Annotated in this window: 42 protein-coding genes and 1 pseudogene; 34 read left to right on the plus strand and 9 right to left on the minus strand. The window is 66.3% G+C overall.

Annotated elements, in window-relative coordinates; genetic code table 11:
* A partial coding sequence (locus ACQ4N9_RS19130) for an NUDIX hydrolase (RefSeq protein WP_430933493.1) occupies window positions 1–520 on the minus strand: 520 nt, incomplete at its 3' end.
* Between the two features lies 1 nt (window position 521).
* Window positions 522–1,589, minus strand: coding sequence for a DUF2333 family protein (locus ACQ4N9_RS19135; protein ID WP_390966016.1), 1,068 nt, complete (start codon window positions 1,587–1,589; stop codon window positions 522–524).
* A gap of 249 nt (window positions 1,590–1,838) precedes the next feature.
* Here ACQ4N9_RS19135 and ACQ4N9_RS19140 point away from each other — a divergent pair, with 249 nt between their 5' ends.
* The 6 genes and pseudogenes from ACQ4N9_RS19140 to accC all read left to right on the plus strand — a co-directional run bounded on the left by ACQ4N9_RS19140 (window position 1,839) and on the right by accC (window position 10,480).
* A complete protein-coding gene (locus ACQ4N9_RS19140; protein WP_258643341.1) occupies window positions 1,839–3,455 on the plus strand; it encodes a response regulator in 1,617 nt (538 codons plus the stop codon).
* Window positions 3,456–5,462: 2,007 nt separating this feature from the next.
* A pseudogene (locus tag ACQ4N9_RS19145) lies at window positions 5,463–5,978 on the plus strand (methyl-accepting chemotaxis protein); the annotation flags it as partial.
* Window positions 5,979–6,153: 175 nt separating this feature from the next.
* The gene (locus tag ACQ4N9_RS19150; RefSeq protein WP_390966014.1) at window positions 6,154–7,917 is read left to right on the plus strand and encodes a protein-disulfide reductase DsbD; all 1,764 of its coding nucleotides are present in this window, start codon (window positions 6,154–6,156) and stop codon (window positions 7,915–7,917) included.
* Between the two features lie 177 nt (window positions 7,918–8,094).
* The gene (gene aroQ, locus ACQ4N9_RS19155) at window positions 8,095–8,547 is read left to right on the plus strand and encodes a type II 3-dehydroquinate dehydratase (protein WP_011535870.1); all 453 of its coding nucleotides are present in this window, start codon (window positions 8,095–8,097) and stop codon (window positions 8,545–8,547) included.
* Between the two features lie 98 nt (window positions 8,548–8,645).
* Window positions 8,646–9,107, plus strand: a complete 462-nt coding sequence (accB, locus tag ACQ4N9_RS19160) for an acetyl-CoA carboxylase biotin carboxyl carrier protein (RefSeq protein WP_390966011.1) — start codon at window positions 8,646–8,648, stop codon at window positions 9,105–9,107.
* A gap of 17 nt (window positions 9,108–9,124) precedes the next feature.
* Window positions 9,125–10,480 (plus strand): acetyl-CoA carboxylase biotin carboxylase subunit, encoded by a 1,356-nt coding sequence (gene accC, locus ACQ4N9_RS19165; protein ID WP_125465695.1) that lies wholly within the window; start codon window positions 9,125–9,127, stop codon window positions 10,478–10,480.
* Window positions 10,481–10,574: 94 nt separating this feature from the next.
* Here the strand turns inward: accC and ACQ4N9_RS19170 are convergent, their stop codons facing one another.
* Window positions 10,575–12,428 carry a sigma-54-dependent Fis family transcriptional regulator gene (locus ACQ4N9_RS19170; protein ID WP_125465696.1) on the minus strand — a complete coding sequence of 618 codons (1,854 nt, stop codon included), beginning with the start codon at window positions 12,426–12,428 and terminating at the stop codon, window positions 10,575–10,577.
* A gap of 279 nt (window positions 12,429–12,707) precedes the next feature.
* Here ACQ4N9_RS19170 and ACQ4N9_RS19175 point away from each other — a divergent pair, with 279 nt between their 5' ends.
* The 5 genes from ACQ4N9_RS19175 to ACQ4N9_RS19195 are packed head-to-tail and all read left to right on the plus strand — an operon-like array spanning window position 12,708 to window position 18,039.
* Window positions 12,708–13,763, plus strand: a complete 1,056-nt coding sequence (locus ACQ4N9_RS19175; protein ID WP_390966009.1) for an ATP-NAD kinase family protein — start codon at window positions 12,708–12,710, stop codon at window positions 13,761–13,763.
* Between the two features lie 22 nt (window positions 13,764–13,785).
* Window positions 13,786–14,763, plus strand: a complete 978-nt coding sequence (locus tag ACQ4N9_RS19180; RefSeq protein ID WP_125860568.1) for a thiamine pyrophosphate-dependent dehydrogenase E1 component subunit alpha — start codon at window positions 13,786–13,788, stop codon at window positions 14,761–14,763.
* A gap of 33 nt (window positions 14,764–14,796) precedes the next feature.
* Entirely contained in the window at window positions 14,797–15,819 is a 1,023-nt protein-coding gene (locus ACQ4N9_RS19185; protein WP_390966006.1) for an alpha-ketoacid dehydrogenase subunit beta, read from the plus strand.
* Window positions 15,816–16,922: an acetoin dehydrogenase dihydrolipoyllysine-residue acetyltransferase subunit gene (locus ACQ4N9_RS19190; RefSeq protein WP_125860570.1), complete on the plus strand. Its 1,107-nt coding sequence runs from the start codon at window positions 15,816–15,818 to the stop codon at window positions 16,920–16,922. The genes ACQ4N9_RS19185 and ACQ4N9_RS19190 overlap by 4 nt, the downstream gene beginning before the upstream one ends.
* Before the next feature lie 52 nt (window positions 16,923–16,974).
* On the plus strand, window positions 16,975–18,039 hold the full coding sequence (locus ACQ4N9_RS19195; protein ID WP_390966093.1) for a 2,3-butanediol dehydrogenase: 1,065 nt from the start codon (window positions 16,975–16,977) through the stop codon (window positions 18,037–18,039).
* Window positions 18,040–18,217: 178 nt separating this feature from the next.
* Here ACQ4N9_RS19195 and ACQ4N9_RS19200 read toward each other — a convergent pair whose 3' ends face one another.
* Window positions 18,218–18,757: a hypothetical protein gene (locus tag ACQ4N9_RS19200; RefSeq protein WP_390966004.1), complete on the minus strand. Its 540-nt coding sequence runs from the start codon at window positions 18,755–18,757 to the stop codon at window positions 18,218–18,220.
* Window positions 18,758–18,934: 177 nt separating this feature from the next.
* Here ACQ4N9_RS19200 and prmA point away from each other — a divergent pair, with 177 nt between their 5' ends.
* From prmA to ACQ4N9_RS19240, 8 genes are all read left to right on the plus strand, one after another.
* The gene (prmA, locus tag ACQ4N9_RS19205; protein ID WP_390966002.1) at window positions 18,935–19,813 is read left to right on the plus strand and encodes a 50S ribosomal protein L11 methyltransferase; all 879 of its coding nucleotides are present in this window, start codon (window positions 18,935–18,937) and stop codon (window positions 19,811–19,813) included.
* Between the two features lie 43 nt (window positions 19,814–19,856).
* Window positions 19,857–21,191: a DUF3426 domain-containing protein gene (locus tag ACQ4N9_RS19210; RefSeq protein ID WP_390966000.1), complete on the plus strand. Its 1,335-nt coding sequence runs from the start codon at window positions 19,857–19,859 to the stop codon at window positions 21,189–21,191.
* 175 nt (window positions 21,192–21,366) lie between these two features.
* Window positions 21,367–22,380: a tRNA dihydrouridine synthase DusB gene (gene dusB / locus ACQ4N9_RS19215; protein ID WP_110992941.1), complete on the plus strand. Its 1,014-nt coding sequence runs from the start codon at window positions 21,367–21,369 to the stop codon at window positions 22,378–22,380.
* Window positions 22,377–22,697 carry a DNA-binding transcriptional regulator Fis gene (gene fis, locus ACQ4N9_RS19220; protein ID WP_008093076.1) on the plus strand — a complete coding sequence of 107 codons (321 nt, stop codon included), beginning with the start codon at window positions 22,377–22,379 and terminating at the stop codon, window positions 22,695–22,697. The genes dusB and fis overlap by 4 nt, the downstream gene beginning before the upstream one ends.
* 76 nt (window positions 22,698–22,773) lie before the next feature.
* Window positions 22,774–24,381, plus strand: coding sequence for a bifunctional phosphoribosylaminoimidazolecarboxamide formyltransferase/IMP cyclohydrolase (purH, locus tag ACQ4N9_RS19225; protein ID WP_110992942.1), 1,608 nt, complete (start codon window positions 22,774–22,776; stop codon window positions 24,379–24,381).
* Window positions 24,382–24,513: 132 nt separating this feature from the next.
* Window positions 24,514–25,809 carry a phosphoribosylamine--glycine ligase gene (gene purD / locus ACQ4N9_RS19230; RefSeq protein ID WP_125860581.1) on the plus strand — a complete coding sequence of 432 codons (1,296 nt, stop codon included), beginning with the start codon at window positions 24,514–24,516 and terminating at the stop codon, window positions 25,807–25,809.
* A 127-nt stretch (window positions 25,810–25,936) separates the two neighbouring features.
* A complete protein-coding gene (locus tag ACQ4N9_RS19235; protein ID WP_390965996.1) occupies window positions 25,937–28,702 on the plus strand; it encodes a hybrid sensor histidine kinase/response regulator in 2,766 nt (921 codons plus the stop codon).
* 363 nt (window positions 28,703–29,065) lie between these two features.
* Window positions 29,066–29,662 (plus strand): MarC family protein, encoded by a 597-nt coding sequence (locus ACQ4N9_RS19240; protein ID WP_110992945.1) that lies wholly within the window; start codon window positions 29,066–29,068, stop codon window positions 29,660–29,662.
* A gap of 97 nt (window positions 29,663–29,759) precedes the next feature.
* Here ACQ4N9_RS19240 and cobJ read toward each other — a convergent pair whose 3' ends face one another.
* Genes cobJ through cobG form a run of 4 tightly spaced genes read right to left on the minus strand, consistent with a single transcriptional unit; the run spans window position 29,760 to window position 34,120 of the window.
* Window positions 29,760–31,451 (minus strand): precorrin-3B C(17)-methyltransferase, encoded by a 1,692-nt coding sequence (gene cobJ, locus ACQ4N9_RS19245; RefSeq protein WP_390965994.1) that lies wholly within the window; start codon window positions 31,449–31,451, stop codon window positions 29,760–29,762.
* Window positions 31,448–32,182: a precorrin-2 C(20)-methyltransferase gene (locus ACQ4N9_RS19250; RefSeq protein ID WP_390965992.1), complete on the minus strand. Its 735-nt coding sequence runs from the start codon at window positions 32,180–32,182 to the stop codon at window positions 31,448–31,450. The genes cobJ and ACQ4N9_RS19250 overlap by 4 nt, the downstream gene beginning before the upstream one ends.
* Window positions 32,179–32,805 (minus strand): precorrin-8X methylmutase, encoded by a 627-nt coding sequence (locus tag ACQ4N9_RS19255; RefSeq protein ID WP_110992948.1) that lies wholly within the window; start codon window positions 32,803–32,805, stop codon window positions 32,179–32,181. Before ACQ4N9_RS19255 ends, ACQ4N9_RS19250 begins: the two co-directional genes overlap by 4 nt.
* Window positions 32,798–34,120 carry a precorrin-3B synthase gene (gene cobG, locus ACQ4N9_RS19260; protein WP_390965990.1) on the minus strand — a complete coding sequence of 441 codons (1,323 nt, stop codon included), beginning with the start codon at window positions 34,118–34,120 and terminating at the stop codon, window positions 32,798–32,800. Before cobG ends, ACQ4N9_RS19255 begins: the two co-directional genes overlap by 8 nt.
* Window positions 34,121–34,345: 225 nt before the next feature.
* Here cobG and cbiE point away from each other — a divergent pair, with 225 nt between their 5' ends.
* From cbiE to cycA, 11 genes are all read left to right on the plus strand, one after another.
* Complete coding sequence (gene cbiE / locus ACQ4N9_RS19265; protein WP_390965988.1) at window positions 34,346–35,557, plus strand: precorrin-6y C5,15-methyltransferase (decarboxylating) subunit CbiE; 1,212 nt, start codon at window positions 34,346–34,348, stop codon at window positions 35,555–35,557.
* Complete coding sequence (locus ACQ4N9_RS19270; protein WP_347150744.1) at window positions 35,550–36,644, plus strand: cobalt-precorrin-5B (C(1))-methyltransferase; 1,095 nt, start codon at window positions 35,550–35,552, stop codon at window positions 36,642–36,644. The genes cbiE and ACQ4N9_RS19270 overlap by 8 nt, the downstream gene beginning before the upstream one ends.
* Window positions 36,641–37,363, plus strand: a complete 723-nt coding sequence (locus tag ACQ4N9_RS19275; RefSeq protein WP_390965986.1) for a cobalt-precorrin-6A reductase — start codon at window positions 36,641–36,643, stop codon at window positions 37,361–37,363. Before ACQ4N9_RS19270 ends, ACQ4N9_RS19275 begins: the two co-directional genes overlap by 4 nt.
* A gap of 715 nt (window positions 37,364–38,078) precedes the next feature.
* Window positions 38,079–38,516 (plus strand): NfeD family protein, encoded by a 438-nt coding sequence (locus tag ACQ4N9_RS19280; RefSeq protein ID WP_125465715.1) that lies wholly within the window; start codon window positions 38,079–38,081, stop codon window positions 38,514–38,516.
* A gap of 27 nt (window positions 38,517–38,543) precedes the next feature.
* Complete coding sequence (locus ACQ4N9_RS19285) at window positions 38,544–39,398, plus strand: SPFH domain-containing protein (protein ID WP_390965983.1); 855 nt, start codon at window positions 38,544–38,546, stop codon at window positions 39,396–39,398.
* A 194-nt stretch (window positions 39,399–39,592) separates the two neighbouring features.
* Window positions 39,593–39,982 carry a DUF2946 domain-containing protein gene (locus ACQ4N9_RS19290; RefSeq protein WP_390965981.1) on the plus strand — a complete coding sequence of 130 codons (390 nt, stop codon included), beginning with the start codon at window positions 39,593–39,595 and terminating at the stop codon, window positions 39,980–39,982.
* 48 nt (window positions 39,983–40,030) lie between these two features.
* On the plus strand, window positions 40,031–40,516 hold the full coding sequence (locus ACQ4N9_RS19295) for a copper chaperone PCu(A)C (protein WP_390965979.1): 486 nt from the start codon (window positions 40,031–40,033) through the stop codon (window positions 40,514–40,516).
* 20 nt (window positions 40,517–40,536) lie between these two features.
* Window positions 40,537–40,968 carry a DUF2946 domain-containing protein gene (locus ACQ4N9_RS19300; RefSeq protein WP_125860604.1) on the plus strand — a complete coding sequence of 144 codons (432 nt, stop codon included), beginning with the start codon at window positions 40,537–40,539 and terminating at the stop codon, window positions 40,966–40,968.
* 68 nt (window positions 40,969–41,036) lie between these two features.
* Window positions 41,037–43,103, plus strand: a complete 2,067-nt coding sequence (locus tag ACQ4N9_RS19305) for a TonB-dependent copper receptor (protein WP_390965977.1) — start codon at window positions 41,037–41,039, stop codon at window positions 43,101–43,103.
* Window positions 43,104–43,161: 58 nt separating this feature from the next.
* Entirely contained in the window at window positions 43,162–44,526 is a 1,365-nt protein-coding gene (locus ACQ4N9_RS19310) for a PepSY-associated TM helix domain-containing protein (RefSeq protein WP_390965975.1), read from the plus strand.
* Between the two features lie 248 nt (window positions 44,527–44,774).
* Window positions 44,775–46,190 carry a D-serine/D-alanine/glycine transporter gene (gene cycA / locus ACQ4N9_RS19315; RefSeq protein ID WP_390965973.1) on the plus strand — a complete coding sequence of 472 codons (1,416 nt, stop codon included), beginning with the start codon at window positions 44,775–44,777 and terminating at the stop codon, window positions 46,188–46,190.
* Window positions 46,191–46,401: 211 nt separating this feature from the next.
* Here cycA and ACQ4N9_RS19320 read toward each other — a convergent pair whose 3' ends face one another.
* The gene (locus ACQ4N9_RS19320) at window positions 46,402–46,701 is read right to left on the minus strand and encodes a hypothetical protein (protein WP_390965971.1); all 300 of its coding nucleotides are present in this window, start codon (window positions 46,699–46,701) and stop codon (window positions 46,402–46,404) included.
* A gap of 529 nt (window positions 46,702–47,230) precedes the next feature.
* Here ACQ4N9_RS19320 and urtA point away from each other — a divergent pair.
* From urtA to urtD, 4 genes are all read left to right on the plus strand, one after another.
* Complete coding sequence (gene urtA / locus ACQ4N9_RS19325; RefSeq protein WP_390965969.1) at window positions 47,231–48,496, plus strand: urea ABC transporter substrate-binding protein; 1,266 nt, start codon at window positions 47,231–47,233, stop codon at window positions 48,494–48,496.
* 140 nt (window positions 48,497–48,636) lie between these two features.
* Window positions 48,637–50,124, plus strand: a complete 1,488-nt coding sequence (gene urtB, locus ACQ4N9_RS19330; protein WP_125860616.1) for an urea ABC transporter permease subunit UrtB — start codon at window positions 48,637–48,639, stop codon at window positions 50,122–50,124.
* Complete coding sequence (urtC, locus tag ACQ4N9_RS19335) at window positions 50,124–51,203, plus strand: urea ABC transporter permease subunit UrtC (RefSeq protein WP_390965966.1); 1,080 nt, start codon at window positions 50,124–50,126, stop codon at window positions 51,201–51,203. Before urtB ends, urtC begins: the two co-directional genes overlap by 1 nt.
* Complete coding sequence (gene urtD, locus ACQ4N9_RS19340) at window positions 51,200–52,057, plus strand: urea ABC transporter ATP-binding protein UrtD (RefSeq protein WP_347150733.1); 858 nt, start codon at window positions 51,200–51,202, stop codon at window positions 52,055–52,057. The genes urtC and urtD overlap by 4 nt, the downstream gene beginning before the upstream one ends.
* Window positions 52,058–52,072: the final 15 nt, after the last annotated feature.

Here is a 52,072-nt window from a genome sequence, read left to right on the forward strand (position 1 = left end):
TGTAGCGCTGCAACGCCGCCAGCGAATCCGGGCAATAGGGCAGTGACGCACTTTCCAGCTCGGCCTGTTCGACAGGGATGAACCGCGCCTCGCTCACCTCTTCGGGCTGCAAGCGCAACGCCCCGTCCCACACCGCCGAAAACACCGCGCACCACAGCCGATTGCCCGGCTGGTCGAAGTAGAACTTCTCGTGGAAGCGCAACGTAACGCCGCTCACCCCCAGTTCTTCTTCCAGCTCCCGGGCCGCCGAGTCGGCATAGCTTTCCTCATGCCCGACCATGCCGCCCGCCGCCACATCCCAATACCCGGGATACAGCGCCTTGCTCAGGGTACGCCGGTGCACGCACAAGTCGCCGGCACTGTTGAACAGCAGGATGAAGGTGCAGCGCCCGATCAGGCCGCGCTCACGCAGCTCGGCCCGCGGCAAGGCGCCGAGCGGCTGGTCGTGGTCATCCACCCAGGCCACCCGCTCGGCGTCGGAGGCCGCGCGGTGCGCGACCTCGGCAGGGCTGATGGCCATGTCAGCCCTGGGACAGCAGCTGGCGCAGGTCGATGACCGCGGCGTTGGCCCGGGAAATGTAGTTGGCCATTACCAGCGAGTGGTTGGCCCACATGCCGAAGCCGCTGCCGTTGAGCACCATCGGGCTCCACAGCGCTTCCTGGGACGCTTCCAGCTCACGGATGATCTGGCGCACGCTGACCGTGGCGTTCTTCTTCGCCAGCACGTCGGCAAAGTCGACCTCGATGGCACGCAGCAGGTGCGACAGCGCCCACGCCTGGCCACGGGCCTCGTAGAACACGTTGTCGATCTGCAGCCACGGGGTTTCGACCACTTCTTCATCGACCTGGGGCGCCTGGCCCGGGGCCACCGACTCGGTCTTCAGGGTGTTGTTGAGCTTGACCCGGCCAACGCTGGCCGACAGCCGTTGCGACAGCGAACCCAGGCGGGTCGCGACGTCACCCAGCCAGTTGTTGAGGTTGTCGGCGCGGGTATAGAAGATCGCGCCCTGGTCGCCCTTGGCCAGGCGGACCTGGTAGCGGCTGAGCGACTTGATGCCCTCTTCGAACTCCGACTCGCTCGACGGCAGGATCCAGCTCTTGTTGTCGAAGTTGAAGCGCGGCTCGGCCTTGGCCAGGTCGGCGTCTTCGGTTGACTGCGACTGCGAACGGGCGAAGTCCTTGCGCAAGGCGCGGGACAGGTCGCGGACCTGGACCAGCACGCCATATTCCCAGCTCGGCATGTTGTCCATCCACAGCCCGGGCGGGAAACGGTCGTTGGAGATGTAGCCACCCGGCTTGTCGAGCAGGGTGCCGGCAACGGTCTTGAGGGTTTCGACGGTGGTGTAGCCGATCACCATCTGCTGGCCGTTGCGCTCGGCGGCGGCCTGGGCGTTCTGCTGCACCGGGAACAGTGCCGGCTCCTCGCTCCAGTACCAACCCAGGCCCAGGCAGACCAGCAGGTACAGACCGATCAGGGTCCCCAAGGCGCGGCTCCAGAGGCCGCCAAGATAGCTACGGGTGGCCGAGCCACGGGCTTCAACCCGCTCGCGAGGCTCGGCTTTGGCCTCGCGGTTTTTCCAATCCAGCATGGCATTGTCCTTGATCAGTGGAGACGGTACAGGGCTTGGACCTCTGGTTGGCGCCAGGGTGCCACGGCAAGCCCGCGTGGCAGCACTATAAAGCAGACGCCGCCATTCGTATAAGCGACCAACGGGTCGACAACTGAATAATCGTCCCTGAACACTTTGTTGACCCTGGGCACTCGCTTGTCGGAAAAGCGGTGCTAGCATAGAGCCATCACTGAACCTGCACCTCCTCTACTAACAAGCAGTCAGGACATGACCCAGCCAGCCGACCCGAGCCACGAGCGCCTCAAGCAGCATTTTGCCCAGCGGGTCATCCACCAGGCCCGGCAGATCCTCGAAATCTGGCAGCGCCTGCAGCGTGGTGAATGGTCGAGCGCCGGCCTGGGCGAGCTGGGCGAAGCCAACCTGCGGCTGCAGCGTTACGCCGAGCGCTTCGAGCAACCCGAGCACGGCAGCCTGTCCACGGCCATCGGCCAGACGCTGCGCGCGATCGAAGCCAACAGCGCGCGGCTCAATTCCGAACTGATCGCCGAACTCAACCGCTTGATGCAACGCCTGTCGCGCACTGGCCTGCGCAAGGGCGACCAGCTCGACAATGTACCGCTGCCGCCCCTGCGCAAACCGGTGTACATCGTCCTGCAAGACCACGAGCGCGCCGAGCGCCTGGCCCAGCAGCTGGAGTTCTTCGGCCTGACCGTGCAGGCCCTGTGCAGCGCCAACGCCTTCCAGGCGTCGATGAGCGAGCGCCTGCCGGCGGCCATCATCATGGACGTGGACTTCACCGGCCCCGGCGTCGGCCTGCAACTGGCGGCCCAGGCCCAGCAAGGCTTGGAGCAGCACATCCCGCTGCTGTTCTTCAGCCTGCACGAAACCGATACCCCCACCCGCCTGGCCGCCGTGCGCGCCGGCGGCCAGGAATTCCTCACCGGCACCCTGGAAGCCTCCAGCCTGCTGGAAAAAGTCGAACTGCTGACCAGCGCCACCCAGTACGACCCGTTCCGCGTGCTGGTGATCGACGACTCACGCGCCCAGGCCCTGCACACCGAGCGCCTGCTCAACAGCGCCGGGATCATCACCCGCACCCTCACCGAGCCGATCCGCACCATGAGCGAGCTGGCCGACTTCCAGCCCGACCTGATCATCCTCGACCTGTACATGCCCGCCTGCACCGGCCCGGAGCTGGCCAAGGTGATCCGCCACAACGACCGCTATGTCAGCGTGCCGATCATCTACCTGTCGGCCGAGGACGACCTGGACAAGCAGCTCGACGCCATGAGCGAAGGCGGCGACGACTTCCTCACCAAGCCGATCCGCTCGCGCCAGCTGATCACCACCGTGCGCAACCGCGCCGCCCGCGCCCGCCACCTCAAGGCGCGCATGGTCCGCGACAGCCTCACCGGGCTGTACAACCACACCCACATCCTGCAATTGCTCGAAGACTGCAGCTTCCGCGCCCGGCGCGAGGAGCAGCCGCTGTGCTTCGCCATGCTCGACATCGACCATTTCAAGAAGATCAACGACCGCCATGGCCACCCCATGGGCGACCGGGTGATCAAGAGCCTGGCGCTGTTCCTCAAGCAACGCCTGCGCAAGACCGACTTCATCGGCCGTTATGGCGGCGAGGAGTTCGCCATCGTCATGCCCAACACCGGGCTGGCTGCCGCGCACAAGGTGCTCGACGACATCCGCCGGCGTTTTGCCGAAATCCATTACCCGGCGCAGCCGCACGACCTGCAGTGCACCTTCAGCGGCGGCGTGGTGCAGCTGGATGACAGCCTCGATGCACTGACCATGGCCAGCGCGGCGGACGAAGCGCTGTACCGGGCCAAGCATGCCGGGCGCAATTGTGTGGTGCGGGTCGATCCGTAACCATCTTCCGCGCGCACGTTGATACCGCGTCATGCCAACAAGGCGGACAGCGTTGAATTCACAGGGATTACTGGCCCGAAACAGATGTGGGAGCCGGCTTGCCGGCGATGCGCCGCGCGGGCGGCGCTCGATCTTGAAGCCGCTGCAAATCTGTCGACATGCACCTGCTGAACCGCATGCGATATCAAGACAAGCTCATGGGTGTCACACCGCTGGCCCGGAATAATCAGAATGGCAAGGTTGCCCGCAGGTGCATGTTGAGGTATCGGGTGGATGGCACTAGGTGCCCGCCGGTGTTTTTGCAGCGTTCTTGAGATCGAGCGCCGCCCGCGCGGCGCATCGCCGGCAAGCCGGCTCCCACATCTGTTTCGGGCCAATCATGCCTGTAAGCGTGGCGGCGCCGGCCTTGGTGCATGACGTAATACCGGCGTAGCGGCTGCACCACAGATACCGGCACTGTGCCACTTATTTTTGACGCCAACCCCGCGTCGTCATCACCTCGTCATAAAACCGCAATAACTTCAGGCACCTACCTCCACTCCCCGCAGGAAGTCCGCGGCTATGCGCCTGAAGTGGCTGACCAATTTCAACACCCTGTTGCTGGTAACCGTGTGCATCGCCCTGGGCGCGACCCTGTGGTGGTCGCAACGTGCGCTGGAGCGCCCCTATCAACTGATGGAGCGCTACCTGGGCCTGTCGCAGCAGTTCCAGAACGACGCCGCGCGCAACACCCAGGCCTACCTGGCCAGCGGTGACGCCCTGCGCCATGCCGCCGCCGTGGAAGCCAACAAGCAACTCCAGGCCGCCCTGGCTGACTGGCCCGAAGACTTGTCGGGCAAACTGCGCCCGAGCCTCGACAGCCTGCAGGCCTTCACCGCCAACGAACTGCTGGCCGCCGGCAAGCTGGCCGGCGACCCGCAGGCCTTGCTGTTGCAGGCCGAGCGCGAACTGGGGGCCAACCTTGAACAACTGGCAGGCTACGCCCGCGACAGCGGCAGCGCCGAGGCCAGCCGCTACCTTGCGCCGCTGATGGAGGCCACCCTGCACCTGGGCCGGCTGTCGCTGGCCCGCGACAAGCTGGTCAGCAGTGGCCGCGCCGAGCTTGCAGATGAAGTGCAACGCGAACTGCAACTGATCGCCGCCCAGGCCCAGACCCTCGACGGCCTGCCGCTGCTGGGGGTAACCCGCGCCGCCGAATCCAACGCCGACGACTTCGCCGCCATGATGGGCCTGGACGCGCAAACCAGCGCCCAGCAGGAAGACGTCGCGGTCGGCCTCAAGCGCGAGCTGCAAAGCCTGCTCAAGCGTTACCCCGCCGAGCTGCAACGCACCCGCGAGCAGATCGAGCGGCGCGCCGCCCTCGCCGCCAGCACTGGCGAGCGTCTGGACGCCGTGCAGCAGGCCATCGCCGGGCTGGAGCCACAGGTGCGCGCCCAGCACGGCAAGATCGCCGGCGAAGTGCGGATCCTCCAGGGCCTGATGATCGGCCTGATCCTGCTCATCGCCCTGCTGATCGATACCCTGCAACGGCGCCTGGCCGGCACCCTGAGCAGCCTCGCGCCGGCCCTGTCGCGCTGGGCCGAGGGCGACTTCGCCCAAACCATCGAGCTGGGCAAGACCAACCGCGAGCTGCACGACATCCAGGAGTCGCTGAACCGCCTGCGCCAGTACCTGGTGGAGCTGGTGGGCACCCTGCGCCACAACGCCGAGCAGGTGGCCGGCAGCAGCCACGCCCTGGCCGGCATGAGCAGCGCCCTGCATGACGGCGCCGAACGCCAGGCCGGCGACACCGCGCAGATCCGCGATGCCCTGGGCGAGCTGGAGGCGACCATCCAGCAGGTGGCCGGCGATGCCAGCGCCGCCGCCGAGGCCAGCCACCACGCCGGGCGCGCGGTGGAACAGGGCCAGACGGTGATCGGCCAGAGCCTGTCCGGGCTGCGTTCGCTGGTCGACGAGGTGCAGGGCAACGCCCGCATGATCGAACAACTGGCCGAAGAGTCGGCCACCATCGGCGGCGTGCTCACGGTGATCCGCGCGATTGCCGAACAGACCAACCTGCTGGCCCTCAACGCCGCCATCGAAGCCGCCCGGGCCGGTGAAATGGGCCGAGGGTTTGCCGTGGTCGCCGACGAAGTACGCTCGCTGGCCCAGCGCACCACCGGCGCCACCGGTGAGATCCAGGCGCTGATCGACCGCCTGCAGCAGGCCGCCCGCGACTCGGTGGACGGCATGCGCACCCAGCTGGAGCATGCCGAGGCCACCGCCAACCAGGCGCAATCGGCCGATGGCGCGCTGGACGAGATCGTCAGCGCCATCCGCACCATTGCCGACACCGCCGTGCGGATTGCCGATGTGACCGCGCAACAGACCGGCGCGGTGAGCGAGATTCGCGGGCACAGCGAGCGGATTCACGAGCTGGGTGAGGACAACCTGCAGCGTATTGGTGAAGGGCGCGAGCAGGGCGAGCAGTTGCTCAAGCTGGGCGGGGAATTGAATACGGCGGTGCGGGCGTTCCGGCTCTAAGATCGGCATGGCCTGGATGGCGAGGGCTCTGCCCTCGATCGCGACACAAGGCCGCTCCTACAGGAAACCGCGCTCCCCTGTAGGAGCGGCCTTGTGTCGCGATGGGCCGCGCAGCGGCCCCAATTCCCGCCAACTCCGCTATGATGCCCGCCAAGTTCCACCTCGCGAGTCCGCCATGCGCCGCCTGTTTTTCCTGCTGTTCCTGCTGCTGGCCAGCCCCGCCTTCGCCAGCGGCCTGCTCGACAACCGCCCCAGCGCCACCCTTGGCGCCGCCTCGCTGTCCAACAGCGCCGACTTCCTGCCGGTACACGAAGCCTTCAAGCTCAGCCTGGTGCAGGCCGACGCGCAAACCATCAAGCTGCGCTTCGTCGCCACCGACGGCTACTACCTGTACCGCCACCGCTTCCAGTTCCGCACCGAACCTGCCGACATCACCCTGGGCGCACCGAACATCCCCAAGGGCGAGGCCAAGCACGACGAGTTCTTCGGCGACGTCGAGGTGTACCACGGGGTACTGGACATCGAGCTGCCACGCACCGATCAACGCGCCTTCACCCTGCTGGTGGGCTACCAGGGCTGCGCCGACAAGGGCCTGTGCTACCCGCCGGAAACCGAACGGCTGAGCATCGAGGGTGAGGGCGGCGCGCTGCCGGCCACCGGCGAAACGGGCTGGGACTGGAAGTCCCTGGCGCTGTTCTTCCTGGCTGGCCTTGGCCTGACCTTCACGCCCTGTGTGCTGCCGATGCTGCCGATCCTGTCCGGGGTGGTGCTGCGCGGCCAGGTCGGCGGCCTGCACGGCCTGTCGCTGTCGCTGGCGTATGTGCTGCCGATGGCGGCCAGTTTCGCCGTGCTGGGGGCGCTGATGGGCCTGTTCGGCGCCGGCCTCAACCTGCAGGCACGCCTGCAGTCGGCCTGGGTGCTGGTGCCGTTCGCAGGGTTCTTCGTGTTGTTCGCCCTGGCCATGTTCGGCCTGTTCGAGATCAAGCTGCCACAGGCGCTGGGCAACCGCCTGGAGAAGGTCGCCAACCACACCCGAGGCGGCTCGCTGCTGGGTGCGGCGGTGCTGGGCGTGCTGTCGAGCCTGCTGGTTTCACCCTGTGTTTCGGCGCCGTTGGCCGGTGCGCTGCTGTACATCAGCGCCAGCGGCGACGCCGTGGGTGGCGCGCTGAAACTGTTCGCCCTGGGCCTGGGCATGGGTGCCCCGCTGCTGCTGGTGGCCACCGGCGGCGCGGCCTGGCTGCCGAAAAGCGGCCCGTGGATGAACAGCGTTAAAAACGCCATTGGCGTACTGCTGCTGGGCCTGGCCATCGGCCTGCTCAGCCGCGTGCTGCCGGGGCCGCTGACCCTGCTGCTGGTCGGCCTGCTGGCCGCTGGCGTGGCGCTGTTCCTTGGCGCCCTGGAGTTCGTGGTCAAGTCACCGCGCCAACGCCTGGCGCAACTGCTCGGCCTGGTACTGCTGGTGTACGCACTGGCCTGCTGGTACGGCGCCCTGAACGGCCAGGGCGACCCGCTGCGCCCGCTGCCAGCACCGCTCGCGGCCACTGCCCCAACGCAGGCCAAGGCCGATGCCTGGCAAACCCTCACCACCCCGGCCGCCCTCGACGCGGCCCTGGCCGAGGCCAAGGCCGCAGGCCAACCGGTGCTGCTCGACTGGTACGCCGACTGGTGCATCAGCTGCAAGGTGATCGAGCACGAAGTACTCAACGCCGAGCCTGTGGTCAAGCAATTGGGCGCGTTCCGCCTGCTGCGCTTCGACATCACCCAGAGCAACGCCGAACAGCGCGCCCTGCTCGACCGCTACCGCCTGTTCGGCCCGCCCGCGCTGATGTTTTTTGCGGCGAACGGCAGCGAAATGACCACTGATCGGGTGATCGGCGAGATAAACGCCGGCGATTTTGCGCAGGTTTTGGCGCGCGTGCGCGGCCAACTCGGTCTATAACTTCCCGCGACCGGTGAAAAAACCGGTAACAAGTGACCAGAGTTAATCATCTGGTCACATACTTTGCGCGAATCTCGGTCATCGTGCTGGCTATTGCCGGGAACTGGACACTCATCGCTGCTTGCGGCATAGTCGCCGCGCTATGTCGAATTGCCCTACAAAACCAAGGAATCGCAGATGGCAACCCTACTGGTGCTGCACGGCCCCAACCTGAACCTGCTCGGCACCCGCGAACCGGGCCACTATGGCGCAGCCACGCTGGCGCAGATCAATCAGGACCTGGAGCAGCGCGCCCGCGCCGCCGGCCACCATCTGCAATACCTGCAGAGCAATGCCGAATATGAATTGATCGACCGTATCCACGCCGCGCGCAACGAAGGCGTGGACTTCATCCTGATCAATCCGGCCGCTTTCACCCACACCAGCGTCGCATTACGTGACGCATTGCTCGCGGTGAGCATCCCATTCATCGAAGTGCACTTGTCCAACGTGCACAAACGCGAGCCGTTCCGTCATCACTCCTACTTCTCCGATGTTGCCGTAGGGGTGATCTGCGGCCTGGGCGCCACCGGTTACCGGCTGGCCCTGGAGTCTGCGCTGGAACACCTGGCTGCCAACGCACAGCCCTGATGACACAAGGCCTTGGCCCACCGGCCAAGGCTCAGAAGAAACGTTTTCGACACGTTTTCAAATTAAGTCCCCGAACGAACCTTGGGAGTTGCTGATTAATGGATATCCGTAAAGTCAAAAAGCTGATCGAACTGCTGGAAGAGTCCGGCATCGACGAACTGGAGATCAAGGAAGGCGAAGAGTCCGTTCGCATCAGCCGTAACAGCAAGACCCCGGCCGCTCAACAGTACTACGCACCTGCTCCGGTAGCCGCGCCTGTCGCCGCCCCGGTGGCCGCTGCTGCTGCCCCGGCTGCCGAAGCCGCTGCTGCCACCCCGGCCCTGAAAGGCACCGTGGTGCGCTCGCCGATGGTCGGCACCTTCTACCGCAAGCCTTCGCCGACCTCGCCGAACTACGCCGAAGTGGGCCAGACCGTGAAGAAGGGCGACACCCTGTGCATCGTCGAAGCCATGAAGATGATGAACCACATCGAATGCGAAATCGGCGGTGTGATCGACGCCATCCTGGTAGAAGACGGTCAGCCGGTTGAATACGACCAGCCGCTGTTCACCATCGTTTGAACCGCGGAGAGCCAACGATGTCTGGGAAGCTCGAAAAAGTCCTGATCGCCAACCGCGGGGAAATTGCCCTGCGGATCCTGCGTGCCTGTAAAGAGCTGGGTATCAAGACCGTCGCCGTCTACTCCAAGGCCGACAAGGAACTGATGCACCTGGGCCTGGCGGACGAGACGGTCTGCATCGGCCCGGCGCCGTCCAAGGAATCCTACCTGCACATCCCGGCGATCATCGCCGCTGCTGAAGTGACAGGCGCCACCGCCATTCACCCGGGTTACGGCTTCCTCGCGGAAAACGCCGACTTCGCCGAGCAGGTGGAAAACTCCGGCTACATCTTCATCGGCCCGAAAGCCGACACCATCCGCCTGATGGGCGACAAAGTGTCGGCCAAGGACGCCATGATCAAGTCGGGCGTGCCGACCGTTCCGGGCTCCGACGGCCCGCTGCCGGAAGACGAAGAAACCGCGCTGGCAATCGCCCGCGAGGTGGGTTACCCGGTGATCATCAAGGCCGCCGGTGGCGGTGGTGGTCGCGGCATGCGCGTGGTGCACAAGGAAGAAGACCTGATCGAATCGGCCAAGCTGACCCGCACCGAAGCCGGTGCTGCGTTCGGCAACCCGATGGTCTACCTGGAGAAGTTCCTGACCAACCCACGTCACGTGGAAGTGCAGGTACTGTCCGACGGCCAGGGCAACGCCGTGCACCTGGGCGACCGTGACTGCTCGCTGCAGCGCCGTCACCAGAAGGTTCTCGAAGAAGCGCCGGCCCCGGGCATCGACGAGAAGGCCCGCCAGGAAGTGTTCAAGCGTTGCGTCGACGCCTGCATCGAGATCGGCTACCGCGGTGCCGGTACCTTCGAGTTCCTGTACGAGAACGGCCGTTTCTACTTCATCGAGATGAACACCCGCGTCCAGGTCGAGCACCCGGTTTCGGAAATGGTCACCGGCATCGACATCGTCAAGGAGATGCTCAGCATCGCCGCTGGCAACAAGCTGTCGTTCCGCCAGGAAGACGTGGTGATCCGTGGTCACTCGCTGGAGTGCCGGATCAACGCCGAAGACCCGAAGAAGTTCATCCCGAGCCCAGGCACGGTCAAGCACTTCCACGCCCCGGGTGGCAACGGCGTTCGCGTCGATTCGCACCTGTACAGCGGTTATTCGGTTCCGCCGAACTACGACTCGCTGATCGGCAAGCTGATCACCTACGGCAAGGACCGCGACGAAGCCATGGCGCGCATGCGCAATGCCCTGGACGAGATCGTCGTCGACGGCATCAAGACCAACATCCCGCTGCACCGCGACCTGGTGCGTGATGAAGGTTTCTGCAAAGGCGGCGTCAACATCCACTACCTCGAGCACAAACTGGCCAACCAGGAGTGATCGCGTTAGCGAGATGAAAGAACCCCGGCCCAGTGCCGGGGTTTTTTATTGCCTGCCAGCGGTTCGCCGATCCCTGCAGGAGCGGCCTTGTGCCTTAGCCCTTCATCCGCGGCATCTCGATCCGGTGCTCATGCACGCGTCGATACAGGGTCGCCCGCGATATCCCCAGCGCCCGCGCCGCATCGGCCGGTTTCCAGCGATGACGGATCAGTGCATCCAGCAGCAACTGCCGTGCCGGGCAAGACGCGCCGCCTTCAGCCGAATCAACCGCGTCACCGCGCACCTCTTGCGGCAGGTCCTGCAATTGCAACTCCCCGCCCTCACTCACCGCACAGGCATAGCGCAACACCTGCCGCAGCTGGCGCAAATTGCCCGGCCAGCGATACACCAGCAATGCCTCCAGGGCCGCGTCCGCCAGCAGCACCTCGACCCCGCAGGCCGCCGCCTCCTCGCCCAGCAACTGGTGGATCAACCCCAGCCGGTCATCGCGCTCGCGCAGCGGCGGCAATTCGAAACGGGCGTTGGCCAGGCGGAAGTACAGATCCTCACGGAAACGCCCCTCAGCGACCATCGCCGCCAGGTCACGGTGGGTGGCGCAGATCACCTGGATATCCACACGCTCGCGCCGCGCCGCGCCCAGCGGCGCCACCTCGCCTTCGGCCAGTACCCGCAGCAGGCGGGTCTGCAGGTGCAGCGGCATGTCGCCGATCTCGTCGAGGAACAGCGTGCCACCATTGGCCTGCTGCAACAGGCCCTGCATGCCCTTTGCCGAGGCGCCGGTGAAGGCGCCGGCGACATAACCGAACAGTTCGCTCTCGATCAGGCTCTCGGGGATGGCCGCACAGTTGAGGGTGACGAAAGGCCCCTCGCGGCGCTGGCTCTGCTGGTGCAGCTGGCGAGCGAACACCTCCTTGCCGGCGCCGGTTTCGCCCTGTACCAGCACCGCCAGGTTGCAGTCCTTGACCCGCGTGGCCAGGCGCAGGTGCTGTTCGATGCGCGCATCCTGCGCCTGGCGCACGGGCTGCGCGCGCCCACGCCGTTGCGGCGCGCTGACCCGCCCATACAGCCCACCCCAGCCCGGCAGGCGCTGGGCTGAAGCATCATGGGCGCGGCGCAACTGGTCCAGGTCGAACAACTCGCCGATATGCTCGGGCAACCGCCCGTCACGTTCCAGCAGACGCTGGCGGGCCAGGCTGTTGAGCGCCTGCAGGCGGCCATCGCTATCCCAGGCCAGCAGGTAGTCCGGCTGGCTCTCGACGTAGCCCGGCGTGCCATGGGCGCGCATCACCCAATGGCCCTGCACGCTGTGCATGAAGAAGGCGTTCTCGATCTCCCGTGCGGTCTGCTCGACCAGTTGGCGGATCAGGTGCTGGCTGCGCCGGTCATCCGGCGATTGCAACGCCGACACGTCCACCACCCCAAGCAGCTCGCCGGCCGGGTCGAACACCGGCGCCGCGGTGCAGGTCAGGCCAATGAACGCGGCGCGAAAGTGATCGCGCTTGTGCACCGTGACCGGCGCCTTGCTGGTCAGCACCGCCGCCACCCCACAGGTGCCCTCCTCGCCTTCCGACCAGCAGGTGCCCAGGTACAGCCCGGCCTTGCGGCAGTCGTTGCGGATCGCCGCCTCGACCCGGTAATCGATGGTGCGGCCCTGGGCATCGGTGAGCAGCACGCAGTAGTCGGCGCCACGCACCCGCTCATGCAGGCGTGCGACGGCATCGCTGGCGATGCGCAGGAACAGTTCGGCGCGCTCGCGGCATTCGTTGAGCAGGCTTTGCGAAAGGATGCGCGGGCCCTGCTGGGAGGCAGGGTCGAGGCGGTACAGCTCCATGGAACGGCGCCACGAGTCGAGGATCAGCGGCGGCACCGGCGCCTGGGGCAGGCGTTCGGCGTTCTTCAGCACCCGGCTGACGCAGTCGACATGGGCTTTGGAGTTCGCGGCAAGCATTGGGGCCCTCCGGTTCTCATTGTTCTTGTCGTTGTGCGGCCATTAAGCGCCAGCGCGGATACCCCGACAAGCGCTGTGTGATTGCCGGCCCACCTGAGACGCAGCGTCTCAGCGTCTCGCCCAGGCCCGCCCGGCCTGGCACCGGGCGTCTCGCCAAGGGCCTTCGCCAGGGCCCGTCAGCAGCGGCGCAAGCGCTCTGCTGCGGCACTCCCAGCGCCTTTGCAGAAACCTGGCACCGCGCTTGCTCCTGCCCTGGCAAACAACAATTCGAGGTGCGCCATGCCGCAACCCGCCGCTACCGTAGGGATCATCGCCAACCCTGCCTCCGGCCGTGACCTGCGCCGTCTGACCGCCAACGCCGGGCTGTACTCCAGCACCGACAAGGCCTCGGCGATCCAGCGCCTGCTGGCTGCCTTCGGTGCCTGCGGTATCGCAGGGGTGCTGCTGCCCACCGACATGACCGGCATCGCCGCCGCCGTGCTCAAGGCCAGCCAGGGCCCCGGTGCCCGCGAGCAGCACTGGCCAGCCCTGCAACTGCTCGACCTGCCACTGACCCAGACCGTGGCCGACACCCGCCTGGCTGCCCGGCGCATGGTCGAGGCCGGCGTGGCGATGATCGCCGTGCTCGGCGGCGACGGTACCCACAAGGCGGTGGCCGCCGAGGCCGGCGACGTACCGCTGCTGACGCTGTCCACCGGCACCAACAACGCCTTCCCCGAACTGCGTGAAGCCACCAGCGCCGGGCTGGCCGGTGGCCTGCTGGCCAGCGGGCGCATCCCGCCGAGCCTCGGCCTGCGCCGCAACAAACGGCTGCTGGTGAAGGTGCCCGAGCAGGGCCTGTGCGAATGGGCGCTGGTCGAGGTCGCCGTGTCGCCGCAGCCTTTCATCGGCGCCCGCGCCCTGAGCCGCAGCGATGACCTGGCCGAGGTCTTTGCCTGCTTCGCCGAACCCCACGCCATCGGCCTGTCCGCCCTGTGCGGGCTGTGGCAGCCGGTCTCGCGCCAGGCCCCGCACGGCGCCTGGGTACGCCTTGACGCCAGTGCCGACCAGGCCCTGCTCGCACCACTGGCCCCAGGCCTGCTGCAAGGCTGCGGGATCAGCGCCAGCGGCACGCTCATGCCCGGCATCCCTCAGCGCCTGAGCCTGGCCAGCGGCACCCTGGCCCTGGACGGCGAGCGCGAGATCGAGTTCGCCGCCCACGACACCCCGACCATCACCCTCGACGCCCAGGGCCCGCTGACCGTGGACGTCGAAGCCGTGCTCGCGCATGCCGCCCGCCATCACCTGCTGGCGGTCCCGCGCGGCCACCGGCTGCACCCTGCAACCCCGTGTTGAGACAACCCTGGAGAACAACAAGATGTCCAATCAGCTCAGTTCGCAACAGCTGCTGCATGCCTATGAAGTGATGCGCACCATCCGCGCCTTCGAAGAACGCCTGCACGTGGAGTTCGCCACCGGCGAGATCCCTGGCTTCGTCCACCTTTATGCCGGCGAAGAAGCCTCCGCCGCCGGGGTCATGGCCCACCTGCGCGACAGCGACTGCATCGCCTCCACCCACCGTGGCCATGGCCACTGCATCGCCAAGGGCGTCGACGTGTACGGGATGATGGCCGAGATCTACGGCAAGAAGACCGGCGTGTGCGGCGGCAAGGGCGGCTCGATGCACATCGCCGACCTGGAGAAAGGCATGCTCGGTGCCAATGGCATTGTCGGTGCCGGCGCGCCCCTGGTGGCCGGCGCCGCCCTGGCGGCCAAGCTCAAGGGCCGCGACGATGTATCGATCGCCTTCTTCGGCGATGGCGCCTCCAACGAGGGTGCCGTGTTCGAGGCGATGAACCTGGCCTCGATCATGAACCTGCCGTGCATCTTCGTCGCCGAGAACAACGGCTACGCCGAGGCCACCGCCTCGACCTGGTCGGTGGCCTGCGACCATATCGCCGACCGCGCCGCCGGCTTCGGCATGCCGGGCGTGACCATCGACGGCTTCGACTTCTTCGCCGTGCACGAAGCCGCCGGCGCCGCCATCGAACGCGCCCGCGCAGGCCAGGGGCCGTCGCTGATCGAGGTCAAGCTCAGCCGCTACTACGGCCATTTCGAAGGCGACGCCCAGACCTACCGCGCCCCGGACGAGGTGAAGAACCTGCGCGAGCAGCGCGACTGCCTGCTGCAGTTTCGCAACAAGACCACCCGCGCCGGCCTGCTCAGCCCGGAACAGCTCGACGCCATCGACGCCCGTGTTGCCGACCTGATCGAGGACGCCGTGCAGCGCGCCAAGTCCGACCCCAAGCCACAGCCCGCCGACCTGCTCACCGACGTCTACGTCAGCTACCCCTGAGCCCGGATTACAAGAACAAGAAGGAGCACCACCATGGCAAGAAAGATCAGCTACCAGCAGGCCATCAACGAAGCGCTGGCCCAGGAAATGCGCCGTGACAGCACGGTGTTCATCATCGGCGAGGACGTCGCCGGCGGCGCCGGTGCACCCGGCGAGGACGATGCCTGGGGCGGCGTGCTCGGCGTCACCAAGGGCCTGTACCACCAGTTCCCCGGCCGCGTGCTCGATGCACCGCTGTCGGAGATCGGCTATGTCGGGGCGGCCGTGGGCGCCGCCACCCAGGGCCTGCGACCGGTGTGCGAACTGATGTTCGTCGACTTCGCCGGCTGCTGCCTGGACCAGATCCTCAACCAGGCCGCCAAGTTCCGCTACATGTTCGGCGGCAAGGCGGTCACCCCGCTGGTGATGCGCACCATGTACGGCGCCGGCCTGCGCGCCGCCGCCCAGCACTCGCAGATGCTCACCTCGCTGTGGACCCATATCCCCGGCCTGAAGGTGGTGTGCCCGGCGACGCCGTACGACGCCAAGGGCCTGCTGATCCAGGCGATCCGCGACAACGATCCGGTGATCTTCTGCGAGCACAAGTTGCTGTACAGCATGCAGGGCGAGGTGCCGGAAGAGGTCTACACGGTGCCGTTCGGCGAGGCCAACTTCGTCCGCGACGGCGACGACATCACTCTGGTGAGCTACGGGCGCATGGTCCATGTGGCGCTGGAGGCGGCCAACAACCTGGCGCGCCAGGGCATCGACTGCGAAGTGCTGGACCTGCGCACCACCAGCCCATTGGATGAAGACAGCATCCTGGAAAGCGTCGAGAAGACCGGGCGCCTGGTGGTGATCGACGAAGCCAACCCACGCTGCTCGATGGCCACCGATATCAGTGCACTGGTGGCGCAGAAAGCGTTCGGCGCCCTCAAGGGCCCGATCGAGATGGTCACCGCGCCGCACACCCCGGTGCCGTTCTCCGACGCCCTGGAAGACCTGTACATCCCCGATGCGGCGAAGGTCGAGGCCGCCGTGCGCAAAGTGATCGAAGCTGCAAGGAGCGCCGCATGAGCCAGATCCACACACTGACCATGCCCAAGTGGGGCCTGTCGATGACCGAGGGCCGGGTGGACACCTGGCTCAAGCAGCAAGGCGATGAAATCCACAAGGGCGACGAAGTGCTGGACGTCGAGACCGACAAGATCAGCAGCAGCGTCGAAGCCCCGTTCAGCGGCGTATTGCGCCGGCTGGTGGCGCAGCCCGACGAAACCCTGCCGGTGGGCGCGCTGCTGGCGGTGGTGGTCGAAGGTGAAGCCGAAGAAGCCGAGATCGACGCCGTGGTGCAACGCTTCCAGGCCGAGTTCGTCGCCGAGGGCGGTGCTGAGCAAGCCCAGGGGCCGACGCCGCAGAAGGCCGAAGTGAACGGGCGCCTGCTGCGCTGGTTCGAGCTGGGCGAAGGCGGCACGCCGCTGGTGCTGGTGCACGGGTTCGGCGGCGACCTCAACAACTGGTTGTTCAACCACCCGGCATTGGCCGCCGAGCGGCGGGTCATCGCCCTCGACCTGCCCGGCCATGGCGAGTCGGCCAAGGCCCTGCAACAGGGCGATCTGGATGAACTGAGCGACGCGGTGCTGGCCCTGCTCGACCACCTGGACATACCCCGTGCGCACCTGGCCGGCCACTCCATGGGCGGCGCGGTCAGCCTCAACCTCGCCCGCCGGGCGCCCCAGCGCGTGGCCAGCCTGAGCCTGATCGCCAGCGCCGGGCTCGGCGAGGCCATCAATGGCCAGTACCTGCAAGGCTTCGTCGCCGCCGCCAACCGCAATGCGCTGAAGGGGCCGATGAGCCTGCTGTTCGCCGACCCGGGGCTGGTCACCCGGCAACTGCTCGAAGACATGCTCAAGTTCAAGCGCCTGGAGGGCGTCGACAGCGCACTGCAGCAACTGTCGGCTGCCCTGGCCGACGGCGACCGGCAGCGCCACGACCTGCGCGCCGTGCTCGGCCAGCACCCGGCGCTGGTGCTGTGGGGCGCCGCCGACGCGATCATCCCGGCCAGCCATGCAGATAGCCTGGACGCCGAGGTGCAGGTGATCCCGGCAGTCGGCCACATGGTGCAGATGGAAGCCGCCGAGCAGGTCAACCAGCAGCTGCTGGCCTTCCTGCGCAAGCACTGACCCTTTTACGTGAGCCTGGAGAACAACAATGAACGACCTGAGCCACACCCATATGCGCGCCGCCGTCTGGCATGGCCGCCACGATATCCGCGTCGAACAGGTGCCGCTGCCCGCCGACCCGCCGCCCGGCTGGGTGCAGATCAAGGTGGACTGGTGCGGCATCTGCGGCTCGGACCTGCACGAGTACGTCGCCGGCCCCGTGTTCATCCCGGTCGAGGCGCCGCACCCACTGACCGGCATCCAGGGTCAGTGCATCCTCGGCCACGAGTTCTGCGGCGAGATCGTCCAGCTCGGGGACGGCGTGCAGGGCTACGCCGTGGGTGACCCGGTGGCGGCGGATGCCTGCCAGCACTGCGGCACTTGCTACTACTGCACCCACGGCCTGTACAACATCTGCGAGCAGTTGGCCTTCACCGGGCTGATGAACAACGGCGCCTTCGCCGAGCGGGTCAACGTGCCGGCCAACCTGCTGTACAAGCTGCCCGAGGGCTTCCCGCGCGAGGCAGGGGCGCTGATCGAGCCGCTGGCGGTGGGCATGCACGCGGTGAAGAAGGCCGGCAGCCTGCTGGGGCAGAACGTAGTGGTGGTCGGTGCCGGCACCATCGGCCTGTGCACCATCATGTGCGCCAAGGCCGCCGGTGCGGCGCAGGTGATCGCCCTGGAAATGTCCTCGGCGCGCAAGGCCAAGGCACTGGAAGTGGGAGCCAGCAGCGTGCTCGACCCCAGCCAGTGCGACGCCCTGGCCGAGATCCACGCACTGACCGGCGGGCTGGGGGCCGATGTGAGTTTCGAGTGCATCGGCAACAAGCACACCGCCAAGCTGGCCATCGACACGATTCGCAAGGCCGGCAAGTGCGTGCTGGTGGGCATTTTCGAAGAACCCAGCGAATTCAACTTCTTCGAACTGGTGGCCACCGAGAAACAGGTGCTCGGCGCGCTGGCCTACAACGGCGAGTTCGCCGACGTGATCGCCTTCATCAATGACGGGCGACTGGATATCCGGCCGCTGGTGACCGGGCGTATCGGGCTGGAGCAGATCGTCGAGCTGGGCTTCGAGGAGTTGGTCAACAACAAGGAGCACAACGTGAAGATCATCGTTTCGCCGGGCGCGTCGTGAGTGGTGAAAGGGCCCAGGCGCCAAAACCGATCGGTTAAGCGGCTTGCGGCCCTTTCGCTGGCAAGCCAGCTCCCACAGTGACAGCGCATGCCTTCAGGCCTTGCGCTCCTACAGCGGACGTGCAAGTTCATAGAGCGGGGGCTGGCTTGCCAGCGACTGGCTGCGCAGCAGCGCCCGGCTACTGCTGCCAGGCCAGCAGGAGCGAGGCTGCCTGCTCGGACCAAGCCTGCTGGTAACCCTGGATATACCCATGCAGGGCATCGCCGGCATGACCTTGCTCCAGCAGTGCCTGCAGGTCCATCACATGATCGAACAGCACCTCGCGCAGGCGCTGCACATAAAGCGTCGAATCCATCAGATCGGCGGGGCGTCGCGACCAGTGGCGCCGCAGGGCGTCGTCATAGGCAGTGATGAAACGCACACTGACACTTTCGATCACGATTTCCACGCTTTCATGCTGGCTTGCCGGCACCTGCTCTCGCCATGGCTGCTCGGCGTCTGCCTCAGTCTCCGCAAACAACCCGCTGGCCCGCATGACCGAGGCCTGGTAAAGCGCCGACAGCAGCTCCGGGGTGAACGCCACTTCGGGCACCAGAAACTGGAACTCGACCGCGATCTGCTCTTCGATCACCGCCTGCAGCGGCATCTGCGTGGCCAGACGCTCTTCGACGATTTCGCCCCATTGAGTCATCCGCGCTGCCAGTGTTTCGTTGGTCATCATCAGTACCTCACAGTGAATGTGCCTGCAGTCTGACGCTGACCAGAGACGGATCCGCGGTATCTATTGCTATGCCCCGCTCGCCGCCTCACTCCCTTTTAGCGCCCGCCTGACGTAAACTGGCGCCCTTTCGCGCAGCCTCGGGCTGCCCCTGTCGATTTACCAAAGGTGCCCGCCATGCCCTGGCTGCAAGTACGCCTGGCCATCAGCCCGGAACAAGCCGAAACCTACGAAGACGCCCTGCTGGAAGTGGGTGCTGTGTCGGTGACCTTCATGGACGCCGAAGACCAGCCGATCTTCGAACCGGACCTCAACACCACCCCACTGTGGTCGCACACCCACCTGCTGGCACTGTTCGAGGCCGACACCCAGCCCGACGCGGTATTCGCCCACCTGGCCCTGCTGACCGGCGCCGCACTGCCTGAGCACCAGGCCGAGGTGATCGAGGACCAGGACTGGGAACGCAGCTGGATGGACGGTTTCCAGCCCATGCGCTTCGGCCAGCGCCTGTGGATCGTGCCGAGCTGGCACGAGGCGCCGGAAAAGGACGCGGTCAACCTGCTGCTCGACCCGGGCCTGGCGTTCGGCACCGGCACCCACCCGACCACTGCCCTGTGCCTGGAATGGCTCGACGGCCAACAGCTGCAAGGCACCCAGGTGCTGGACTTCGGCTGCGGCTCGGGCATCCTCGCCATCGCCGCGCTGCTGCTTGGCGCCCGTGAAGCGGTCGGCACCGACATCGACGTGCAGGCGCTGGAAGCCTCGCGCGACAATGCCCAACGCAATGGCATCACCGACGACAGGTTCCCCCTGTACCTGCCCGAGCACATGCCGGCCATGCAGGCCGACGTGCTGGTCGCCAACATCCTGGCCGGCCCGCTGGTGGCGCTGGCGCCGCAACTTTCCGGCCTGGTACGCCCCGGCGGCCTGCTGGCGCTGTCGGGCATCCTTGCCGAACAGGGTGAGGAAGTGGCCGCGGCCTACGCCGCCGACTTCGACCTGGACCCGATCGCCGTGCGCGACGGCTGGGTACGGATCAGTGGTCGCCGCCGCTAAGCGCGCCTAGACTCAACACCTGCACAGCCCCCCGGACCGCCGCATGACCGACAGTTTCGTCACCCAGTGCCCACATTGCCAGACCAGCTTTCGCGTCACCCATCACCAGTTGAGCGTGGCGCGTGGCGTGGTGCGCTGCGGCAACTGCCTGCAGGTGTTCAACGCCGCCAAGCAGTTGCTGGAGCAGAATCGCGCGGCGACGGGGCAGCCAGCCGCCCCGGCCGCCGAGCCTGAGCAGGCGGCCGAGCCGGTCGTGGCACAGGTCGTGGCACCGGCCATCGAGCCGGTGCCGCCGGTCAAGCAGGACTGGGCCAGCACCGCCGAGGCGCTGGAAGACTTCGACCTCGATCAGGAGCTGGCTCGCCTGGAACGGCGCAGCCCCGGCGACCGGCGGGCCGCCACACCAGCACCCACCTTGCATGCCAGCCGTGACGAGCACGGCGTCGACGAACACAGCGACGAGCCGTTCGGCACCGCCACCGACGACCCTGTCGAACCCGTGGCGCAGCACACCGAGGCGCCGGTACTGGTCGAACAGGAGCCGTTGGACCTGGAGCCGGCTGCCGACGAACGCACCGAGCCGACCCTGGGCAGCGCCGAGTTCGACCTCGACGACGAACCGGCCGTCAGCCACCCACCACAGGATGATGACCTCGATGTGCCGGTCGAGCGCATGCCCAGCCGCGACGAGCCGCTCCCCGAGCCAGGCCTGTCGGCACTGGACGACGGCCTGCGCAGCGAACGCCTGTCGGCCCGCGATGCGGACGAACTGGACGAACAGCCCGACGAGCGTGTGGAGCCGAGCCTGGCGCTCAAACCCGAGCGCGCGCGCAAGGAACCTCTGGTCGATGTGGTCGACGACCCCTTGCAACTGGGCTGGGAAAAACCCGCCGCAAACTGGGGCAAGCGCCTGTTGTGGGGGCTGCTGACGCTGCTGGCGGCCGGTTTGCTGGCATTCCAGTACATCTGGTACCACTTCGACGAAATGGCTCGCCAGGACCAGTACCGCCCGTGGTTCCAACAGCTGTGCCCGATGGTTGGCTGCCAGGTGCCGACCCGCGTCGACATCTCGCGGATCAAGAGCAGCAACCTGGTGGTGCGCAGCCACCCTGACTTCAAAGGCGCGCTGATCGTCGATGCGATCATCTACAACCGCGCCCCCTTCGCCCAGCCTTTCCCGCTGCTGGAGCTGCGTTTCGCCGACCTCAATGGGCAACTGATCGCCAGCCGGCGCTTCAAGCCCAGCGAGTACCTGTCGGGGGAGCTGGCCGGCCGTGGCGAGATGCCCAGCCAGACACCGATCCACATCGCCCTGGACATCCTCGACCCGGGGCCCAAGGCGGTGAACTACAGCCTGAGCTTCCGCTCGCCGGAGTGATCCGGCCCTGCCCAGCGCCGGCTCACCGGCGCCAACCGGCTGTCCCAAACCCCTGGGCATAACGCCGCAACTGTTCAGATTTTATCCAGATTCATCTTTATCCGGTCATCGAGAGCGGGTATTATGCCCACCCTTTTTCGACTCCAATGATTCGGCCCCACAACAGGGAACACCTATGTCGGCGGTACGCATCGGCCCATACACACTGCACAACAACCTGATCCTTGCGCCAATGGCCGGGGTCACGGACCAACCTTTCCGTACGCTGTGCAAACGCCTGGGGGCGGGCATGGTGGTGTCGGAAATGGTGTCCAGCGACATGAGCCTGTGGAACAGCCGCAAGTCGAGCCTGCGCCGCATCCACGAAGGCGATCCCGAGCCGCGCTCGGTACAGATCGCCGGCGGTGATGCGCAGATGATGGCAGCCGCTGCACGGGCCAACGTCGAAGCTGGCGCCCAGATCATCGACATCAACATGGGTTGCCCGGCAAAAAAAGTCTGCAACAAGGCCGCCGGCTCTGCTTTATTGAGAGACGAAGCCCTGGTCAGCGAGATCCTCCACGCCGTGGTCGGCGCTGTCGAGGTGCCGGTGACCCTGAAGATTCGCACCGGCTGGGACCGGGCGAACAAGAACGGCCTGAACGTGGCGAAGATCGCCGAACAGGCCGGCATCCAGGCGCTGGCGGTGCATGGCCGCACACGCGCCGACCTGTACACCGGTGACGCCGAGTACGACACCATCGCCGCGATCAAGCAGGCGGTGTCGATCCCGGTATTCGCCAACGGCGACATCACCTCGCCGGAAAAGGCCCGGGCGGTGCTGGACGCCACCGGGGTCGACGGCCTGCTGATCGGCCGTGCCGCCCAGGGGCGGCCGTGGATTTTCCGCGAGATCGAGCATTACCTGCGCACCGGCGAGCACCTGCCCGCCCCTGCGCTGGACGAAGTGGAACGCATTCTGCTGGAACACCTGGCCGCGTTGCATGCCTTCTACGGCGATGTGATGGGCGTGCGGATCGCCCGCAAGCACGTTGGCTGGTACCTGGCAACCCGACCTGGCGGCAAGGAGTTCCGCAGCCAGTTCAACGCTTTGCAAGACACACAAGCGCAGTGCGCCAACGTTCAGGCTTATTTCGCCGAACGTCGACAGAGCCTTGGGACAGAGGACGAACAAGGGGTGGCCGCATGACGATGATGACCGAGACATTAGTGAGTGGAACAACGCCCGTGAGCGATAACGCCAACCTCAAGCAGCACCTGAACACGCCGAGCGAGGAGGGCCAGACCCTGCGCGACAGCGTCGAGAAGGCGCTGCACAACTACTTCGCCCACCTGGAAGGCGCTACCGTCACGGACGTGTACAACCTGGTGCTCTCCGAAGTCGAGGCGCCCCTGCTCGAAAGCGTGATGAACTACGTCAAGGGCAACCAGACCAAGGCCAGCGAGATGCTCGGGCTCAACCGAGGCACGCTGCGCAAGAAGCTCAAGCAGTACGATCTGTTGTAAGGCCAGAACCCCAACCAAAAAGGCGCTCGTAACGAGGCGCCTTTTTTGCTGACTCCACCGCGTTATGGAATCTGAAATGACCGACCAGACTACCCGCCTGCCGATCCGCCGCGCTTTGATCAGCGTCTCCGACAAGACCGGGATCCTCGAATTTGCCCGTGAGCTGCAACAGCTCGGTGTCGAGATCCTGTCCACCGGCGGCACCTACAAGCTGCTCAAGGACAACGGCGTCAACGCGGTGGAAGTGGCCGACTACACCGGCTTCGCCGAAATGATGGATGGCCGGGTCAAGACCCTGCATCCGAAGATCCACGGCGGCATCCTCGGCCGTCGCGGCACCGACGACGCCATCATGAACGAGCACGGCATCAAGCCGATCGACCTGGTCGCGGTCAACCTGTACCCGTTCGAAGCCACCATCAGCAAGCCGGGTTGCGACCTGCCGACTGCCATCGAGAACATCGACATCGGCGGCCCGACCATGGTCCGTTCGGCAGCCAAGAACCACAAAGACGTGGCCATCGTGGTCAACGCCAGCGACTACGCCGGTATCGTCGAAGGCCTGAAGGCCGGTGGCCTGACCTACGCCCAGCGCTTCGACCTGATGCTCAAGGCGTTCGAGCACACCGCCGCCTACGACGGCATGATCGCCAACTACATGGGCAGCATCGACCAGACCCAGGACACCCTGTCCACCGAAGGCCGCAGCGAGTTCCCGCGCACCTTCAACAGCCAGTTCGTCAAGGCCCAGGAAATGCGCTACGGCGAGAACCCGCACCAGAGCGCGGCGTTCTACGTTGAAGCGAAGAAAGGCGAAGCCAGCATCTCCAGCGCCATCCAGCTGCAAGGCAAGGAGCTGTCGTTCAACAACGTGGCCGACACCGACGCCGCGCTGGAATGCGTGAAGAGCTTCGTCAAGCCGGCCTGCGTCATCGTCAAGCATGCCAACCCGTGCGGCGTCGCGGTCGTGCCGGAAAACGAAGGCGGCATCCGCAAGGCCTACGACCTGGCCTACGCCACCGACACCGAATCGGCCTTCGGCGGCATCATCGCCTTCAACCGCGAGCTGGATGGCGAAACGGCGCAAGCCATCGTCGACCGCCAGTTCGTCGAAGTGATCATCGCCCCGAAAATCTCCCAGGCCGCACGCGACGTGGTGGCCGCCAAGCAGAACGTACGCCTGCTGGAGTGCGGCGAGTGGCCAGCCGAGCGTGCCGCCGGTTGGGACTTCAAGCGCGTCAACGGTGGCCTGCTGGTGCAGAGCCGCGATATCGGCATGATCACTGCCGATGACCTGAAGATCGTCACCAAGCGTGCGCCGACCGAACAGGAAGTCCACGACCTGGTGTTTGCCTGGAAAGTCGCCAAGTTCGTCAAGTCCAACGCCATCGTCTACGCCAAGCAGCGCCAGACCATCGGTGTCGGCGCCGGCCAGATGAGCCGCGTCAACTCGGCGCGCATCGCCGCCATCAAGGCCGAACATGCTGGCCTGCAGGTACAGGGTGCGGTCATGGCCTCGGATGCGTTCTTCCCGTTCCGTGACGGCATCGACAACGCGGCTAAAGTGGGTATCAGCGCGGTCATCCAGCCGGGCGGCTCGATGCGCGATGCCGAAGTCATCGCCGCCGCCGACGAGGCCGGTATCGCGATGGTGTTCACCGGCATGCGCCACTTCCGCCATTAATCAGATGCCTGGCTGACCCCATCCCCTGTGGGAGCGGGTTTACCCGCGAATGCGATGCTGGGTTCACCGCCGTATTCGCGGGTGAACCCGCTCCCACAGGCCGGGGGTTAGCCGACAAACAGAGGTTTTGACATGAAAGTTTTGATCATCGGCAGCGGCGGCCGTGAGCACGCCCTGGCCTGGAAAGTCGCCCAGGACCCACGGGTCGAGAAAGTCTTCGTGGCGCCAGGCAACGCCGGCACCGCCACCGAAGCCAAGTGCGAAAACGTCGCCATCGACGTGACCGCCCTGGAGCAACTGGCCGACTTCGCCGAAAAGAACGTTGACCTGACCATCGTCGGCCCCGAGGCCCCGCTGGTCATCGGCGTGGTCGACCTGTTCCGCAGCCGCGGCCTGGACTGCTTCGGTCCGACCAAGGGCGCTGCCCAGCTGGAAGGCTCCAAGGCCTTCACCAAGGACTTCCTGGCCCGCCACAAGATCCCGACCGCCGACTACCAGAACTTCACCGAGATCGAGCCGGCCCTGGCTTACCTGCGTGAAAAAGGCGCACCGATCGTGATCAAGGCCGACGGCCTGGCCGCCGGTAAAGGCGTGATCGTTGCCATGACCCTGCAGGAAGCCGAAGACGCCGTGCGCGACATGCTCGCCGGCAACGCCTTCGGTGAAGCCGGTTCGCGCGTGGTAATCGAAGAGTTCCTCGACGGCGAGGAAGCCAGCTTCATCGTCATGGTCGACGGCCACAACGTGCTGCCGATGGCCACCAGCCAGGACCACAAGCGTGTCGGCGACCAGGACACCGGCCCGAACACCGGCGGCATGGGCGCTTACTCCCCGGCCCCGGTGGTCACCGCCGACGTGCACCAGCGCGTGATGGACCAGGTGATCTGGCCGACCGTGCGCGGCATGGCCGAGGAAGGCAACGTCTACACCGGCTTCCTCTACGCAGGCCTGATGATCGACAAGGCGGGCAACCCCAAGGTCATCGAATTCAACTGCCGCTTCGGCGACCCGGAAACCCAGCCAGTCATGCTGCGCCTGGAGTCGAGCCTGGTGCTGCTGGTCGAAGCCGCCTTCGCCAAGGCCCTGGACAAAGTCGAAGCGCAGTGGGACCCGCGCCCGAGCCTGGGCGTGGTGCTGGCTGCCGGTGGCTACCCGGGTGACTACGCCAAGGGCGCTGCGATCAGCGGCCTGGACGCTGCCGCCAAACTCGAAGGCAAGGTGTTCCATGCCGGTACCGCGCTCAAGGATGGCCAGGTGGTCAGCGCCGGTGGCCGCGTGCTCTGCGCCACCGCCATGGGCGATACCGTCGAGGCCGCCCAGCAACAGGCCTACCGCCTGGCCAAAGAGGTCAAGTGGGAAGGCAGCTTCTACCGTAACGACATCGGCTACCGGGCCATTGCCCGCGAGCGCGGTGAACACCAGCAGTGATGCTGTAGCCCTGGGCCGTTGCGCACGGCCCTCGGCTCGTCGGCAAGGCCCCCGCGGGGCCTTGCCTTCGCCTTGGCGCGCCGCGCATAGTTGCTATCCGGCACATTAGCTAAGAAGGGATTTCGTCGTGCGTCGGCTTCGGATTGCCACAGCCCTGATCATCAGCCTGCTGACCCTGTTCTGCCTGCTCCCGGCTGCGGCCGAAGACGCCGGCGGCTGGTCGGTGCTGCTCGACGAACAGGCCAATCTGCAGCTTTCCGACGTACGCTCCGAGCGTTACCGCAACCAGTTCAGCCCCCTGCCGCTCGACGAACTGGACGCTGCCCTCCCCGACCAGGCCCTGTGGCTGCACTACCGCCTGGAACCCGGCGAGCAGGAGCAGTTGCTGCGCATCTTCGCCCCCGACCTGTCACGCATCGACCTCTACGCCCTCGAAGGCGGCAAGCTGCTGCGCCAGCTGCACCACGGGCGCCAGGGCGAGACCAGCACCCTGTCGGTCAATGGCAGCGACCACGTGTTGCCACTGCCACGCAGCAGCCAGGCGGTGGATGTGTACCTGCGACTGGTGTCGGAACACCAGTTGCGCCCGGCCATCAGCCTGGAACCTGCCGCCGAGGCCGCCGCCGACCAGCGCCAGCCGCTGCTGTTCGGCCTGTTGTTCGGTGGCCTGCTGATGCTGATCCTGCACAACCTGATCCGCTTCGCCTACAGCCGCTCCAGCACCACCCTGATCCTGGCGCTCTACCACGCCCTGATGCTGCTCAGCGCACTCATTCTGCTCAACCTCAGCGGCCCCTGGTGGCACCTGTGGTACAGCGCCCAGACCCCAGCCGCCTACCTGACCCTGGTGCTGGCCGGGCTTTCCGGCCTCTACTTCACCCTGCATTTCTTCGCCCCCTGCAGCTCGGCACGGGTGAATCGCCTGCTGCATGCAGAGATGCTGGTGGCCGCTGTCAGTGGCCTGGTACTGCTGTTCGTCGACACCCTGCCGCTGAACCTGATGACCTACGCCCTGATGGCCCTGGGCAGCCTGAGCATGCTGCTGGTCAGCAGCTATCACTGGTACAAGGGCTACGGGCCGGCGCGGCTGTTTGCCCTGGCCATGCTGGTGTACAACGTCGGCGGCCTGGTGCTGCTGCCGGCACTGCTCGGCCTCACGCGTACCCCCACCCCCTGGCTGCTGTGCATCCTGATGGTGCTGACGGTGGTCAGCGGCCTGCTGCTCAACCTGGCCGTCAGCGAGCGCCTGCGGCGCATCAGCGAAGAGCGCTTCCGCGCCAGCCGAGCCCTGGCCGCCAGCGACGCCGAGATCAACGCCAAGGCCGAGTTCCTGGCCAAGATCAGCCACGAGATCCGCACCCCCATGAACGGCGTGCTGGGCATGACCGAGCTGCTGCTGGGCACGCCCCTGTCGGTCAAGCAGCGCGACTACGTGCAGACCATCCACAGCGCCGGCAACGAACTGCTCACCCTGATCAACGAAATCCTCGACATCTCCAAGCTCGAATCGCGGCAGATCGAACTGGACGACGTGCAGTTCGACCTCAACGCCTTGATCGAAGACTGCCTGAACATCTTCCGGGCCAAGGCCGAGCAGCAGAACATCGAGCTGATCAGTTTCACCCAGCCACAGGTGCCACGGGTGATCAGCGGCGACCCGACCCGCCTGCGCCAGGCCCTGTCGAGCCTGCTCGACAATGCGCTGAAGAACACCGAACAGGGCGAGATCCTGCTGGTGGTGGCCCTCGACCAGCGCGGCGACACCCCGCGCCTGCGCATTGCCGTGCAGGACAGTGGCGCCCCCATGGCGCCGGCCGAGCGCGACGCCCTGCTGCAGGCCGAACTGCACAGCCGCCACTTCCTCTCCAGCAACAAGCTCGGCGGCCACCTCGGGCTGGTGATCGCCAAGCAGCTGATCGGCCTGATGCAGGGTGAGTTCGGCATCAAGACCAGCACCAGCATGGGCAACACACTGTGGCTGACGCTGCCGCTGGACCCGCACCGCCTGGAGCAACCGCCGACCGACCTCGACAGCCCGCTGCGCGACGCGCGGGTGCTGGTGGTCGACGACAACGACACCTGCCGCAAGGTCCTGGTGCAGCAATGCAGCGCCTGGGGCATGAACGTCAGCGCCGTGCCTTCCGGCAAGGAGGCGCTGGCCCTGCTGCGCACCAAGGCGCACCTGCGTGACTATTTCGACGTAGTGCTGCTCGACCAGAACATGCCCGGCATGACAGGCATGCAGCTGGCGGCGAAGATCAAGGAAGACCCAAGTCTGAACCACGACATCCTGGTGGTCATGCTCACCGGCATCAGCAACGCGCCGAGCAAGGTCATCGCCCGCAATGCCGGGGTCAAGCGCATCCTTGCCAAGCCCGTGGCCGGCTACACGCTCAAGACCACCCTGGCCGAAGAGCTGGCCCTGCGCGGCCGCGAGCAGGCCGCACTGCCATTGCCACCGGGCATCCAGCAACCCCTGGACCTGCCGCACGACTTCCGCGTACTGGTGGCCGAGGACAACAGCATCTCGACCAAGGTCATCCGCGGCATGCTCGGCAAGCTCAACCTCGAACCGGACACCGCCAGCAACGGTGAAGAGGCCCTGCAGGCGATGAAAGCCAAGCGCTACGACCTGGTGCTGATGGACTGCGAAATGCCGGTGCTCGACGGTTTCTCCGCCACGCAACTGCTGCGTGCCTGGGAAAGTGCCAACCAGCGCCCGCGCACCCCGGTGGTGGCGCTGACCGCGCACATCCTCGCCGAACACAAGGAACGCGCACGCCTGGCCGGCATGGACGGGCACATGGCCAAGCCGGTGGAGCTGTCGCAGCTGCGTGAGCTGATCCAGTTCTGGGCGGGGCAGCGCCAGGTGGTCACCGCGCCTCTCGAGTGATGCGACTGGCCCTATCGCCGGCAAGCCGGCTCCCACACTGACCGCGCTAACCTCGAGGCAAGCATCGTACCTGTGGGAGCTGGCTTGCCAGCGATGAGGCCAGCACTGACAACATAAGACAGTTGCTCCCACACTGGCCGCGCCGACCTCGAGGCAAGCATCGTACCTGTGGGAGCTGGCTTGCCAGCGATGAGGCCAGCACTGACAACATAAGACAGTTGCTCCCACACTGGCCGCGCCGACCTCAAGCCTTGTGCAGTTCCTGTGGGAGCCGCCCGGCTACAGGGGCGCGAAGCGGCCCCAACAACCGTCAAACCTGCTGATACACTTGCCCGCACCTACTCCCGCCGTGGACCCACCCCCATGCTCCATGAGTTGTTCAGCGTCTACCTGAAAATGCTCGTGCTCTACAGCCCGTTCTTCGTGCTGTCGTGCTTCATCAGCCTGACCCGTGGCCATTCCAGCAAGGAGCGCAAACAACTGGCCTGGCGCGTGGCCATCGCCACGCTCATCGCCAGCGTGCTGCTGTACCTGTTCGGGCGGGTGATCTTCGGCGTGTTTGGCATCACCGCCGACGCCTTCCGTATCGGCGCAGGCTCGGTGCTGTTCATCTCGGCGCTGGCCATGGCCCAGGGCAAGTCGGCGATCCAGACCGACAATGTGCAGCAGGACGTGACCATCGTGCCGTTGACCATCCCACTGACCGTCGGCCCGGGCACCATCGGTGCGCTGCTGGTGATGGGGGTGGGCCAACCGCACTGGGACGACAAGCTGCTGGCCATCGTCAGTATCGCCCTGGCCAGCTTCACCGTCGGCCTGGTGCTGTATCTCTCGCACCGCATTGAACGCCTGCTCGGCGACCAGGGCCTGCAGATCGTCAGCCGGCTGATGGGCCTGTTCGTCTGCGCCCTGGCGGCGCAGATCATCTTCACCGGGATCAAGGGCTACATGCTGCCCTAACGCGCCTTAGCTCATCTTGCAAATCCTTGAGTCAGAACCCGGCGGATACCGAGTGAGACTCGAAGGCTATGCAGGTAAGCATGTGCCGTGCAGCAGGTCAGGGCTTCGCGGGGTACCAGCGCGGCGTGTAGACCCACTGGTTGCCATCGGCACGGGGGAAGGTGCAGGTGGTCGACGAACCGACCAGCACCATGGTGCGCATGTCGACCATCTCGGGCACCAGCTCGCCCAAGGTGACTGTCCTGAGGGTCTGCCCCGGGCGCCCGATATCACGCCCCAGCACCACCGGCGTGTGCGCCTGGCGATGGCGGCGCACCACTTCCAGCGCATGGCCCAGCTGATGCGGCCGCGACCTGGAGATCGGGTTGTAGAACGCCAGCACCAGGTCGGCCTGGGCCGCCAGGTCGAGGCGTTTTTCGATGATCGACCAGGGCTTGAGGTTGTCCGACAGCGACATCACGCAGAAGTCGTGGCCCAAGGGTGCCCCGGCTTGTGCGGCGGTGGCCAATGAGGCAGAGACGCCCGGCAGGATCTCAAGGTCAACCCGCTGCCAGGCCGGGTCACTGGATTCGTGCAGCGCCTCGAGCACCGCGGCGGCCATGGCGAACACACCCGGGTCGCCCGACGACACCACCACCACCGAGCGCCCTTGCGCCGCCAGCTCGAAGGCATGGCGGGCACGCTGCATCTCTTCGCGGTTGTCGGTGCAGTGCAGCACCTGGTCGTCGCGGAACGGGCCGGCCATGCGCACGTAGGTTTCATAGCCCAGTACATCCTGGGCCCGGGCCAGTTCGGCCTTGACCGCCGGCACCATCAACTCGGCGGCGCCAGGGCCCAGGCCGATCACGGCCAGGCGGCCGCGACGGCGACCCAGTTGCGCGCTGTCGACCGGCATTGCAGCAACCGCCACAGCCAACCCGGCATGGGTTTCGACCCGTGCCTGCGGCAGTGTATCGGCCAGCATCTGCTCAAGGCTGCTGGCAGCAGGGGCGAAGCGCAGGGCAAGGTTCAGGCTTTGCGCAGCCTCGTGCAGAGCCGGCTCGGCCATGTCGGCTTCGCTTGCCAGCAAGCAGGCCAGCGCCGCTTCGGCGATACCCGCCGCCTGCAAGGCTTGACGCACCTGCCGAGCCAGGTCGGCGCCACCGGCCGCAACCGCCACCACCACGCAACGGGCATGGATCACCAGCTCATCGCGGTTGGCCGGGCGCACCGCACTGCCCACATGCAGGGTGCGCTGCGCATTGTCACTGACCGGCAGCTGGGCACGGTCGAGCCAGGGTGCATCGCCTTCGATGCGCAGCGTTTCCCCGGCCAGCAAGTCGGATACAAAGCGCTTGCCCTGCTCCAGGTCCGCCAGGGCATAACCCTCTGGCGGATTGAGCAGGCAGGTGCCGAAACGCAGCTCGCCGCTGGTGGTGATCGCGGCATTCACGCCCAGTACCTCGGCGATTTCCCGGGCCATGACATTGACCCCGCCCAGCCCCCCGAGCAGCGGCACCACGGCGCTGCCGTCCTCGGCCACGGCCAGCACCGGTGGCTCACTGCCTTTCTCGTCGAGCAGCGGCGCCAGGCTGCGGATCACGATACCGGCCGCGCACAGGGCGATGATCGGGGTGTCCTGCCGATACAGGGCCCGCAGGGTGTCGCCGAATGCGCTGTAGTAACTGTCGGCCCCCTCCACGCGCCCTTGCAGGCCATGGATCACGGCCTGTGGATAACGTTGCTGAATGCGCTGCGCGGTCGCCAGGCTGCCGGGGCCGAGAATGACGATGGCCGGTGCATTGTTCATCCCTGCCATTTTTCACCCGGCACGATGATCAGCGAGAAGTACGGCGAGGACTGTGGGTCGACCTCGTCCAGCGCGACGATTTTCTGGTTGGCCATGGTCGCCCGCTCGACGTACAGCGCGCGGCCATCCATGCCCAGTTCGGTGAGCGCCTGGCGAACCTTGGGGAAGTTGCGCCCCAGCTTCATGATCACCGCCGCATCGGCATCGGCCAGGCGCCGCTTGAGCTCGTCGGCAGGCAGCACGCCGGAGAGCACGGTCAGGGTCTGGTTGCGATACACCAATGGCGCGCCCAGCACCGAGGCCCCCCCGAGCATCGAGCAGACGCCCGGGATCACCTGGGCCTCGTAGCGCGACGCCAGGCGGTCATGCAGGTACATGTAGGAGCCGTAGAAGAACGGGTCGCCCTCGCAGATCACCGCCACATCGCGGCCGGCGTCGAGGTGTTCGGCCACCTGCACACTGGCTTCGTCGTAGAAGTCGCTGATCACCTGTTCGTAGGACAGCGGCGCCGGCAGCGCTTCGGTAGTCACCGGGTACACCAGCGGCAGCAGGGTCTGCGCGGCCTGCAGGTGCGCCTCGATGATGCCGAAGGCGTTGCCACGCTTGCCCTTGGCCACGAAGTACGCCACCACCGGCGCTTCACGCAGCAGGCGCAGGGCCTTGACCGTGATCAGTTCGGGGTCGCCCGGGCCCACGCCCAGGCCCAGCAGTCGTCCGCGTGCCTGCATCATTCCACCTCCGTGGCGAGGGCATTGACCGCGGCGGCGGCCATGGCACTGCCGCCCAGGCGGCCCTGCATGATCACGAAGGGCACGCCGCGGCTGTCGGCGGCGAGCATGGCCTTGGACTCGGCAGCCCCGACAAAGCCGACCGGGAAGCCAAGGATCAGCGCAGGCTTGGGTGCACCGGCATCGATCATTTCCAGCAGGTAGAACAACGCGGTCGGCGCGTTGCCGATCACCACCACGCTGCCTTCCAGGTGCGGGCGCCACAGCTCCAGGGCCACCGCCGAGCGAGTGTTGCCCTCGGCCTTGGCCAGCTCCGGCACGCTGGGGTCGCGCAGGGTGCAGATCACCGGGTTGTTCGCCGGCAGGCGCGCGCGGGTGATGCCTTCGGCGACCATGTGCGCGTCACACAGGATCGGCGCCCCCTTGGCCAGGGCTTCACGCCCGGCGGTGCCGGCGCCCTCGGAGAACTGCAGGCCGTCGATGGCCTCGACCATGCCGCAGGCATGGATCACGCGCACGGCGAGCTTCTCCAGGTCGGCGGGAATGCGCTCGAGCCGGGCCTCCTCGCGAATGATGCGGAAGGAATTGCGATAGATCTCCTGACCATCGCGGATGTAATCAATCATCAAGGTGCTCCGTCGGCAGGTCGAGCATGGCGCCTGCTTCTTCTGGGGTGAGGTTGGCGGCGCACAGCCTGCCGAAACCCGGCAGGCGCGCATCGCGCAGGTAAAGGTCGTAGCGGCCCGGGGCGCAGGCCAGCAAGGTGGCCGGGGCGACATGGGCCACGGCGCAGGAACGGGGGCAGGCGGACAGGTGCACGCTGGCGGGGGCGCCATGCTGCAGCCGAGCGGCCAGGGCAACGGCGTCGGCCTTGGTGTCGGCCAGGGCCTTGGCACAGCCGCTGGAGCCGGTGCAGGCGGTGACACGGGCCAGTGGCTGGTCAGGGGCGCAGAGCAGGCCCAGCGCCGCGAGCTGATCGCGGGCCTGGTCGATAGCGTCCTGGGCGACCGAAGTCAGCACCAGGCTCTGCCAGGGGCTCAGGCGCAGGCTGCCGTCACCCCACTGCCGGGCGATATGTGCAGCGCCACGCAGCATGGCCGGCGTCAGGCGCCCCAACGGCGGGGCCACGCCAAGGGCGACACCTTGACCTTGCGCCAACACGCCCAGCCAGGCGCCCGGTGCCTGGGCACGCCGCCAGCTCCGCACGGCATCGTCGCGGCGGATGTCCAGCCCATCGATGAACTGCTCGACGCTGCAGGTCGCCAGCAACTGACGCATGCGCGACTGCTCGGGCGTGGCCAGGTCGAGAAAGCGCGCAAGCACTGCCCTGACCAGCGCCAAGCCCTGCTCCACCGGCACCGCGCCCACTGGCGGGTCGACCGGGCAGCCGGCCAGGCCGAACACCAGCCAGGTGCACTGCTCCAGCCGTGCGGCGGACAGCCACAGGTCATGGGGGTGTTCGAGCATCGCCAGCCCTTCACCGCCGTCGAGCTGCACGGCGAACTTGGCCGACAGCTCATGGAAGCGTGGCGTGCCTTCAAGCAGGTCGAGGATCTGCCCGGCCAAGGGCCGGGTGTCGAACAGCATGCTCGGGTCGAGCCCGGCCAGCGGGCTGAGCATCAGGTTGCGCACATCGTCGCCGGCCGCCTCGCGCGGGCCCAGGCCCGCCGCCAGCAGGTACTCGACCAGCCCGTGGTGGTCATTGCCGATGCCACGGATCTGCAGGTTGCCACGGTTGGTAGCCTCGATCACCCCGCCAGCGAAGCGCTCGGCGGCGTCGGCCACGGCCTCGGCCTGGTCAGCCAGCAGCAGGCCGCCGGGCAGCTTGATCCGGCAGATGCCGCCATCGCGCGCGGCGACGACGCGCCACAACCCCGGGCAGGCCGAGGGACGAGGCGTAATGTTGGGGGGCTGGGCCTGCTTCAAAGGGGCATCCGGCAATCGTGAAGGTGCGCTTCAGTGTAGAAGGCGCGGTATTATGCCTGCTTTGTCCGGCGGCATGAAAAGCCGGTGGTCGAGCATCTGCTGCGATTGAGCAGAAATTCTGAACCGCATCGCCTGCTTCGCGGGTAAACCCGCTCCCACAGCATCACATGCTGCACCTGTGGGAGCGGGTTTACCCGCGAAGAGGCGCGAAGCGGCTCCAACATTGGCGGAACGAAACACATGGCCCCCTGGCTCACAGTTATAGGCATCGGCGAAGACGGCTTCAGCGGCTTGGGCAAGCAGGCCCGACGCGCCCTGCTGGCGGCCACGCACATCGTCGGTAGCCCGCGCCAGCTGGCCCTGCTGCCCCACTGCGCCAGCGCCGAGCAGCTCCACTGGCCCAGCCCGTTTTCGCTGGAGCCGGTGTTGGCCCTGCGCGGCCAGCCGGTGTGCGTGCTGGCCAGCGGCGACCCGATGTTCTACGGCGTCGGCGCCAGCCTGGCGCGCCAGTTGCCCAGCAGCGAGATGCAGGTGCTGCCAATGCCCTCCTCCTGCGCCCTCGCCGCCGCCCGCCTGGGCTGGCCGCTGCAGGACGTGCAGGTGGTCTCGGTGGTCGCCCGCCCGCTGGCCGCGCTCAATGCCCACCTGTTCAGCGGCCTGCGCCTGCTGGTGCTGAGCAACGACCAACACAGCCCGGCCGCCATCGCCGCGCTGCTGCGTGAACGCGGCTTCGGCCCGAGCCGCTTGCAGGTATTCGAGCATCTCGGCGGGCCACTGGAGCGCCAACTGAGCGGCACGGCCGAAGACTGGCCGCACGCCGATATCGCCGCGCTTAACCTGGTGGCCATCGACTGCCAGGCCAGCGCCGATGCCCCACGCCTGCCCCGTGTCGCCGGCCTGCCGGACAGCGCCTTCCGTCATGACGGCCAGTTGACCAAACGCGATGTGCGCGCCATCACCCTGGCCCGCCTGGCGCCACAGCCCGGCGAACTGCTGTGGGACGTGGGCGCCGGCTGCGGCTCGATCGGCATCGAGTGGATGCGTGCCCACCCCAGCTGCCGCACCCTGGCCATCGAGGCCGACGAAGGCCGCCAGGGCTTCATCGAACACAACCGCGATGTCCTGGGGGTACCCGGCCTGCAGCTGATTCGCGGCAAGGCCCCGCAGGCGCTTCAAGACCTGGAGCGCCCCGATGCGATCTTCATCGGCGGCGGCGTCACCGGCGAAGGCGTGCTGGCGCTGTGCTGGGAGCGCCTGCGCCCTGGCGGGCGACTGGTGGCCAATGCCGTGACCTTGCAGAGCGAAGTCGCCCTGGCGCAGTTCCGCGAACTGCATGGCGGCGAACTGACCCGCATCCATATCGCCCACACCCAGCCGCTGGGCAGTTTCGACACCTGGCGCCAGGCGCTGCCGATCACCCTGCTCGACGTGGTCAAGCCTCTCGATGCGTGAAGAAACCCGAGAACAACCCGCGCCCCTGCGCAGCGGCCTGACCACTGGCAGCTGCGCCACCGCCACCAGCCTTGCGGCAGCACGCCTGCTGCTGACCGGCCAGCACCATGATGCGGTGCACATCACCCTGCCCAAGGGCAAGGTGGTAGAAATGCGCCTGGAGTTCTGCCGCGCCTGCGCAGACGGCGCCGAGGCCGGCACGCTCAAAGATGCCGGCGACGATCCGGATGTCACCCATGGGGCGCTGCTGTACAGCCAGGTGCGCCTGCTCGCCGAACCCGGCATCCGCTTTGTCGCCGGGCAAGGCGTGGGGACCGTGACCCGCCCGGGCCTGGTGCTGGGTGTTGGCGAGCCCGCGATCAACCCGGTGCCGCGGCGGATGATCAGCGAGCACTTGCAGCAGTTGGCAAACGAATGCGCCTACGCCGGTGGTTTCGAAGTCACGGTCAATGTCCGCGACGGTGAAGCCCTGGCCCTGAAGACCATGAACCCGCGCCTGGGCATCCTCGGCGGGCTGTCGATCCTCGGCACCAGCGGCATCGTCCGGCCGTTCTCCTGCGCGGCCTATATCGCCTCGATCCACCAAGGCATCGATGTTGCCCACACCAACGGCTACACCCATATCGCCGCGTGCACCGGCAACGCCAGCGAAGACACCATGCGCCGGGTGTACGGCCTGCCCGAAATCGCCCTGATCGAGATGGGCGACTTCGTCGGCGCCGTGCTCAAGCACCTGCGCAAGGTGCCGGTGCCGCGCCTGAGCCTGTGCGGCGGCTTCGGCAAGATCAGCAAGCTGGCCGCCGGGCACATGGACCTGCACAGCCGCCATTCGAGCATCGACCTGCCACAGCTGGCCGGCTGGGCCGCCGACATTGGCGCCGACGCTGCGTTGCAAACGGCCATCGTCGGCGCCAACACCAGTCAGCAGGCCCTCGCCCTGGCCCACGCCGCCGGTATCGCCCTGGGCGACGAAGTCTGCCGCCATGCGCTGGCCTTCGCCCGCAGCGTGGTGCCGGCCCAGGTGCAGGTGGAAGTGTTCGCCATCGACCGCCAGGGTGGCATCGTCGGCAAGGCGGGTGTGCAATGAGTGGGCGCATCCTGCTGCTGGGCGGGGTGACCGAGGCCCTGGCCATCGCCCGCACACTCGGGCCGCAGCATGTCTACAGCCTCGCCGGCATCGGCCGCGTACCCCAGGACCTGGCCTGCCAGGTGCGGGTCGGTGGCTACGGCGGCGCCGAGGGCCTGGCGCGCTACCTGGGTGAGGAAGGCATCGAGCTGCTGGTTGATGCCACGCACCCCTATGCCGCGCAGATCAGCCAAAACGCCGCACAGGCCGCGGCCATGGCCGGCATTCCCTGTTGGGCACTCAGGCGCCCGGCCTGGCAGGCGCAACCGGGGGACGACTGGCGCGAGGTGGCGGGCTGGGATGAGTTGATCGAGGCGCTGGCGCCGTTCCAGCGACCGCTGTTCACCCTCGGGCGGGAGCCGCTGCAACATCTGGACGAGATTCCTTCACACCAGTTCTGGACCCTGCGCGCCCTTGAGGCTTGCCCGGGTAATGAGCGCTGCGAAGTGATCGGTGCGCGTGGGCCGTTCCGTATCGACGATGAGCGCGCGCTGTTCGAACGCCGGCAGATCGATGTGCTGGTGAGCAAGAACAGCGGCAGTACGGCGACTGAGCCGAAGCTTGAGGTGGCGCGGGAGCGGGGGGTGCCGGTGTTGGTGCTCAGGCGGCCTCAGTTGCCGGAGGTAGATCGGGTTTTCGAAGGTCCGAAAGAGCTACTGGAAGCGCTGGAAACACGCTGAAACTTGCCGGAATCCTTGGACATACATTGCTGCTTTGTGCTGCGAGGTTCATGAGGCATGTTTCCACCTTCAACAGCAGCGCATTCGGGATGATCGCGTCAGGGCGGCAAGGTGCCCGCCTGAAATTTTTCAGCGCCTGTGAGATCGAGCGCCGCCCGCGCGGCGCATCGCTGGCAAGCCAGCTCCCACAGTTTGTTTCGGGCCAATGAGTCCTGTGAAAGTACCGCCGCCCGCCTTGGTGCATGTCTTGAGTCATGTGGAGCATCATTAGCGACCACGCCAATACCGCGTCGCACCAACAAAGGCGGACCAGGTGATGGCACAGAAAAAACTGGCCCGAAACAGATGTGGGAGCTGGCTTGCCAGCGATGCGCCGCGCGGGCGGCGCTCGATCTCACAGGCGCAGCAAAAGTTGTGGCGAGCACCTGGCAGCCCTGACACAAAAATCCTGAGAATGCTAACCCTCAACAGTGGAGCAGCAGCCATGCCAGACCCAACCCAACTCCCCGAGCAATCAGAACTCTCCTGCGCCGACTCTGGCTGGGATCGGTGGTTTGCTGCCGATACCGTAAGCGAGGACTACATCACCAACCGTGACCAACCTGTTGAACAGCAACCCCAGCGCGCGCTCAGTTCAGAGCAGCACGCAACAGATGGCCCTGTGCCTTGATCTTGCCGTAAAATCCCCTCCCCTCTACTGGAAGGCTCCACCCATATGGAAATGCAATGGTGGATCTGGCTCGTCTTCGGCGTGGCCCTGATCCTGCTGGAACTGGTGCTCCCCACCTTCTTCATTCTCTGGTTCGGCATCGGCGCCGTGCTGGTGTCGTTCATCGCGCTGCTCGCCCCCAGCCTGCAACTGGATATGCAAGGGCTGCTGTGGGTAGTGTTCTCGTCCATCACCACCGTGCTGTGGTTCAAGGTGTTCCGCCGCAAGAAAGCGGACGTGCGCTGGACCGCCGACAGCGTGATCGGCGAGGTCGGCCTGCTGACAGCCAGCGTCTCGCAATTCCAGAAAGGCCGCGTGCGCTTCCAGAAGCCGATCCTCGGCAACGAGGAATGGACCTGCGTCGCCGACAGCGACATCCCCGCCGGCGAGCGTGTGCGCCTGGCCGCCATCGAAGGCAATACCGCCCGGGTCACCCGGGCTTGAATCCGCACTAAAAGGAAGTTCGCAAACATGACCAGCCTCATCGTCGTCGGCACCCTCGCCGTATTCGTCCTGATCACCGTGTTCAAGGGGGTGCGCATCGTGCCTCAGGGCGAGGAATGGATCGTCGAGCGCCTGGGCCGCTACCACAGCACCCTCAAGCCCGGCCTGAACATCGTCATCCCGTACATGGACGTGGTTGCCTACCGCCTGCCGACCAAGGACATCATCCTCGACGTGCAACAGCAGGAGATCATCACCAAGGACAACGCGGTGATCGTCGCCAACGCCCTGTGCTTCGCCAAGGTCGTCGACCCACAGAAAGCCTCCTACGGTGTGCAGAACTTCTCGTTCGCCGTCACCAGCCTGACCATGACCTCGCTGCGGGCCATCGTCGGCGCCATGGAGCTGGACGAAGCGCTGTCCAGCCGCGAGCAGATCAAGGCGCGCCTGCGTGAGGCGATGTCCGAGCAGACCGAAGACTGGGGCGTGACCGTGCGCTCGGTGGAGATCCAGGACATCAAGCCATCGCCGAGCATGCAGACCGCCATGGAGCGCCAGGCCGCCGCCGAGCGTGAGCGTAAAGCCGATGTGACCCGCGCTGAAGGTAACAAGCAGGCCGCGATCCTCGAGGCCGAAGCACGCCTGCAAGCCGCCAAGCTGGATGCCGAAGCCCAGGTCAACCTGGCCGAGGCGTCGGCACGGGCGATCACCTTGGTGAAAGAAGCGGTGGGCAGCGAGACGGTGCCGGCCATGTACCTGCTGGGTGAGCGCTACATCGGCGCGATGGAGAACCTGGCCGCCAGCGACAATTCGAAAGTCGTGGTGCTGCCTGCTGACCTGCAAGAGACCGTGCGCGGTTTGATGGGCCGCGGTAAAGCCTGAGATCGCAGGGGGCGCCTTGCGCCCCTTTCGCCGGCAAGCCGGCTCCCACAGGTATAGCGCCATGCTCTTGTGGGAGCCGGCTTGCCGGCGATGGGCTGCACCGCAGCCCCAGGTGCGGCACTTCACCGCACCCCGGCATTTTTACCTATACTCCGCCGTACAATAGCCCCCACGATTCCTGACCGGATCTCTCCATGCCCCCACGTCGGCACATCGCCTGGATAGCCTGCCTTGCAGTGCTGTTCAACCTGCTGGCCATGCCGCTGTCCTCTGCCGCGCCCAAGGGCCCGGCAGAACAGCTGCTGTGGGGGGCTTTCTGTTCGAGCATGGCGAACAAGGCCAAGGTCGATGTACAGGCCCTGGCCAAGATCGACCTCGGGCCGCAAAGCGATGACAGCGCCAGCATGATGAACTGCTGGTGCTGCTCGGGCGCCGCGCCCTTGCTGGCCTTGCCCGGCTACCCGCCACAACTGCACAACCCGCCGTTGCTGCTGGCCGGGCACATCCCGCACCTCGCCGACTACCAACCCACGCCGCGCCAGTTATGGCCCGCGCTCAATCCCCGTGCCTCTCCGCTGGCCTGATGTTCACTACGCTGTCCATCAGAACCTGAACAGACCGGAGATTCACCCATGCTCAAGCAAGCCCTTGTCCTGGCCGCCCTGCTGCTGCCCGGCGCCTATGCCAACGCCCATGAATACAAAGTGGGCGACCTGCACATCGCCCACCCTTGGTCGCTGGAGCTGCCGCCGAACGCGCCCAACGTGGCGGCCTACTTCGTCGTGCACAACAACGGCAAGGCCGATGATCGCCTGCTCTCGGTGGACAGCCCCATCACCGATGACGCCCAGTTGCACGAACACGTGATGAGCGCCGCCGGCGCCATGAAGATGCAACACGTGCAAAGCGTCGTGGTACCGGCCGGCAAGGATGTGGTGTTCGCCCCCAGCGCCTACCACGTGATGATCATGCAGCCCAAGGACCGCAGCCTGCTCACCGACGGCAAGCGCTTCCCGCTGACCTTGCACTTCGAAAAAGCCGGTGACGTCACCGTCGACGTGGCCGTGCAGAAGCAGCCACCGACCGACCAGCCCGCGTCGCACGAACACGCACACTGATCAGTTGACAGGCGCTCACCATGAGCCTGCCGCGCAACAGCTCAACCCGCAGCACCCGCCCTGATCGCAGGCGCGTCGGTGGCGGCTGGCTGAGCCTGTTCGCCATGTGGATGATCTTCATCGGCCCACTGGTTTCCCAGTCGATGCCGATGGAGCACCACGCCGGCATGTCCATGCCGATGGACATGTCGATGGCCATGCCCATGGAGCATGGCCACGATCATCACCAGGGCCACGGCAACGATGGCCAGCTGCATGTGATGTGGGAAAAGTGCGGCTACTGCAGCCTGCTGTTCAACTGCCCCGCCCTGCCCCAGACCCTCAGCCCGCTTACCGCGGGCAGCGTACTCCCACCCGTCCACCTCCCCGTCGCCACGCGCCAGGGCCATGCCCGGCAGGCTGTATTCCCCGGCGCGCGCAGCCGCGCGCCGCCCATCTCGATCGTCGTCTGAAGCCACTTTATTACTGCCCGAAGCCAGGAGGCTTCGCGCTGACTCACGACTGATCGACTGGAATCACTATGTCCGGCTGCACCCCTGTTTTTGCCCTTTCCCTGCGCGGGACCATCGCCCTGCTGTGCGGCTCCCTGCTCGCACCGCTGGCCGTGGCCGCCGAAACCGGCCACGAAGGCCACACCCACGACACTGCCGAGCTGAGCCCGACGGTGATCACCGCCATTGCCCCCAGCTCGCCACTGACCGTGGTCACCAACCCCAAGGACCCACGCCAGCCGGTGCCGGCCAGCGACGGCGCCGACTACCTCAAGACCATCCCCGGGTTCTCGGTGATCCGCGCCGGCGGCACCAACGGCGACCCGGTGCTGCGCGGCATGTTCGGCTCGCGCCTGAACATCCTCACCAACGGCGGCATGATGCTCGGCGCCTGCCCCGGCCGCATGGATGCGCCGACTTCGTATATCTCGCCGGAAACCTACGACCGCCTCACCGTGATCAAGGGCCCGCAAAGCGTGATCTGGGGCCCCGGTGGTTCCGCCGGGACCATCCTCTTCGAACGTGAACCGGAAAAGTTCGGCGAGCTCGGCAGCCGGGTCAACGGCAGCGTGCTGGTCGGCTCCAATGGCCGCTTCGACAAGGTGCTCGACGCCGCCGCCGGCAACTCGCTGGGATATGTGCGCTTCGTCGGCAACCAGTCGCACTCCGACGACTTCGATGACGGCAACGGCGACACCGTGCCCTCGCGCTGGGACAAGTGGAACGGTGATGCCACCGTCGGCTGGACCCCGGACGCCGACACCCTGCTGGAGCTGACCGCCGGCAAGGGCGACGGCGAGGCCCGTTCCGCCGGGCGCGGCATGGACGGCTCGCAGTTCAAGCGCGAAAGCCTCGGCCTGCGTTTTGAAAAGTCCAACCTCGGCGAGGTGCTCGACAAGGTCGAGGCGCAGGTCTACTACAACTATGCCGACCACGTGATGGACAACTACAGCCTGCGCACCCCGTCGGGCACCGGCATGATGGGCATGCCCATGGTCAGCAACGTCGACCGCCGCACCATGGGCGCACGGATCAAGGCCACCTGGCGCTGGGCCGACGTGCAGCTGATCAGCGGCATCGACGCACAGACCAACGAGCACCGCCAGCGCGGCGGCATGGGCATTGACGCGCACAAGGGCAAACCCTGGACCAAGGACGCCGACTTCCACAACTACGGCGCCTTCGGCGAACTGACCTGGTACGCAACCGGCGAAGACCGCCTGATCACCGGCGCCCGCCTGGACCGCGCCTCGGCCCGCGACTTCCGCAAGGCCAGCCCGACCGAGGGTGACACCCGTGCCGACACGCTGCCCAGCGGCTTCGTGCGCTATGAGCACGACCTGGCGGCAATCCCCGCGACCACCTACATCGGCCTCGGCCATGCCCAGCGCTTCCCCGACTACTGGGAGCTGTTCTCGCCCAAGCTGGCCCCGGCCGGCTCGGCGAACGCCTTCGACGGCATCAAGCCGGAGAAGACCACCCAGCTCGACTTCGGCATCCAGTACCAGGGCGAACGCCTGGAGGCCTGGGCCTCGGGCTACGTCGGCCAGGTGCGCGACTACATCCTGTTCGACTACCGCCGCAGCATGATGGGTGGCTACACCTCCCAGGCACAGAACATCGATGCCCGCATCATGGGTGGTGAACTGGGCGCGGCCTACAAGCTCACGGAAAACTGGAAGGCCGACGCCACCCTGGCCTACGCCTGGGGCAAGAACAGCAGCGACGGCAAGGCGCTGCCGCAGATGCCACCCCTGGAAAGCCGCCTGGGCCTGAGCTACAGCCGCGACGCCTGGAGCGTCGGCACACTGTGGCGGCTGGTGGCCGAGCAGAACCGCATTGCCGAGAACCAGGGCAACGTGGTGGGCAAGGACTACGACAAGAGCGCCGGCTTCGGCGTGTTCTCGCTCAACGGCGCCTACAAGATCAACAACAACCTCAAGCTCAGCGCGGGCGTCGACAACCTGTTCGACAAGGCCTACGCCGAGCACCTGAACCTGGCAGGGAATGCCGGGTTCGGCTATCCGGCGAACTCGACGCAGCCGGTGAACGAGCCAGGCAGGACCTTCTGGACCAAGGTCGACTTCAGCTTCTGACAACAACAAACGGGCGCGGGGCCTGACCGCGCCCAACTCAGGTCTACGGGAGGCTCCCATGAGCAAACCAAACGTATCGTTCTACAACCTGGCCTGGCGCTGGCATTTCTATGCCGGGCTGTTCGTCGCGCCGTTCATGATCCTGCTGGCGATCACCGGGATCATCTACCTGTTCAAGCCACAGCTCGACCCGCTGATGTACCGCGACTTGATGGTGGTCGAGGCCGGCCACCACCGGCAAAGCGCCGACACCCTGCTGGCCAACGTGCGCCAGGCTTATCCACAGGGGCATGTGGGCCAGTACCTGCCGCCGCTGGACGCCGAGCGCAGCGCACAGTTCGTGGTGCACGACGGCGGGCGCGAACTCAATGTGTTCGTCGACCCGTACAGCGGCAAGGTGCTGGGCGAGCAGGACGGCAAGCAGAACCTGCAAGCCATCGCCCGCGCCCTGCATGGCGAGCTGATGGTCGGCACGGTCGGTGACCGGCTGGTGGAACTGGCGGCGGGCTGGGGCATCGTCCTGGTCGTGTCCGGCCTCTATTTGTGGTGGCCACGCGGGCGCAGCAGCGCCGGGGTGCTGTGGCCACGCTTGAGCGCACGCGGCCGGTTGCTGTGGCGCGACCTGCATGCGGTCACCGGTTTCTGGGGCTCGGCCCTGTTGCTGCTGATGCTGATCAGCGGCATGACCTGGACCGGCCTGTGGGGCAAACAGTACGCCGACCTGTGGAACCGCTTCCCGGCGGCCATGTGGAACGACGTGCCGAAGTCGGACAAGCAGGCGGGCGAGCTGAACGACGCCCACCGCCAGACCGTGCCCTGGGCACTGGAAAACACCCCGATGCCGGTGTCCGGCGCGCATGCCGAGCACGCCGGCCATCACATGGCCGACCAGGCGCCCGCCGCGCCGCAGGTCAGCCTGCAGCAGGTCGAGGATGTCGCCACCCTGCGCCAGGTCGCGCCGGGCTACAGCATCACCTTGCCAACCACGGCCGACGGCGTGTTCACCATCGCGGTGTTCGCCGACGACCCGCGCAACGACGCCACCCTGCATGTCGATCAGTACACCGGCAAGGTGCTGGCCGACGTGCGCTGGCAGGACTACAGCCCGGTGGCCCGCGCCACTGAGCTTGGTGTGATGCTGCACGAGGGCAAGATGTTCGGGCCGCTGAACCAGATCGTCATCCTGCTGGTGTGCCTGATGATCCTGCTGGGGTCGGTGAGCGGGCTGGTGATGTGGTGGAAGCGCAAGCCCGCCAGTGGCCTGGGCGTGCCGCCGCTGCGCCATGACCTGCCGCGCTGGAAGACCGCGGTAGGGGTGATGGTGGTGCTGGGCGTGGCGTTTCCGCTGGTGGGGGTGTCGATGGTGGTGATGTGGGTGGTGGATAGCCTGGTGGTGAGGCGCCGGGTGATGGTTCGGGCTTGAGATTAGGTTGCCTGTACTGGCCCTATCGCTGGCAAGCCAGCTCCCACAGAGTTTGTGCAAGCCGCTGACTGTGGGAGCCGGCTTGCCGGCGATAGGGCCGGCACAGGCAACCATTGACCCAGGTCACAGGCAAGCCCCATCTGCACCGCCAACATCGTGTCGATCTGTCGCGCCCCCATCTGGAACGGGCGTGTTAGCCTACCCGGCTACCTCTGACAAGAAGACTGACCCTCAATGGAATGCAGCCTATGACCCGGACCTCCTCCACCCCTGCTGAAGACCAGCACCTGCAACGCAACCTGACCAACCGCCACATCCAGCTCATCGCCATTGGCGGTGCCATCGGCACCGGCCTGTTCATGGGCTCGGGCAAGACCATCAGCCTGGCCGGCCCGTCGATCATCTTCGTCTACATGATCATCGGCTTCATGCTGTTCTTCGTCATGCGCGCCATGGGCGAACTGCTGCTGTCGAACCTCAACTACAAATCGTTCATCGATTTCTCCGCCGACCTGCTCGGCCCCTGGGCCGGCTACTTCACCGGCTGGACCTACTGGTTCTGCTGGGTGGTCACCGGCATCGCCGACGTGGTGGCGATCGCCGCCTATACCCAGTTCTGGTTCCCCGACATGCCGCAGTGGATCCCCGCGCTCAGCTGCGTGGCGCTGTTGCTGTCGCTGAACCTGGTGACGGTGAAGCTGTTCGGCGAAATGGAGTTCTGGTTCGCCCTGATCAAGATCGTCGCCATCCTCGGCCTGGTGGTCACCGGCCTGTACATGGTCATCACCGGCTTCCAGTCGCCCGGCGGCGACACCGCGAGCCTGGCCAACCTGTGGAACGACGGCGGCATGTTCCCCCACGGGCTGATGGGCTTCTTCGCCGGCTTCCAGATTGCCGTGTTCGCCTTCGTCGGCATCGAGCTGGTGGGCACCACTGCCGCTGAAGCCAAGAACCCCGAGCGCACCCTGCCCCGGGCGATCAACTCGATCCCGATTCGCATCATCGTGTTCTACGTGCTGGCCCTGGTGGCGATCATGGCGGTCACCCCGTGGCGCGACGTGGTGCCGGGCAAGAGCCCGTTCGTCGAGCTGTTCATGCTGGCCGGCCTGCCGGCGGCGGCGAGCATCATCAACTTCGTGGTGCTCACCTCGGCGGCCTCGTCGGCCAACAGCGGGGTGTTCTCCACCAGCCGCATGCTGTTCGGCCTGGCCCAGGAAGGCGATGCGCCCAAGGCCTTCGAAAAACTCTCGCGCCGTGCGGTGCCGGCCAACGGCCTGTACTTCTCCTGCGCCTGCCTGCTGCTGGGCGCGGTGCTGATCTACCTGGTGCCCGACGTGGTCGAAGCGTTCACCCTGGTGACCACGGTGTCGGCGGTGCTGTTCATGTTCGTCTGGACGCTGATCCTGCTGTCGTACCTGAGCTACCGCAAGAACCGTGCGGCGCTGCATGCAGCGTCGAGCTACAAGATGCCCGGTGGGCGCTTCATGTGCTACGTGTGCCTGGTGTTCTTCGCCGGCATCCTGGTGCTGCTGAGCCTGCGTGACGACACCCGCCAGGCGCTGGTGGTGACGCCGATCTGGTTTGTGCTGCTGGCGGTGACTTATCAGTTTGTGCGCAGCAAGCGCCAGCCGCGTGCGGCGGTGGGTGAAGCCTCCAACCGCTGATCCAGCCAGAGACCTGATTTCGCAAGCGCGCGGCGCTCACTGTGGGAGCGGGTTTACCCGCGAAGAAGGCAACGCGGTGGATGGCACCGGCTTCGCCGGTGTTCGCGGCTAAAGCCGCTCCCACAGGTACCTGCTAAATCAGTAAGTCATGTGCAGCCCTGTAGGAGCGGCCTTATGCCGCGAATGGGCTGCAAAGCAGCCCCGGCGATTTTCAGCCTTGCTCAAACCCCACGAGCACGGCCTCGGCCAACGCCAACCCCTTCTCCAGCGAATTCTCCGTAGCCGTCAGCAAACTGCGCAACGGCTCCCCCGCCTTCTCCAATGCTGCTGCATTGGTTTCATACGCCGCCTTCAACGCCGCCACGGCGCACACCAGCGCATCCTCGCTATCGACCCCGGCATGCACCGAAAGCATCGGGGCGTGGGCGTGATTGCAGGTGCCGAAATGGGAACAGGCGGTAACGGGGCGGGGTTTGCAAATGGCGGGATTGACCCGCGATTCCGGGTTCATGACTGCACCTCTCGCTGAAGGGCATCGATGAGAGGTGCGCCAGCGACAGGCGCGAACGGTGGATCTGGAACGATCTTCTTGAGCATGGTGCGACTCCTTGCAGCTTTCTGAAGTGTCTCTCCGTGCCCACACGCCAATATGGGTGGACGGAGCCGTGCGGGTTGGCGTGCCGGTCAGAAGGCCCGGTGAGCCCGAAGGCTCCCGCACACGGCTCCGCCCATAACGGGTGCAACCATGCAGGACACGCGATCGCACAAGCGATGTGTCCGGTTCTGACAGCGGGACGCCAATCCCGAACCGCAGAAACTACTGCGGTGCGGCACGGTACTCAAGTACCGCTTATGTGTCAAAAGTGTTCACAGCCCCCAGGCCCCAATCCTGTGCAGGCCAATCCGACAAGCACCATCCTGGACGCCCCAAACGCCCCGATTCGTCGCACAACCGCGCTATCACAAGCCTTCCGCCGCTCGGCACAGCCTTTGCAATCTCCGACCTGCCAGCACCACAACCCTCACATCGGAGTGACCAAATGAAGCGACGCAGTCTGATCAAGGCCTTCACCCTCAGCGCATCGATCGCGGCGATGGGCCTGAGCTGGAGCATCCAGGCCGCCGAGACCATCAAGGTCGGCATCCTGCATTCGCTGTCGGGCACCATGGCGATTTCCGAGACCTCGCTCAAGGACATGGCGCTGATGACCATCGACGAGATCAACGCCAAGGGCGGGGTCAACGGCAAGCAGCTCGAAGCGGTGGTGGTGGACCCGGCGTCCAACTGGCCGCTGTTCGCCGAGAAGAGCCGCCAGCTGCTGACCCAGGACAAGGTCGCCGTGGTGTTCGGCTGCTGGACCTCGGTGTCGCGCAAATCCGTGCTGCCGGTGTTCGAAGAGCTCAACGGCCTGCTGTTCTACCCGGTGCAATACGAGGGTGAAGAGATGTCGCCGAACGTGTTCTACACCGGTGCTGCGCCCAACCAGCAGGCGATCCCGGCGGTGGAATACCTGATGAGCGAAGACGGCGGCGGCGCCAAGCGCTTCTTCCTGCTGGGCACCGACTACGTGTACCCGCGCACCACCAACAAGATCCTGCGCGCCTACCTGCACAGCAAGGGCGTGGCCGACAAGGACATCGAAGAGGTGTACACCCCGTTCGGCCATGCCGATTACCAGACCATCGTCGCCAACATCAAGAAGTTCTCCGCCGGCGGCAAGACGGCGGTCATCTCCACGGTCAACGGCGACTCCAACGTGCCGTTCTACAAAGAGCTGGCCAACCAGGGCCTGAAGGCCACCGAGGTGCCGGTGGTGGCGTTCTCGGTGGGTGAAGAAGAGCTGCGCGGCATCGACACCAAGCCATTGGTGGGGCACCTGGCGGCGTGGAACTATTTCGAGTCGGTGGATAACCCGGTCAACCAGAAATTCGTCGCCGACTGGAAGGCCTACGCCAAGGCCAAGAACCTGCCGGGGGCCGACAAGGCGGTGACCAACGACCCGATGGAAGCCACCTACGTGGGCATCCACATGTGGGCGCAGGCCGCCGAGAAGGCCAAGTCCACGGACGTGGACAAAGTGCGCGAGGCGCTGGCCGGGCAGAGTTTCAAGGCGCCGTCGGGATTCACCCTGACCATGGACAAGAGCAACCACCACCTGCACAAGCCGGTGATGATCGGCGAGATCCAGGATGACGGGCAGTTCAGCGTGGTGTGGCAGACCGAACAGCCGCTGCGGGCGCAGCCGTGGAGCCCGTTCATTCCGGGGAATGACAAGCGGCCTGACTATGCGGTGAAAGGTAACTGAGTGCATTGGGGCCGCTTTGCGGCCCTATCGCCGGCAAGCCGGCTCCCACAGGGACCGCGCCAGCCCTGAGCGCTTCACTGCACCTGTGGGAGCTGGCTTGCCAGCGATGAATCCACCGCCGATTTTCCAGGACTGCCCTTATGCTCAGATTCCTGCTCACCCTTCTGTTGCTGTTGCCCCTGGCAACACACGCCAGCGAGGGCGAATTCTTCCTCAGCGCCAAGCCCGCCGAACAGGCCAGCCTGCTCGAAACCTGGGCCGCACAACCCGATGCCGCGCGCCTGCCGCTGCTGGAAAACCTGCGCCAAGGCCGCATCGCCGAAGGCGACACCCGCAAGCTGCGCCTGAACAACCGCCTGCGCGGTCTGCTCGACAACACCCTGGCCAGCCACCAACTGCTCAGCGATCAGGCCGCGATCCGCCTGGCCGCCGCCCAGCAATTGCAAAAATCCGCGCAACCGGCGCAGATGGCCTTCCTCGACCGCCGCTTCGCCGCCGAGCCAGACGCCGCCGTCCACGCCGCCCTGGGCCTGGCCCTGGCCAACCTGCAACTGGGCGCCAGCGAACCTGCCGTGCGCCTGGCCGCCGTGCGCCTGCTGGGCGAAACCGGCGATCCGCTGGCCCGCACCCGCCTCGAAGCGCTGCTGCAACCGGACGCCGAAACCGACGCGGCCGTGCGCACCGCCGCCGAAACCAGCCTCGCCCAGGTGCAACGCAAACTGCTGGTGGGCGAACTGCTGGGCCAGGCCTTCAGTGGCCTGTCGCTGGGCTCGATCCTGCTGCTGGCGGCCCTGGGCCTGGCGATCACCTTCGGCCTGCTCGGGGTGATCAACATGGCCCATGGCGAGATGCTGATGCTCGGCGCCTACAGCACCTACATGGTCCAGGTGCTGCTGCAGCGCTACGCGCCGGGGGCGATCGAGTTCTACCCGCTGATCGCCCTGCCGGTGGCCTTCGCCGTCAGTGCCGGGGTGGGCATGGCCCTGGAGCGCACGGTGATCCGTCACCTGTACGGCCGCCCGCTGGAAACCCTGCTGGCCACCTGGGGCATCAGCCTGATCCTGATCCAGGCCGTGCGCCTGATCTTCGGTGCGCAGAACGTCGAGGTGAGCAACCCGGCCTGGCTGTCCGGCGGCATTCAACTGCTGCCCAACCTGGTGCTGCCCTACAACCGCATCGTCATCATCGCCTTCGCCCTGGCCGTGGTGCTGCTCACCTGGCTGCTGCTCAACCGCACACGGCTGGGCCTGAACGTGCGCGCAGTGACCCAGAACCGCAACATGGCGGCCTGCTGTGGGGTGTCCACCGGGCGCGTCGACATGCTCGCCTTCGGCCTGGGCTCCGGTATCGCCGGGCTGGGCGGCGTGGCCCTGAGCCAGGTCGGCAACGTCGGCCCTGACCTGGGCCAGAGCTACATCATCGACTCGTTCCTGGTGGTGGTGCTCGGCGGTGTCGGGCAACTGGCCGGCAGCCTCTGGGCCGCCTTCGGGCTGGGCATCGCCAACAAGCTGCTGGAGCCGCAGATCGGTGCGGTGCTCGGCAAGATCCTCATCCTTGCGCTGATCATTCTGTTCATCCAGAAGCGCCCGCAAGGCCTGTTCGCCCTCAAGGGACGGGTAATCGACTGATGAACCAGCCACTGCTTGTCACTGCCGCACAAAAGGCCGGGCCGCGGCTATCGCTGGCCCTCGGCGCCGCCGTGGTTCTGGTGTTGCTGGCCTTGCCGCTGCTGTCGCTGTTGCCCGACGGGCACGCGCTGCAGGTCTCGGCCTACACCCTCACGCTGGTGGGCAAGATCCTCTGCTATGCCATCGTTGCCCTGGCGCTGGACCTGGTATGGGGCTACGCCGGGCTGCTGTCCCTGGGCCACGGGCTGTTCTTCGCCCTCGGTGGCTACGCCATGGGCATGTACCTGATGCGCCAGGCTGCCGGCGACGGCCTGCCGGGGTTCATGGCCTTCCTGTCGTGGAACGAGCTGCCCTGGTACTGGGCCGGTACCCAGCACTTCGCCTGGGCCCTGTGCCTGGTGGTGCTGGCGCCGGGTTTGCTGGCGCTGGTATTCGGCTGGTTCGCCTTCCGCTCGCGGATCAAGGGCGTGTACTTCTCGATCATGACCCAGGCCCTGACCTTCGCCGGCATGCTGCTGTTCTTTCGCAACGAGACCGGCTTTGGCGGCAACAACGGCTTCACCAACTTCCGCACCATCCTCGGCTTCGACATCACCGCCCAAGGCACTCGCGCGGTGCTGTTCCTGCTCACCGTGATGCTGCTGTTGGCCAGCCTGTACCTGTGCTGGCAGCTCACCCGCAGCAAGTTCGGGCGCCTGCTCACTGCCGTGCGCGATGCCGAGAACCGCTTGATGTTCTGCGGCTACGACCCGCGTGGCTTCAAGCTGCTGGTGTGGGTGCTCAGCGCCGTGCTGTGCGGCCTGGCCGGGGCGCTGTATGTGCCGCAGGTGGGCATCATCAACCCCAGCGAGATGTCGCCGACCAACTCCATCGAGGCGGCCGTGTGGGTGGCCCTGGGCGGGCGCGGCACGCTGATCGGGCCGCTGCTCGGCGCCGGGCTGGTCAATGGCATGAAGAGCTGGTTCACCGTGGCGTTCCCCGAGTACTGGCTGTTCTTCCTCGGTGCGCTGTTCATCATCGTCACCCTGTACCTGCCCAAGGGTGTGGTCGGGCTTGTGAAGAAAAGGAGCCAGCCATGAGAGGCGTGCCCCCGGTGCATCCTGAATTCATGTTGGAACCGGTGTTCGACCAACTGGGCGCCGGCCGTGACGCCATCGGCCTGGGCCAGGCGCGCAAGGCCGGGCTCGATACCCGCCATGGCACGGTGCTGAGCCTGGAGGACATCAGCGTCAGCTTCGACGGCTTCAAGGCGCTCAACGGGCTGAACCTGTACATCGGCGTGGGCGAGCTGCGCTGCATCATCGGCCCCAACGGCGCGGGCAAGACCACGATGATGGACGTGATCACCGGCAAGACCCGCCCCGACAGCGGCAGCGCCTACTTTGGCGACACCCTCGATTTGACCCGCATGAGCGAATACCAGATCGCCCAGGCCGGGATCGGCCGCAAGTTCCAGAAGCCCACGGTGTTCGAGGCACTGACGGTGTTCGAGAACCTGGAGCTGGCCTTGAAGGCCGACAAGTCAGTGTGGGCCAGCCTGGCGGCGCGCTTGAGTGGCGAGCAGCGCCAGCGCATCGACCAGGTGCTGAGCACCTTGCGCCTGCTGCCATTGGCCCAGCGCCCGGCCGGGTTGCTGTCCCACGGGCAGAAGCAGTTTTTGGAGATCGGCATGCTGCTGGTGCAGGAGCCGCAGTTGTTGCTGCTGGACGAGCCGGTGGCGGGCATGACCGACGCCGAGACCGAGTTCACGGCCGAGCTGTTCAGGTCGCTGGCAGGCACCCATTCGCTGATGGTGGTGGAGCACGACATGGGCTTCGTGGGCAGCATTGCCGACCATGTGACGGTGCTGCACCAGGGCAGTGTGCTGGCGGAGGGGTCGCTGGCGCAGGTGCAGGCGGATGAGCGGGTGGTCGAGGTGTATCTCGGGCGCTGATCGGGTTTTGATTTT

This window comes from Pseudomonas sp. ES1 (assembly GCF_050586605.1).
Lineage (GTDB): Bacteria > Pseudomonadota > Gammaproteobacteria > Pseudomonadales > Pseudomonadaceae > Aquipseudomonas > Aquipseudomonas sichuanensis.

Coding starts and splice junctions, on each gene's coding strand:
- ACQ4N9_RS19135 (WP_390966016.1), bottom strand. CDS start 1,589: ATGCTGGATTGGAAAAACCGCGAGGCCAAAGCCGAGCCTCGCGAGCGG.
- ACQ4N9_RS19140 (WP_258643341.1), top strand. CDS start 1,839: ATGACCCAGCCAGCCGACCCGAGCCACGAGCGCCTCAAGCAGCATTTT.
- ACQ4N9_RS19150 (WP_390966014.1), top strand. CDS start 6,154: ATGCGCCGCCTGTTTTTCCTGCTGTTCCTGCTGCTGGCCAGCCCCGCC.
- aroQ (WP_011535870.1), top strand. CDS start 8,095: ATGGCAACCCTACTGGTGCTGCACGGCCCCAACCTGAACCTGCTCGGC.
- accB (WP_390966011.1), top strand. CDS start 8,646: ATGGATATCCGTAAAGTCAAAAAGCTGATCGAACTGCTGGAAGAGTCC.
- accC (WP_125465695.1), top strand. CDS start 9,125: ATGTCTGGGAAGCTCGAAAAAGTCCTGATCGCCAACCGCGGGGAAATT.
- ACQ4N9_RS19170 (WP_125465696.1), bottom strand. CDS start 12,428: ATGCTTGCCGCGAACTCCAAAGCCCATGTCGACTGCGTCAGCCGGGTG.
- ACQ4N9_RS19175 (WP_390966009.1), top strand. CDS start 12,708: ATGCCGCAACCCGCCGCTACCGTAGGGATCATCGCCAACCCTGCCTCC.
- ACQ4N9_RS19180 (WP_125860568.1), top strand. CDS start 13,786: ATGTCCAATCAGCTCAGTTCGCAACAGCTGCTGCATGCCTATGAAGTG.
- ACQ4N9_RS19185 (WP_390966006.1), top strand. CDS start 14,797: ATGGCAAGAAAGATCAGCTACCAGCAGGCCATCAACGAAGCGCTGGCC.
- ACQ4N9_RS19190 (WP_125860570.1), top strand. CDS start 15,816: ATGAGCCAGATCCACACACTGACCATGCCCAAGTGGGGCCTGTCGATG.
- ACQ4N9_RS19195 (WP_390966093.1), top strand. CDS start 16,975: ATGCGCGCCGCCGTCTGGCATGGCCGCCACGATATCCGCGTCGAACAG.
- ACQ4N9_RS19200 (WP_390966004.1), bottom strand. CDS start 18,757: ATGACCAACGAAACACTGGCAGCGCGGATGACTCAATGGGGCGAAATC.
- prmA (WP_390966002.1), top strand. CDS start 18,935: ATGCCCTGGCTGCAAGTACGCCTGGCCATCAGCCCGGAACAAGCCGAA.
- ACQ4N9_RS19210 (WP_390966000.1), top strand. CDS start 19,857: ATGACCGACAGTTTCGTCACCCAGTGCCCACATTGCCAGACCAGCTTT.
- dusB (WP_110992941.1), top strand. CDS start 21,367: ATGTCGGCGGTACGCATCGGCCCATACACACTGCACAACAACCTGATC.
- fis (WP_008093076.1), top strand. CDS start 22,377: ATGACGATGATGACCGAGACATTAGTGAGTGGAACAACGCCCGTGAGC.
- purH (WP_110992942.1), top strand. CDS start 22,774: ATGACCGACCAGACTACCCGCCTGCCGATCCGCCGCGCTTTGATCAGC.
- purD (WP_125860581.1), top strand. CDS start 24,514: ATGAAAGTTTTGATCATCGGCAGCGGCGGCCGTGAGCACGCCCTGGCC.
- ACQ4N9_RS19240 (WP_110992945.1), top strand. CDS start 29,066: ATGCTCCATGAGTTGTTCAGCGTCTACCTGAAAATGCTCGTGCTCTAC.
- cobJ (WP_390965994.1), bottom strand. CDS start 31,451: ATGAACAATGCACCGGCCATCGTCATTCTCGGCCCCGGCAGCCTGGCG.
- ACQ4N9_RS19250 (WP_390965992.1), bottom strand. CDS start 32,182: ATGATGCAGGCACGCGGACGACTGCTGGGCCTGGGCGTGGGCCCGGGC.
- ACQ4N9_RS19255 (WP_110992948.1), bottom strand. CDS start 32,805: ATGATTGATTACATCCGCGATGGTCAGGAGATCTATCGCAATTCCTTC.
- cbiE (WP_390965988.1), top strand. CDS start 34,346: ATGGCCCCCTGGCTCACAGTTATAGGCATCGGCGAAGACGGCTTCAGC.
- ACQ4N9_RS19270 (WP_347150744.1), top strand. CDS start 35,550: ATGCGTGAAGAAACCCGAGAACAACCCGCGCCCCTGCGCAGCGGCCTG.
- ACQ4N9_RS19275 (WP_390965986.1), top strand. CDS start 36,641: ATGAGTGGGCGCATCCTGCTGCTGGGCGGGGTGACCGAGGCCCTGGCC.
- ACQ4N9_RS19280 (WP_125465715.1), top strand. CDS start 38,079: ATGGAAATGCAATGGTGGATCTGGCTCGTCTTCGGCGTGGCCCTGATC.
- ACQ4N9_RS19285 (WP_390965983.1), top strand. CDS start 38,544: ATGACCAGCCTCATCGTCGTCGGCACCCTCGCCGTATTCGTCCTGATC.
- ACQ4N9_RS19290 (WP_390965981.1), top strand. CDS start 39,593: ATGCCCCCACGTCGGCACATCGCCTGGATAGCCTGCCTTGCAGTGCTG.
- ACQ4N9_RS19295 (WP_390965979.1), top strand. CDS start 40,031: ATGCTCAAGCAAGCCCTTGTCCTGGCCGCCCTGCTGCTGCCCGGCGCC.
- ACQ4N9_RS19300 (WP_125860604.1), top strand. CDS start 40,537: ATGAGCCTGCCGCGCAACAGCTCAACCCGCAGCACCCGCCCTGATCGC.
- ACQ4N9_RS19305 (WP_390965977.1), top strand. CDS start 41,037: ATGTCCGGCTGCACCCCTGTTTTTGCCCTTTCCCTGCGCGGGACCATC.
- ACQ4N9_RS19310 (WP_390965975.1), top strand. CDS start 43,162: ATGAGCAAACCAAACGTATCGTTCTACAACCTGGCCTGGCGCTGGCAT.
- cycA (WP_390965973.1), top strand. CDS start 44,775: ATGACCCGGACCTCCTCCACCCCTGCTGAAGACCAGCACCTGCAACGC.
- ACQ4N9_RS19320 (WP_390965971.1), bottom strand. CDS start 46,701: ATGAACCCGGAATCGCGGGTCAATCCCGCCATTTGCAAACCCCGCCCC.
- urtA (WP_390965969.1), top strand. CDS start 47,231: ATGAAGCGACGCAGTCTGATCAAGGCCTTCACCCTCAGCGCATCGATC.
- urtB (WP_125860616.1), top strand. CDS start 48,637: ATGCTCAGATTCCTGCTCACCCTTCTGTTGCTGTTGCCCCTGGCAACA.
- urtC (WP_390965966.1), top strand. CDS start 50,124: ATGAACCAGCCACTGCTTGTCACTGCCGCACAAAAGGCCGGGCCGCGG.
- urtD (WP_347150733.1), top strand. CDS start 51,200: ATGAGAGGCGTGCCCCCGGTGCATCCTGAATTCATGTTGGAACCGGTG.